We start from the raw sequence: 54,426 nt of genomic DNA, 5'->3' as shown, positions 1-54,426 counted from the left end.
ACGCTTTCCCCGATGCTGAAACGGCTGGAGATGCTCGGGTTCATCACCCGGAAGCGGGTCCCTGGCAACGAGCGTGCGATGGACGTCGCCCTCACCGAGTCGGGCCGGGCCCTCCGCACGCAGGCGACGGCGGTTCCCCCGGCAATGATGGAGCGGCTGGGGATCACCCGGGAAGAGGTTGAGGTGCTGAATTCGGCGATGCACAAGCTCATTGCCGCTACCGGAAACACCCGGTTCCTCGCCTCCGGCGCCCGGTCCGCCTGACGCCCCGGGGCGTGGCCGCTGAGTCGCGCCTAGTCGTCGTCGCGTGACCCGCGGCTGGCCGCGGCGGTTCCGGCCGGCGGGCAGTCGACAGCGCAGTGGTGCAGGGTCGAGACCGCTTCATCTTCGCGCTCGATCATCACGCCGTCGTTCCGAATGGTCGCGGCGGAAAGGATTGCTGCGGCGACCAGGATCACCGCGCACGTCCACGCCGCCATCTGGAAACCGTCGTTGAACTCGGAGGCGTCAAGGTAGGCCTCGCCGGTGATCCCCGCAAACGCCGGAATTACCGCCACAGCGATGAGCGCCGCAGCGCGCGCGACGGCGTTGTTCACCCCCGAGGCCATGCCCGCCTGCCGTTCGGGCACCGCGGAGAGCGCGGTCGACGTCAGCGGCGCCACGAGCAGGGAAAGTCCAAGACCCAAGACGATGACGGCGGGAAGCACGTCAAAGACGTACGAAGCCCCTTCACCGATACGCAGCATCAGCAGCACGGCGGCCGCACAGATCGCCGTGCCAAGCGACATGGGGAGCCGCGGGCCGATGCGGGCGCTGAGCTGGCCGGCCCGTGCGGAAAGCAGGAGCATCAGCACGGTGATCGGGAGCAGCGCCACGCCGGCGGCGAGCGGCGGATACCCGCTGACCACCTGCAGGTGGACGGCGAGCAGGAAGAACACACCCCCGAACGCGGCGTAGGTCAGGAAGGTCACGGCATTGGTTGCGGAGAACTGCCGCTCCTTGAACAGAGCCAGCGGGAGCATCGGGTTGGAGGACCGCGCCTCGTTGACGAAGAAGGCCACCAGCGCGGCCACTCCCAGCAGCCCCGAGATGAGGACCGGCTGGGAGAACCAGCCCTGCGCGGGGGCCTCGATGAGCGCGTAGGTCGTGCCGGCGAGGGCGATGGCTCCGAGCGCCGCGCCGCTGATGTCAAGGGATCCGGACGCGTCTTCGTCCCGGGTTTCGGGCACGTGGCGGAGCGCGAGAACGACGACGACGGCAGCCAACGGCACGTTGATGAGGAAGATCCAGCGCCACGAAACACTCTGGACGAGGTAGCCGCCCAGAAACGGCCCGATGGCGGTTGCCACACCACCGAGGCCCGACCACGCTCCGACGGCGCGCCCGCGGTCGTCACGCACGAACGATGCCTGGATCATGGCGAGGCTGCCGGGCGTGAGCAGCGCCCCGCCGATCCCCTGCAGGGCACGGGCGGCGATCAGCGTTCCGACGTTCGGTGCGAGCCCGCACAGGAGCGAGGCAGTTGCGAACCACACGACGCCTATGAGGAACACGCGCCGCCGGCCAAACCTGTCGCCCAGCGAACCGCCGAGGAGAATGAAGGCCGCGAGGGTGAGCGTGTAGGCGTTGATCGTCCACTGCAGCGCGGCGAAATCGGCCTGAAGATCCGCACCGATGGCCGGCAGGGCAATATTCACGACCGTCGCATCGATGCCCGCGAGGGCGGACCCCAGAATGGTTGCGACAAGAACCCAGCGGCCCACGGCCGAGTCGAACCGGATCTGCCCGCTCATGAGGTGTGCGCCCGGCAGGCCGGGGCAGTCCCAGCGCCCAGGGTTCCCGCCGCGGGCCGGCCCCTGCGGATCGTGGAATGGATACAGCGGGGTCTTTCAGGCATGGCTTGCTCGATTCGGGGGCGCCGCTGGGCCCTTTGCAGTGCAGCAAGCCCGGCGGGTGATGCAGGCAATCTGGTCGTTCACTACACCGACCAGATGGTGATGATGCGTCAGCTTATCGAGGCCCGGTGAGGGCGAGCAACTGCACTGGTGTCATACAGTCCCGTAACACCGTCCGAAGGGTTAGTCTGAGCGCACCCGACCGAAGGGACAGGCGCGCCATGACAAGGACGATCTATCGAACCGCTACCTCTCTGAACGGCTACATCGCCGACGAAGAGGGCTCCCTCGATTGGCTCTTCGCGGTCAACCAGCCCGAACCGCAGCATCAGGGCCACTTCCTGGACAGCATCGGCGTACTTGTGCAGGGAGCTGCGACCTACGAGTGGATGCTTGCGGTTGAGGACATCCTCGAAAAGCCCCGCAGGTGGCGGGAGTTCCACGGGGACCGGCCGACCTTCGTCTTCACGCACCGAACCCTTCCGGCGCCGGAGGGCGCTGATATCCGCTTCGTGAGCGGCAGGCCCGCCGATGTGTTCCCCGAGATCGTCAAGGCCGCGGGCGAGCGGGATATCTGGGTTATGGGAGGCGGAGAGCTGGCGGGACAGTTCTACGACGATGATCTGCTCACTGAGGTGCAGTTAGCGGTCGCACCGGTTGCCCTGACAGGCGGCGCCCCGCTGTTGCCGCGGAGGATCGAGTCGGACCGGTTGTCGCTGCGCGAGGTCGAGCACCTGGCGCAGTTCGCGTACCTCACCTACGACATCACGCACTGGGATCCCTGAACGGCACCCGCCGGAGGGACACGAAGCTCCTGCGTAAATCCTGCGCAATTCCTGCGGATGCCCCGAAGGTTCCTCCGGATAATGGGTAGGGCACCCACCGGTCGGCGCGCTCGCTGTACGGCCCGGGGTGTTTCCCTTCTCGACAAAGGCAAACCCGGTGCAAGCCGGTGACGCAAAGCCACGGAACCCAAGCGGTCAGCCGGGCCACCGACAGCAAAGGTCTCAGCCATGCTCCCTCTCCCTTATCGCGACCTGCCCATTTCGCCTGTTCCCCGGTCTGCAATGCGCCGGATTCTCACCGCCTTGATCATTGGAATCACGGCAGTCCTGGTGGGGACGTTCGCCGTCGCCCCTCCCGCCCACGCGGCAGCAACAATCACGCTGAGCGCGTCATCCGGCCCGGCGGGGACGCCCTTGAAGGTCACCGGAGTGGGTTTCCCCAAGCGCGCCAAGGGGATGCTCACGGCGGGCTCCGCCGTAATGGCGTTCGCCACCACCACCTCCGGGGCTTTTTCCGCGACCGTTGCCATCCCGAACGAAGGGCCAATTGTGCCCATCCGGGCAACCGTGGGCACGACGTCGGCGACGGCCACCTTCACGGTCACCCCGGGCAAGCCGCAGATCAGTCCCGCACCGCTGCGCTTTGGCGTCGGGACGCCGGGCGGGCCCGCCGCCTCGGCCGAGCTGGACGAAGCCGCAATGCTTGCCGGGGAGGCACCGTCGATCGTGCTTTCCTACAAGGACTTCCATCAGGCCCCGCCGCTCGCTGAGCTCGACGCCGTCCGCAGCCGCGGCGCACAGACCCTGCTCACCTGGGAACCGTGGGCCTGGGGTGGAGGCATCGACCAGCCGCTGTACTCACTCGACCGCATCACCGCCGGCGACCACGACGAATACCTGCGCCAATGGGGCACAGCGCTGGCGCAGTGGGGACACCCGGTGATGCTGCGGTTCGGCCATGAGATGAACGGCAACTGGTACCCCTGGGCCGAGGGAGTCAACGGCAACGGTGCCGGCGACTACGCCGCCGCGTGGCGCCACGTTCACGACGTCGTTGCGGCCACGGGCGCCTCGAACGTGACGTGGGTCTGGAATCCGAACGTCCCCTACACGGGATCGACGCCGCTTGAGGGGCTGTATCCGGGGGCGGGGTATGTTGACGCCGTTGCTCTCGATGGCTACAACTGGGGCACCTCGGCGGCCTGGAGCAGCTGGGTTGAGCCGTCGGCGCTGTTCGGCGACGGACTGGGGCAGCTGCGCGTCCTTGCACCGGGAAAGCAGATCCTGATTTCCGAGACCGCCTCGGCAGAAGCCGGCGGTTCGAAGGCCGCGTGGAACCGCAGCCTTATCAGCTACCTCTCCGCCCAGCCCGATGTGACGGCGATGGTCTGGTTCAACTACAACAAGGAAACCGACTGGCGCATCAACAGCAGCGGTTCCTCGGCGACCGCTCTGGCAGAGGCCCTCGCCGCCCGTCCGAAGTAGGCGCGACGCTCAAGCTCGTCCCTAACGGTGAAAACGCAGTTTTTGCGCACCTTCAGACCCACGAAACGCCGTCAAATCGAAGTGTTCCCGCAGGATTTGAAATTTTTGTGGTATCGGCGGGTTTCGCTTGTTACATTCCTAGTGACACAACTGCAACACCAGAAACAAGCGTCACACCAGCCGTCCTCACCTCAGGAGTACTCATGACCCACCTTCTTGCTTCACTTCAGACCCTCGGTTTCACCGTCAAGAACCGCCTCAGCCGCGAAGAGACCGGCGCCACGGCCGTTGAGTACGGCATCATGGTCGCCTTGATCGCCGTGGTCATCATCTTCGGCGTAACCGCGCTCGGCGATAACCTGCTCGCCATGTTCAACGGCGTGGCTGGCGAGGTTGGCGCACCGTAAGTACACCCGAATCAATATCGGTGGTGGGGTTTCGAACCCCACCACCGATATTTCAATTGCAGCCCGACTAGGAGATTCGACGAATCAATGCGAAGAGACGGAGAGCGCGGCGCTGCTGCGGTCGAGTTTGCTCTTCTGCTGCCCGTGCTTCTTCTGATCCTCATGGGCATCATGGAGTTTGGCCGCGTTTATAACGCCCAAATTGTCCTGACGCAGGCGGCCCGGGAGGGCGTACGTGTTATGGCCATTGGAAATGACAGGGCCGGCGCGGTCACCGCGACAATCAATGCTGATTCGGCTCTCAACCCGCGGCTTAACGCGTCGAATATCAGAGTCGAACCGTTGGCTGGCTGCGCCACCGGTAGAGATGCAAGAGTGGAGATCACCTACACGTTGGACACCCTCACCGGAATCGCCGGACCATTCACGTTGACCGGAGAAGGAGCCATGTTGTGCGGCGGGTAGATGCACTTGGGAAATCGGAGCGGGGTGCAGTCAGCGTCATGTTGGCACTCCTGATGGTTGTCCTCCTGGGTTTCGCCGCCATTGTTGTCGATGTTGGACTCCTCTATTCCGAGCGAGCGCAGCTTCAAAACAGTGCTGACGCTGGCGCCCTGGCCGTCGCACAGGAATGTGCCGATGACGCTAGTGACGCCAACTGTTCTATCGGATCGCCGATTGCGAACCGGCTGGCGGATGCCAATGCACGTGATTCCCGCACCAACGTGCGGCAAATCACGATCAACCGCACCGACGGCAGAGTCAGGGTAACAACCAGCGCCGAGGATCCCGGAGCACCCGACAATAGCGTTTCACTCCTCTTCGCGAACGTCTTCGGGATTCCCTCGGCCGAAGTTGGAGCGCGCGCCAGCGCCCGCTGGGGTGGGCCGACAAGGGGCCCCGCCCCGTTTCCGGCCACCGTTTCTCGCTGTCAGGTCGAAGACCGCGTCGAGGGCGCCCGCCAACTCCTCCGGCTCCATGGAAGCGACCGTGGAGCGGATCCGGAAAAGTGCCCGTCTCGCACACCCTCGGGCGCCGACGTTCCAGGCGGCTTTGGGTGGCTCGATCAAGAGCCCGGCGAATGCGGTGCGGAGATCGACGGCACCCTCGCACAGGGGAATCCCGGCCTGGCCCTCCCGAGCAATTGTTCGGGTCTCCTCAGGGAATGGCAGGCCCAGATTACGGCTGGAGCCCCTCCAACCATCCTAATTCCTGTTTATGTTGAGGCAGATCTCACAGGCAGTCGCGCGCAATACACTCTTCAAAGCTTCGCGGCCTTCAGAGTGGAAGGGTGGAATTTTTCCGGGAATACTTTTAGAAACACGGGAACACCCAGGTGCACCGGCGATTGCCGAGGAATCATCGGGACCTTTGTCAGGTACGTTTCCCTGACCGAGGGATATACGATCGGTCCGCCGAGTGAATATGGCACGAACATCGTTCAAATGACAATCGACTAGGAGTATCGGTGAAGTCACGCTTAGTGGGTGGGACGGTTGCCGTGGTTCTAGCGCTCATCGGTGTTGTCCTCGTTTTTTCGTACGCCCAAAATGCAAACACCCGCGCAATGAAAGACCTTGAACCGATCCAGGTCCTGGTCGTGCAGGAAGCGGCACCCGCTGGCACTCCCGTTGAGGATCTGACCGAGTTAGTCGCCGTTGAATCACAACCCTCCAATGCGGTGCCGGACTCGGCAATCTCAAGCCTGAATGATCTCAACGCGCAGGAGGGCAAAGTTACTGTGGTCGATCTGGTTCCGGGTGAGCAACTGCTCGCGGAACGGCTGGTTGATCCTGTGGAACTGCAGACCCCAGGTTCGGTGCCGGTGCCAGCGGGCCTCCAAGAGGTGACCTTCGGACTCGACGTCCAGCGGGTAGTTGGTGGCAGGATCACAGCAGGTGACACAGTCGGCATCTATCTGTCCTTTGAACCCGAAGAAACGCCCCAGGTCACCCAGCGTGGCTTCCACAAGGTGCTCGTGACCGGGGTCCAGCGCGCAAAGAAGGTTTCCGAAGAATCCGAGGACGAGGAAGGGCAGGAGTTTACCGAAGGCGCCCAACTCATCACCGTTGCCGTGGATGACGCGCAGGCGGCAAAAATCATCTTTACCGCCGAATTCGGTTCTATCTGGCTCACGAAGGAGCCGGCGGAAGCCAAGGAAAGCCCCCGTGAGCCTGTCCGCTTCCCGGAGGTGCTTCAGTGAGCCGGTTCATTCTCATCTCCCCCGACATCGAATTTGACCGGTTGCTGCGCGCTGCCGTGCAGGGCGGGCTTCAAGGCGACGTGATGACGTTCGCCACCTCCGCCCTGCCCGAAGATCCTCAGCAGCTCTTTGCGGAGCTGACACGGCACCCCGAAGTACTGATCCTCGGTCCCGGGGTCGCGCCGGACGACGCCCTGCGGCTGTCCACGATCTTCGACATTCAGCACCCTGAAATTAGCGTCATCCTCGTCGGTGATTTCGATCCCGAACTGGTGATCCACGCAATGCGCGCCGGTATCCGCGACGTACTCAGCCCGGCGGCGGACCCAGCGCAGATCCGCGTTGTCCTCGAACGTGCCTGCCAGGCATATGCGACCCGGCAGCGGACCTACCACTCGGCACCGCAGGAGCCTCAGGACAAAGGTATGGTCATCGGGGTTTTTTCCCCAAAGGGTGGTGTGGGCAAAACCACTGTCGCGACAAATATCGCGGTCGGGCTCGGAAAATTGGCTCCGATGAGCGTCGTAATCGTCGACCTCGACCTGCAGTTCGGCGACGTCGCATCAGGACTGTATCTTGAGCCAGAGCACACCGTCACCGACGCCGTTTCCCCTTCCGCGAGTGCCGATACCCTCGTCCTCAAGGCTTTCCTCACAGTGCACCCGGCCGGCATCTACGCGCTGTGCGCTCCAAAAAACCCTGCGGAAGCCGATGGGGTTTCCGCCGCCCAGGTTACACGCCTGCTTGACCAGCTCGCTGGGACCTTCCAGTTCGTGGTGGTTGACACTGCCCCAGGATTGCTTGACCTGGGACTGGCCGCAATGGAACGCTGCACCGATGTTGTGTGGGTGACCGGCATGGACATCCCCAGCGTGAGGGGGCTGCGCTCCGGGCTCGACGTCCTCAAGCAGCTGGATATCCTCCCCGAAACCCGTCATGTTGTCCTCAACATGGCTGATTCGAAAGCAGGTTTGTCGGTTCAGGACGTCGAAGCGACGATTGGTGCTCCGGTCGATGTGAGCATCCCCCGATCGAGGGCTGTCGCCTACTCGACCAACCGCGGCATCCCCGTCCTTCAGGAATCGCGGAAGGACGGCGCCGTAAAAGGTATGAACCAACTGGTACAGCGCTTCGACCCGGTGTGGCGGGCAAAGACCCAGCGGAAGGTCCACCGAAGGGTTGTTGTCCGATGAACCTCGCAGAACGCCTCAATGCCGTGCAACAAAAGAACCAGCCGGTAACGGAGCCTGCGCGGCGGACCGTCGAACACGGAGCGGTTTCCCTGGCACCCTCCGCTGCAGCGGGCGCCCCGCCCAGCAATCCAATTGACGAAGAATCCGCGCCTGTATTTGCGGCCCCTAAACTGGGGTTGGACCGTGCAACGAAACCGCGAGTCCAACAGCCGGTTGATGCACTTGCAGGGTTGAAGCAGCGCGCTGCGACTGCGTTGTTTGAGCGGATGGGGGGCCGGTTCAGCGACTCCAGCATTTCGGAGCAGGAGCTCCGTGCGGCTGCCCGGGATGAACTGACCAAGGTCATCGACGCCGAGCAGGTGCCACTCTCCCCGGACGAACGGACTCGCCTCATCCGCGACGTCGCCGACGACGTCCTCGGGTACGGCCCCCTTCAGCGGCTCCTCGACGACCCCGATGTCACCGAGATCATGGTCAACCGGATGGACCAAATCTATGTTGAGCGGAAGGGAAAGCTGACCCTCACCCACTCACGGTTCAGCTCCGAGGACCATTTGCGGAAAGTCATCGAACGCATCGTGTCAAAGGTGGGCCGACGCATCGATGAGTCATCACCGCTCGTTGACGCCCGCCTCGAAGACGGATCCCGCGTGAATGCCGTCATCCCGCCCCTGGCCGTGGGCGGGTCCTCGCTCACCATCCGGAAGTTCAGCAAGGTTCCCCTTACGGTCCAAAACCTGATCGACTTTGGAACCCTCACGCCCGAAATGGCCGAACTACTCAATGCGTGCGTTAAGGCAAAGCTAAACATCATTGTTTCGGGCGGCACGGGAACCGGCAAAACCACCCTGCTCAACGTTCTCTCATCCTTCCTGCCCGACGATGACCGGATCGTCACCATCGAAGACGCGGTCGAACTGCAAATCCAACAGGAACACGTGGTCCGGCTCGAAAGCCGGCCGCCTAATACTGAAGGGAAGGGCGAAGTCACGATTCGCGAACTGCTGCGCAATTCCCTGCGAATGCGCCCCGATCGGATCGTTGTCGGCGAAGTACGAGGAGGTGAATCCCTCGATATGCTCCAGGCAATGAACACCGGGCACGACGGTTCCCTCTCAACCGTGCACTCCAATTCACCGCGTGACGCAATCGCCCGTCTTGAGACCCTGGTCCTCATGGCAGGCATGGACCTGCCACTGCGAGCAATCCGGGAGCAAATTGCCTCAGCCGTTCATCTGATCATTCAAATCTCGCGACTGCGCGACGGTACCCGACGCATTACGCACGTTACCGAAGTGCAGGGAATGGAAGGGGACGTCGTCACGCTCCAGGATGCCTTCGTCTTTGACTTCGCAGCAGGTGTCGACGAACGTGGACGTTTCCGGGGCGCCCCAATTCCTACGGGAATCCGTCCCCGGTTCATCGACCGTTTCGAAGACATGGGGATCCATGTTTCTCCGCGGGTCTTCGCCGGAAGGGATGCCCCCGGTGTGCGCTAAGAGGCTGTGCAGCAAGAGGAGGAACACATGGAGTTGCTGATTGGCGCATTCCTCGTCATCACCGCGCTCCTGCTCGTTCTCGGGGTTGTGCTCAAGCCCCAGCCCGACGTTCCGCTTGACCGTAGGCGTCCTTACAAGACCGAATCGTCATCCTCTTTCTCGCGTTTCGCGGGGACAACCACCGACTTGATTGATCGCTATCTGGCACAGCACACCGTAAGGCTCTATAACAGAGAGGCGCTTGAGAACGCCGGCATCCGCATCAGCCAGGCTGATTTTCTCGTCCTTGTCGCGTCCGCTGCCTGTGCGGCCGCCGTACTGGGAGTCGTAATTGGCGGCCCCCTGAGCGCAATCCTTTTGTTCCTAATGGTCCCGGTCGCGGCCCAGCTCTTTATAGGACGCTCAACGGCAAAACGACGTCAGAAGTTCGACCAACAGCTCGGCGACACGCTGCAGCTTCTGACCGGCGGGCTGCGAGCCGGCCACAGCATCATGCGTGCAATCGACGCCGCGGCCACCGAATCCGCCGTTCCGACGTCCGAGGAGATGCGCCGAGTGGTCACCGAAACCAGTCTGGGCCGTGACCTGCTTGCCTCACTCAATGACACTGCGGCACGAATGCGCAATGAGGACTTCGTGTGGGTAGCACAAGCAATCCAGATCAACCGGGAGGTGGGCGGGAATCTTGCCGAGGTGCTTGATCAGGTTAACGAGACTATCCGTGAGCGCAGTGAGATAAAGGGGCATATCAAGTCACTTGCCGCGGAAGGAAAGTTCTCGGCGTACATCCTTATGGCTATGCCGTTCGGCATAGTCGGATTGCTGCTGGTGGCGAGTCCTGGATATATGGAGCCGCTCTTCAACCATCCGATTGGCTGGGTCTTGATCGGCCTTTCCGCAGTCTTCATGGTCATTGGTGGGCTTTGGATGCGTAAGATCATCGACCTGAAGTTTTGAGGATGCAATGGACACGTTGATGCTCATGGGGATGCTCCTTGTTGCACTGCCGTTGGGCTACCTCGGCTGGATCTGGGTTACCAGCGATGGGAAAGCCAAATCGGCAATCCAAGTGAATCTGAACCGAGGCGCGGACGACGATGGGCGGCCCAACGGTTCCGATGATGGGGTGCTTACAGCCATTGGACGGAGGCTCACGCCCGACAGCTATGTTGCCCGGCTCGATAAGTTACTCGCCCTTGCCGGGCGTCCGGCATCCATGCCGCTTTCGCGCTTGCTGGCCGCAAAACCGGGCCTGGCGCTGGGAGGTGCGGTCGTCGGATTTTACTTCGTGAGTGCGAACTCAAGTCCACTCATTAAGATTGTTGGTATCGCAGTCTTCGGGGTCTCGTATTTTCTTCCAGATCTCCTTCTCCTGAGCAACGGCCAGAAGCGCCAACAGCAGATCCAACTCGAACTCGCCAACACGCTTGACCAGATGCTCATTTCCGTTGAAGCCGGGTTGGGATTCGAGGGGGCGATGGCACGGGCCGGTGAGAACGGAAAGGGCCCACTTGCCGAGGAAATTGTCCGCACACTGCAGGACATGCAGGTGGGCCGCTCGCGCCGGGAGTCCTATCTCGCCCTCACCGAGCGCACCAACGTTCCAGAGCTCCGCAGCTTCGTCCAGGCCGTGGTGCAGGCTGACGCGTACGGTATTGCGATCAGCCAGGTGCTGCGCATCCAGGCAAAGGTGATGCGCGTGAAGCGGCGGCAGCGGGCGGAAGAGAAGGCAATGAAGCTCCCCGTCATGGTGCTCTTCCCGCTCCTCTTCTTCATCTTTCCGGTGCTGTTCATCGCGATCTTGGGTCCCGCTGGTATCAACGCCTTCATGACCTTTAGCGGCAAATAAGCCTAGGTTTCGCGCAGGAAAAGCCCAGAGTTCTCAAAACCTGAGGAATTCCGCAGGGTTTACGCAGGATGCCCTAGGGCTAGCGATTTTTTCCCAGCGAGACCGTAGCCTTTCAGAATGTCCTTGTTGCACGCAGACCCGGCCCGGGCGGCTCAACCTGCCCGGATTCCGCTGTCGAGCGTGAAGGGGGAACTTCGGTGAAAATCCTTCCCCCCGCGCTCAGGACCCCCCTGGTGGACCTGGAGACGCTCCGCCGGCTCGAGGACGAGTTCGACGACGCAGCCCCCGTCCACGCCTTCGCACGGGACTTCGTCGACATCTGGGACAGGCGTTACGCCAAGCTCGCTCACGCCGTGACAGCGCGGGACTGTGACGCGGCAAAAGACGCAATCCTCAGCGTCCGGAACGTCTCAACGATGATCGGCGCGGCACGGCTGCGACTCCTCGCCCTGCGCCTCGAGGAGCTCATCGACCGGGAGGAACTCGGAGCCGCCCACGCCCTGCTGCCGCAGATTGAACGGGTCGGCTCCAAAACCGTCCGCGCCCTGCGCTCGGGCTACCTTCAGAACATCCCCTAGGCGGGGCGACCGCAGTGCCGATCAGGTGATTCAGGAACGTTCCGGCGCCAACCGATAGCCGACCCCGCGCACTGTCACGAGCCAGCGGGGGTTCCGCGGATCCTCGCGCAGCTTCCTGCGCAGGTTCCCGATGTGCACCTCGACCGCCCGCTCGTCGACGTCGCTCACGTACGCGCCCTCGCGGAACTGGTCACCCCGGACCACCCGCACGAGGTCGGCCTTGGTGCGCACTGCACCCGCTCCCCGCATCAGTTCGTGAAGCAGGTCGAATTCGCTGCGGGTGAGGCTCATCTCCACGTCGTGAAGCTTCGCCGTACGCGTCTCCTGGTGCAGCACCAGGCCGTTGTGCTTGAGCGTTGCCGGTTTCGTTGCGACCGGCGAGCTGTCGGGCCCGTAGCGGTCGCCATCGTACTGGGCCGTGGCCGACGGGCGCGGGCGGCGCAGCATCGCGGCGACCCGTGCCCGAAGTTCGCGCGGACGGAACGGCTTGATCAGGAAGTCGTCGGCGCCTGACTGCAGCGCCAGGAGGGTGTCGAGTTCATCGGTGCGCGCGGTCAGCATGATGATGTAGCAGTCGCTGAACGCGCGGATCCTGCGCAGAACCTCGAATCCGTCGATATCCGGCAGCCCGACGTCGAGCGTCACCACCGTCGGGTCGTTGAGGCGGACGGCCTCGACTCCGTCGCGGCCGGTAGCGCCGGTTCGCACATCGAAACCCGACTGCTGCAGCACCGCTCCTAGGAGATTCCGCACATCCTCATCGTCCTCGATAACGACAGCTGTCCCCTGATCACCCATATTTGTCCCCTGTGATGGATAACTGAACCTGTGAAATTGATTCACACCGCGTGTTTGAGACCCGCTGTTATCTAGTACAGGCTACAAGCACTGGGTGTGTTACGTAAGTGACCCTTGTTTTTTCGAGTTTCCTTTCTTCCTTAGCACCCACTGCCGCCGGGCGGCCGCATAATGGAACAATGTCGTCAATTCAAAAGGAGCATGGGGCCGCGGATCTCCTTGATGAGCCGTATCTGCCGCCCGATGACCTCGCAGTCGGCGACACGAACCGGTTCCTCCGCCGGCTTGGGCCTCGGGCCCGGATAGGCCTGTGCCAGCTCCCCCTGACCGCCATCATCCTGGGCGTCGCGCTTGCCGCGCCGGGCGTGTGGCCGGGACTGCTGGGCGTGCCCCTGTTCGAGGCGTCGCTGGTCCTTCATGCGGTGCTGTTCATCTGCTGCTGGGTTGTGCCCTGGGAGCGGCTTCCGCAGAGCGCTCCCCTCTTGATTCCCCTCGGCGATATCGTCGCGATCGCCCTTTCCCGGAACAGCGGGAGCGAGGTCCTCCCCGGCCTCGGAATACTCCTGATCTTCCCGGTGATCTGGCTGTCGGCCTCGGGCATCTTCCCCTGGGCCGCGGTGCTGATCAGCTTCCTTGCCCCGTTGGCAACCATTGGAATTCCCTTGATCGGTCAGCCGCCGGAGGTGGCCGCCGCACAGTTCAGCGGTCTCGTCTTCCTTCCGGCAATGCTTCTTGCCGTGGCCCTGGTGCTGCGCTTCGTGACGGCAAATGCGGCACAGCAGCAGCGCGAACTCCTGCGCAAAGACGCAACCCTGCGCCGGCTGCTTCGCTCCAGCAACGAGCGCGAGCGCCTGCTCAACACGATCCTCGACACCATCGACGTCGGAGTGGTTGCCGTCGACGCCGGCGGCGACACGATGCTCTCCAACCACCAGCAGCGCGTCTTCCACAAGCTCAGCTCCCCTCCCGGAACGCCCAAAGCGAAGGAACCGGACCTGCTGCTGTTCGGTGCCGACCGCCGAACCCCGGTTCCGGCCAGCAGGCGGCCCGTGCGCCGGGCCATCGACGGCGAAACCTTCGCCGACCACCTCGTCTGGGCCGGAGTCGGCCCCGGCCAGCGGGCCCTTTCCACCGCCGCGCGCGCCATGACCACCGACGCCGGCGAATTCGGCGGGGCAGTGGTCGCCACAAGCGACGTCACGGGGCTCGTCGAGGCGATCAGCGCCAAGGACGAGCTGATCGCCAACGTCTCCCACGAACTCCGGACGCCCCTGACTTCGATCCTCGGCAACCTTGAACTGGTGCTCGACGAGGAGGACCGCATTCCGCCGGACACGGCCTCCTACCTGAACATCGCACACGCCAACGCCGAACGGCTGCTGGAGCTGGTTTCCGACCTGCTGCTCTCCGCCTCCGCCGCCATGAGCGTCCATCCCCGCCGAACAGACCTCGCCGGTCTCGTCGGCTCGAGCGTCGGAACGGCGCTGCCCCACGCCGAAGCCGCAGGGCTCACCATCCGGACGGACGTGCCGGCACCCCTGTGGACGCACGCGGACCCGCTGCGCATCAGTCAGGTGCTCGACAACCTCCTCTCCAACGCGATCAAGTACTCAACCACCGGCGGAACGATCATTGTGACGGCCCGCCCGCAGGGCAGCGAAGTGAAGCTCTGCGTCGAGGACACGGGGATCGGGATGTCGGCCGCCGACGCCGCGAAGGCCTTCGACAAGTTCTTCCGCACGCAGTCGGTGCGGGAATCGGCAATCCCGGGCACGGGGCTCGGGCTTTCCATCACCAAGGCCATCGTTGAAGGGCACGGCGGCACGATCACCTGCACCAGCGCTCCGGGCGGTGGAACCAGCTTCACCGTCACCCTTCCCGCCGAGCCGGCCCGCTGAGCGCACGCCGAAAAGAACCGGTTCCGGGCACTTGGGAATTGACACTCGAATTCACTTTTCAAGTACAAATGAAGCATGCCTTCCACTCCCGTCCTTCACCTTGCGCGCTCCGGAACCAGCGTCGTCATCGACACCTCAACCGGCGGCCTTCCGACGATCCTGTACTGGGGGGCGGCACTTGGCGACGTCTCCGCCGATAACCTGGCGGACCTCGCCGCGGCTGTCCGCCCGCAGCGGGTCTCGGGCGGCCTCGACGTCCCCGCGCGGCTGACCCTCGTGCCGCAGGAGGCCTTCGGCTGGCAGGGAACGCCCGGGTTCACCGGGCACCGCGGCGGGTCCTTTCTCTCGCCCGCCTTCGCCACCACCGCGCTTGAGGCCACGGAGCACAGGCTGACGGTCACCGCCGAGGACGCAACGAGCGGCCTGACGCTGACCAGCACCCTGACCCTCACCGCCGCCGGTCTCCTGCGCCAGCAGCTCACCGTCACGAACACCGGCGGCACGGACTACGAAGTCCGCTCGCTGCTGGCGACCTTCCCGCTTCCCTCGACGGCGCAGGAAGTCCTCGACACCACCGGGCGGCACCTGCGCGAGCGGAGTCCGCAGCGCCACAACCTCACCGCCGGCAGCTACCGCAGGGAAAGCCGCAAGGGCCGCCCCGGCGCCGACGCCTCACTGCTCCTCGCCGCCGGCGAAACCTCGTTCGGGTTCGAGCGCGGCCTGGTCCACGCCGTCCACACCGCCTGGAGCGGAAACCACCAGCTCCTCGTCGAAAAGACTCCCACGGGTGAGGCGCTCCTCGGCGCCGGCGAACTGCTGCTCCCCCAGGAAATCGTCCTGGCACCGGGTGAAAGCTACTCCGCCCCCGACGCCCTCGCCTCCTGGGGCAACGGGCTCAACGAGCTCGCCGCCCGGTTCCACGAGGAGTTCCGCACCCGGCCATCACACCCGCGCCGGCCGCGCCCCGTCACGCTCAACACCTGGGAAGCGGTGTATTTCGACCACAACCTCGAACGCCTCAGCCGGCTGGCCGACCGCGCGGCCGAAGCCGGGATCGAGCGTTTCGTGCTCGACGACGGCTGGTTCCGCGGCCGCCGTGACGACACCGCCGGCCTTGGCGACTGGTTCGTCGACCCCGCCGTCTGGCCCGAAGGCCTCACTCCCCTGATTGACCACGTGAAGTCGCGGGGCATGGAGTTCGGCCTGTGGTTCGAGCCGGAGATGATCAACCTCGACTCCGACCTTGCCCGCTCCCACCCCGAGTGGATCCTTCAGGCCGAGGGGCGCCTGCCGGTGCCCGGCCGCCAGCAGCAGGTGCTGAACCTGGCCAACAATGAGGCCTACGAGTACATCCTCAAGTGCATTGACGACATCCTGGCGAACAACGACATCTCCTACATCAAGTGGGACCACAACCGGGACCTCCTCGACGCCGCCGACGCACGGACCGGACGGGCCGCCGTCCACGAGAACGTCCGCGCGCTCTACCGGCTGCTCGATGAGCTCAAGAGCCGTCATCCGGGCCTCGAGATCGAAAGCTGCGCCTCCGGCGGCGCCCGCGTCGACATGGGGATCCTCGAGCGGACCGACCGCATCTGGACCAGCGACTGCATCGACCCGATCGAGAGGCTGCCCATCCAGAAGTACACGGGCCTGCTCGCTCCGCCGGAACTGCTCGGCATGCACATCGGCGGCCCGGTCTCCCACTCGACCGGCCGCACCCACGAGCTTCCCTTCCGGGCGGCCACCGCCGTGTTCGGCCACTACGGCGTCGAGTGGGACATCTCCGGGCTCTCCACGGCACAGACAGCAGAGCTTCGGGAGTGGCTCGAGCTGCACAAGCAGTGGCGCGAGGTGCTGCACGGCGGCCGCATGGTCCACGCCGACCTCGCCGATCCCGCAATGGACGTCCGCGGCGTCGTGGCAGCGGACCGCGGCTCGGCCCTGTTCGGCTACACGCTCACCGCCTCGAGTGCCAGCTACCCTCCGGGCAGGATCACCTTCCCCGGGCTCGACCCCGACGCCCGATACAGCATCGGTCTCGCCGCCCCGTACCGGGAGCTTCCCGGCAACGGCCAGTCGCCGCTTGAGTGGGCGCAGGCCTCCCTCGAGGGCCGCCCGCTCAGCCTCACCGGGCGCCTGCTCGGCTCCGTCGGCATCGAGGCACCGGTCCTACTGCCCGAACAGTCGCTGCTGATCGAACTGCGGGCCTCCGGCTCCTAGGGCAGGCTCAGGCCGAGTCCCGCCACATCACCGTTGTCTCAAGGGTGCGGGCGGGGCTCGGCATGCCCCGGATCTGGGCGAGCACCAGCTCGGCGGCGGTGCTTCCGAGCAGGTCGGCCGGCTGCCGTACGGTCGAAAGCTGCGGCCTGGTCCGCAGGGCCCAGCTGCTGTCGTCGAAACCGACGATGCCGACGTCCTCCGGGACCCGGCGTCCGCTTTCCTGCAGCGCGGTCATCGCGCCGGCGGCGACGGCGTCGGAGGCCGCGAACACGCCGTCGATGTCCGGGCGGCGCCTCAGCAGCTCCAGCATCCCCTCAAAGCCGTAGCCGTAGGTGTAGAGCGGGTATTCGACGACAAGGGTCGGGTCGAACTGGTCGCCGAGCGCGGCCTTGAAGCCGAGGAAGCGGTCCTGGCCGGAATCGCGGTCGAGGGCGCTGGCGATCATCCCCACACGCTTCCGTCCGGTCGCGACCAGCCGGCTGGTGATGGTGTGGGCCGCGCTCAGGTTGTCGATCGCGACGTACGGCAGGTCGGGGGTCCCTGAGGGGTGGCCCACGAAGGCTGCGGGAATGCCGATGTCCGAGACGGCCTTGGCGATCGGATCGGCGGCGCGCGCCGAGACGATCACCGCGCCGTCCACCAGGCCTCCGCTGAGGTATTCGGCCACCCTGCGGCTGTCGCGGTCCGAATCGATGATCAGCGACACGAGCTGGTAGTCGGCCCTGGAGAGCGACTCGTTGGCGCCCAGCAGGATCGAGCCGATATTGGGATCCTCGAAGAGCAGCGAATGCGGCTCGTGGATGATCAGCGCGACGGCACGCGACTCCTGGGTCACGAGGTTCCGCGCGGCCGTGTTCCGCACGTAGCCGACGCGGGCGATCGCCGACTCGACGGCCAGCCGGGCCTCTTCCGAAACGTATTTTTCGCCGTTGACCACCCGGGAGACAGTGCCGCGGGAGAGACCTGCGGCGTCCGCGACGTCGTTGATTGTGGCCCGGCGGACACGGGGGCGGATGAGCGGCATATCAGTACTCTATCCGAGCGCGAACGCCCTGTTTGCGCGGAACTCCGTTGACCGCTCCGGAGAACGTTGTTACGCTGGGAGCGTTCACAGAGGCACAGGCCGGATTTGGTCGCTCCTTTCTGGGAGCGTTCACAGAATGCATCCAGGCCGGCGCAGCCCAACCCAGAGACCTCAAATTTTTTTCGCAGTGTTGAAGGAGCAGGGTTGAGCCCGAGCAAAACATCAGTCGCCGGATTGTCGGGGCAGGGGCAGTTGATCTTCGGCTGCGACTACAACCCGGAACAGTGGGACCGCGAGGTGTGGCGGGAGGACGTCCGCCTCATGCAGGAGGCCGGGGTCAACCTCGTCGCCGTCAACATCTTCGGCTGGGCCGAGATCGAAACGACCCCCGGAAACTTCTCGTTCGACCACCTCGACGAGATCCTCGACCTGCTCCACAAAAACGGCATCGGCGTCAACCTCGGCACGGGAACCTCATCCACCCCGGCCTGGCTGACCACCCTCCACCCGGAGGTCCTTCCCGCCGCCGTAGACGGCACCACCCGCTGGCCGGGCGGTCGGCAGGCCTTCTGCCCGAGCTCGCCCATCTACCGCGAGTACGCGCTGCGGCTCGTCGAGGAGGTCTCCCGACGCTACGGCTCGCACCCCGCCGTCCGGCTGTGGCACGTCTCGAACGAGCTCGGCTGCCACAACGCCTTGTGCTACTGCGACGAGTCCGCCGCCGCCTTCCGCCGATGGCTTCAGGGCCGCTACGAGAACCTTGATGCGCTGAACTCGGCCTGGGGCACGGCCTTCTGGAGCCAGCGCTACTCCGCCTGGGAGCAGATCCTCCCTCCGCGGACCACCCTCTCCACCCCCAACCCCACGCAGAATCTGGACTTCCAGCGCTTCAGTTCCGATCAGTTGCTGGCCCACTACCAGGCAGAGGCCGAGATCCTCAACCGCAACAGCGCGGTGCCGGTCACCACCAACTTCATGGTCACCGCCCACATCCGCACGCAGGACTACTGGACCTGGGCGGAGCACATGGACGTCATCGCCAACGACCACTACCTGGACCACCGGCTCGATGCGCCCCTTCCCGAACTCTCGTTCGCTGCCGACGCCACCCGTGGCCTCGCCCAGGGTTCGCCGTGGCTGCTCATGGAGCATTCGACCGGAGCCGTGAACTGGCAGCCCCGCAATCTCGCCAAGGGCCCGGGCGAGATGTTGCGCAATTCACTCACGCACCTTGCCCGCGGGGCCGACGGCCTGTGCTTCTTCCAGTGGCGCGCCTCGGTGCAGGGCAGCGAGAAGTTCCACTCCGCAATGCTCCCCCACGCCGGCACCGACTCGCGGATCTGGAAGGACGTCGTCGAACTCGGCGGCATCCTCCAGCGCCTGAAGGAGGTCGCGGGAACCACCGTCCGGTCCGAGGCCGCCCTCGTGTTCAGCTGGGAAGCGTGGTGGGCCCACGACCAGGACTCCCACCCGTCCTCCGACGTCAGCTACATCGAGCAGATCCACGCCGCCTACCGGGCGTTGTGGGAGGCCGGCATCACCGTCGACATCGTTCCTCCGGGCGCCGACCTCTCCGGATACAAGCTCGCCGTCGTGCCCTCCTTGTACCTCGTGCGGGACGCGGACGCCGAAGCCCTCCAGGCCTATGTCCGCGGCGGCGGCCACGCCGTCGTCACCTACTTCAGCGGCATCGTCGACGAGAACGAGCGGGTCCGCACCGGCGGATACCCCGGCGCCTTCCGCGAGCTCCTGGGCATTCGCACCGAGGAATTCTTCCCGCTCGCTCCCGGCCAGAGCCTCGCGCTGGACAACGGCGCCGAGGCCTCGCTGTGGAGCGAGGCGCTGCGCCTCGAGGGTGCCGACGCCGTCGCCTCCTACGCGGGCGGCACCCTCGCCGGGACCCCGGCGGTCACCCGCAACGGTTTCGGCGCCGGCCAGGCCTGGTATGTCGCGACGTCGCTTGACCTCAAGACGATGCGCGGCCTCCTCACTGAAGCGGCAGGCGCGGCGGGAATCGCCGTGCCTGCAACGGCGGAGGGGCTCGAGACGGTCATCCGCTCCAACGACTCCGCCAGCTACGTCTTCCTGATCAACCACTCAACCGAGGACCACAAATACCCAGTGCGGGGGGTTGAGCTCATCGCCGGCGAAGAAGTTGCCGACGTCGTCGTCATTCCTGCCGGCGCCGTCCGCGTGGTTCGCACGACCAATCCCGTAATGCCCACCGATGGCCCCTTCCCCGGGCCAAAAGGAAAAGAACAGTGACCACCACCAGCACATCTCCGGCCCCGGTGAAGGGGGCAGCAAAACCCCGGAAGAGCAGGACTTTCGCTGCGCAACGCCGCGCCGTCCTCCTGTTCATCGCACCGTTCGCGGTCCTCTTCCTGGCGTTCTACGCGATCCCGATCGTCTTCGCCGTCGTCCAGTCCCTGCTCACCGTGGAGCGCGAGGGAACCTTCGGTCCCCCCAAGCAGGTGTTCGGCGGGTTCACCCAGTACGAGCAGGTCTTCCAGAACACCGCGTTCTGGGCTTCGGTGGGCCGGGTGCTTCTCTTCGGAGCCGTACAGGTGCCGATCATGCTCGGCCTGGCCCTGCTGTTCGCGCTGCTGCTCGATTCGCCGCTGCTGAAGGGCAAGAAGTTCTTCCGCCTCGCATTCTTCGCCCCGTACGCCGTTCCCGGCGTCATCGCGGCGATCATGTGGGGCTTCCTCTACTCGCCCACGCTCTCCCCCTTCGGGCTTGTCACCTCGGAGGTCAACGTGCTCTCCGCGGAGCTCGTGCTGTGGGCCATCGCCAATGTCGTGACGTGGGTCTACGTCGGCTACAACATGCTGATCATCTACTCGTCGCTGCTGGCCATCCCCACCGAAATCTATGAAGCGGCCCGCCTCGACGGCGCAAGCAACCTCCAGATCGCGTGGCGGATCAAGATCCCCCTGGTGGTCCCGGCCATCATCCTCACCGGTGTCTTCTCGATCATCGGCACCCTCCAGCTCCTTGCCGAGCCGCAGACCCTTCGCAGCTTCAGCTCGGCGATCAGCAGCAGCTTCACGCCTAACCTCGCCGTCTACACAACGGCCTCGGTGCCCAACTACAACCTCGCGGCCGCCTTCTCCGTTGTCTTGGCCGTTGCCACCTTCATTCTTTCCTTCGTCTTCCTGAAGGCAACCCAGCGGAAGGTCTCCCAGTGACTTCAGCAGCCGCCACCGCACCGGGCCGGAGGTCCTCGCAGCGAGGATCAGCGCCCCGCGGCCCCAAGCACAGCCTCATCTCGCGCAGCGCCGCGATGCTCATCATGGGCGTCTTCACGCTGTACTTCCTCACCCCCATCTGGTGGCTTCTTGTCTCCTCGACAAAGACCGGCGGGCAGATCACCGGAACCGCCCCGCTGTGGTTCACCGCGGAGTCGTTCTCGACGTTCTTCTCCAACATCGGGCGGCTGTTCTCCTATGGAGACGGCGTGTTTGGCCGCTGGCTGGTCAACAGCGCGATCTACGCCGGCGTCGGCGCCCTGCTGGGCACCATCATTGCCGCAATGTGCGGGTACGCCCTTGCCAAGTACGAGTTCCGGGGGCGTGAGGCAATCTTCAACATCGTGCTGAGCGGTGTGCTGGTTCCGGCCACGGCGCTCGCCCTTCCGCTGTTCCTCATCTTCAGCGAGGTCAAGCTGACCAACACCCTGTGGGCGGTCTTCCTCCCCAGCCTCGTGAGCCCGTTCGGCGTGTACCTCGCCCGCATCTATGCGGCGGCAAGCGTGCCCGGTGAGCTCCTTGAGGCGGCCCGCCTCGACGGCTCCGGTGAAATCCGCACCTTCTTCACCGTGTCCACCCGCCTGATGGCCCCGGCCCTGGTGACGATCTTCCTGTTCCAGTTCGTGGCCATCTGGAACAACTTCTTCCTTCCCCTGATCATGCTGCGGGACCAGACCCTGTTCCCGGTGACCCTGGGCCTCTACGCCTGGAACAGCCAGATCAGCCAGATCCCCGAACTGCGCAGCCTCGTCATCATCGGCGCGCTTGTTTCGATCCTTCCGCTCATCGCCGCATTCCTCGCGCTCCAGCGCTTCTGGAGCAGCGGTCTGGGCGCCGGAAGCGTCAAGTAACGCCCCTGACCAACACCACCAATCCGTTGAGCGGCGACCGCCGCTCAATTCATCCCACCGATAGGAATAGAGAATGCGCGCGCATTACGGAAAAGCCACCGCAGCCTTTGCCATGGTTTCTGCGCTCACACTGGCCGGCTGTGCAGCCGGCGGGGAAGACACCGCAGGTGCCGAAGCCGCCTCCTGCGAGCCGGCCTCGGGCCCCGTGGAGCTGACCTACACCAGCTGGGTTCCCGGCATGGACAAGGTTGTCGAACTCTGGAACGAGGAAAACCCCGACATCCAGGTCAAGGTCCAGACCGGACCGAACGGCAACTCGGGCACGTACCAGAACTTCTTCAACCAACTCCAGGCCGGCAACGCCCCCGACCTGGGTCAGGTTGAGTACGACGCCCTTCCCAACTTCCGGGTGCAGGACGGCCTCGAAAACATCGCTTCCTGCGAGGGAGTCTCCGACGCCAAGGACCAGTTTGTTGACTGGACCTGGGGCCAGGTGACCTTCGGTGAGGAAGACGCCGTCTACGCAGTGCCGCAGGACAGCGGCCCGATGGCCATGTTCTACCGCGCCGACCTCTTCGAGGAGGCCGGCATCAAGGTGCCGACCACGTGGGATGAGTACGCCGACGCCGCCGAGCAGATCAAGGAACGTGGCTCGTACATCACCAACTTCCCCCGCGGCGACGTCAACTGGTTCGCAGGCCTCGTGTGGCAGGCCGGCGGACAGTGGTTCGGCAATGACCAGGAGGGCTGGGACGTAAACCTCACCGGCGAGGAGTCGGAGAAGGTTGCCGGCTACTGGCAGGACTTGCTGAGCAAGGACCAGGTCTCCACCCTTCCGTCCTTCTCGGATGAGTGGAACGCGTCCTTCAACGAGGGCGATCAGTGGACCTGGGTCTCCGCCGTCTGGGGTGCCTCGACCCTGGCCACCGGTGCGCCCGACACCGCCGGCAAGTGGGCCGTTGCCCCGATGCCGCAGTGGGAAGAAGGCGGAAAGGCCGCAGGCAACTGGGGCGGCTCGTCAACGGCTGTCCTGAAGGGCTCGGAGCACCCGCACGAAGCGGCCCAGTTCGCCCTGTGGCTGAACACCGATCCCGAAGCGCTCGCGCTCGCCAACGAGCTCGGCGGCCTGTACCCGGCTGCGAAGTCGGCGTCGACCCTCGACGCGTTCAGCGGCGGTGTTGAGTTCTACGACGACGCCAAGATTTACGACGTCTTCGCCGAGGCGTCGTCGAACGTCAACCCCGACTTCACCTGGGGCCCGACGATGACGCAGACCTACACCGACGTCTCTGACGGATTCGGCAGCGCCATCGGCGGCAGCGGAACCCTGATGGACGCCCTTGAAAACGGCGAGAAGAAGACAATCGAGTCGCTGAAGTCCCAGTCGATTCCCGTCAAGGAGTAACCCAGCACTCTCCTTCCGCGAAACAGCAGATCACCACCTCCGCCGCACCGGCAGGGGTGGTGATCTGCTGTTTGGGCAGGGGCGGCGTAAGACTTCCGGTGATTCTGCCGCGGCGCCCAGACCTCCCCTAAACTAAGGCAAGTGGTGACGCGCCGCGCATTTCTTCGGGGAGCGGTCCAGTGTGCACTGCTGATATCGGCTGTGAGCTGCGGAATCGATGGAGGACGCGTGCAGAATAAGGAGCACCCGGCAAGGCTCAGCGCGCGTCCCGACCAGGTGGACCCCGGAAACCGCACAATGAAAGGCACCCATCCGCTGGGTCTTGCACCGCGCCGGGATCCGGTTGTCTACGTACCGGAAAGCCTCAAGCCGGAGCAGCCAGCTCCCCTACTCGTGGCCCTCCATGGTGCTGGGGGCGACGCCGCCGGCGGCCTGGCGCTGCTGAGCACCGTTGCCGAGAAATACAGCATCGTCGTCCTCTCCCCAGCCTCCCGCGGCTCGACCTGGGACGCCATCCACCAAGGGTTTGGCCCCGACGTCGATCTGATCAACCGCTCGCTGGAGCAGGTGTTCGAACTCGTCTCCATCGATCCGGAAATGATCGGCATCGGCGGCTTTTCCGACGGCGCCTCCTACGCCCTCGGCCTCGGCCTGGCCAACGGCGACCTCTTCAAGCGCATCCTCGCCTTCTCCCCCGGCTTCATTCCCATCGCCCCGCGCACCGGGAATCCCGCCGTCTTCATTTCGCACGGAGTCAACGACGCCGTCCTGCCCATTGAGTCAACGAGCCGCAGGATCGTCCCGGTGCTCCAACGCGAGGGTTACGAGGTTATCTACCGCGAGTTCGACGGCCCGCACACCGTGCCCGTCGGAACCGCCCAGGAGGCGGCCGGCTGGCTGAACTGGCAGCAGCACCACCGGATGGAGGGTTGATTATCAGCGACATCATGCGGCTCGAAGCCCTTGTCACCGGCGAGGTCCAGGCTGTGGGCTTCCGGTACTGGACGTTGAAACAGGCTCAACAACTCGGCCTTTCGGGTTCGGCCGCCAATCAGAACGACGGGTCGGTGCGGATCGTCGCCGAAGGGGAGCAGCCTGACGTTGAGGAACTGCTCCGGCGCCTGCGCTCCGGCCGCACGCCGGGTCAGGTGGAGAACGTGGAGGCCACGTTGGGTGAAGGAACCGGCGCGCTCACCGGATTCGACACCCGCTAGGAGGCTGCGTCTTCCTCGGCGAGGATCGCGTTCAGCGAGACGGCGGTCCGGTACGCGTCGCCCGCCGCGGAAATGAGCTGCGCCGCGGGATCCGCAACATTTCCGACGGCCCACACTTTCTCCACGCTGGTGCGTCCAAGTTCGTCGGTAGAGAGACAGCCGTCCTCGCGCAGCTCACAGCCCAGATCCCCGATCAGCGGCCCGTCGACCTCAGCCTGCGGCTCGCAGAACAACGCATCACACGGAACCGACCGCCCGCCGGCGAGCTCGGCCGCCGCGAGGCCCCCGGGCCCCGAGACCAGACGCTGCACCTGGCCCTCGGCGACAGTGACCCCACGCGCCTTGAGCCGGCTGCTGTCTTCGGGGCTGAGGGTGCCGATCTCGTGAACGAAGAAGGTAACGTCAGGCGACCACTGGCGAAGCAGCACGGCCTGTTGGACCGAGGAATCACTTGTGCCGAGGACACCGAGCCTGCGGTCGCGCACCTCCCACCCGTGGCAGTAGGGGCACTGCAGCAAGCCTGTCCCCCAGACATCCCGCGCACCCTCGATGCTCGGCAGCACATCCCGCAGGCCCGTGGCGACGACGACGTGGCGCGCACCCAGCACCGCTCCGGCGTCCAGGGTGACGAGCCAACCGGGCCCCGCGGCTTCGGCCGCAACAGCCGTGCCGTAAAGCATCTCCACTCCGTAGGCGGCGGCATCTTCCCTGGCCAGTCGGACCATCTCCTCGGGGGCGGTGCCGTCGCGGGTCAGGAACCCGTGGGCGAGTTCGGCGGCGGCATTGCGCGGCCCCCGGGCGTCGACAACGGCAACGGCACGCCGCGAGCGCCCGAGGACCAGGGCCGCGCTCAGCCCGGCCATTCCTCCGCCGATAATGACCACGTCGTACTCTTCGTATTCCCCGGTTGGCATGGATATATTTTTACACAGAATCGGGGGTTTAGTCAGCTGGCTTACTATTAACGTCCGGTTGAAGATTTTTCTTGACCACGCGCCCGGGCCGCACCCCGCAGCACCTTGATGAGCGATGTGAACCGCTCGTTGCCTGCAAGGTCATCGAGCAAAACGGCCCTGCCTTCGGCATCGGCCAGCGGGATGCGCCAGTTGGGGTATTCATCGTTAGTTCCTGGCTGGTTCTGGGTGCGCCGCTCCCCCACGGCGTCCGCGAGCGCAACACCAAGCAGCACGGACGGGGTTTGGGCGATGAAGGCGTGGAGGGCCTCGACGGTTTCCTGCACCGACACCTCCTCGACGTTACGCAGCAGGCCGCGCTCCCTCAGGACGGCAAGGAACTTCGCCTGCGTGGCCCTGTCTTCGGCGCCCTCCTCCTCGACCGGGCGGCTGAGCAGCCCCAGGGATTCGCGCAGCACCACATGCTCGCCGGCCAGGTATCCGGCCGACGGCGGGAGGTCGTGGGTGGTGACCGTCGTCAGGCAGGCCCTGCGGTAACGCTCAGGCAGAAGTGGACCGTTCGCGTCCTGTTCAAACCACAGGATGGAGGTTCCAAAGATTCCGCGTTCGGCGAGGTACTCCTGCACCCCTGGCTCGAATACGCCAAGGTCCTCGCCCACCACCACGGCTCCGGCCCGCTCGGCCTCAAGCGCGAGGATGCCGATCAGCGCCTCGTGGTCGTAGTAGACGTAGGCGCCGTCCCCGGGCTCACTGCCCTGCGGGATCCACCAGAGGCGAAACAGTCCGAGGATATGGTCCACGCGGATCCCTCCGGCGTTGCGCAGGATATTCCGGAGCATGTCGCGGAACGCCGCGTAGCCGGATTCGGCGAGGCGCTCCGGGTGCCACGGCGGCTGGCTCCAGTCCTGCCCGTGCTGGTTGAACATGTCCGGCGGGGCACCAACGCTGATGCCCGAGGCGAGGACGTCCTGAAGCGCCCATGCGTCTGCCCCGCTGGGGTGGACACCCACGGCGAGGTCGTGCACGATGCCGATGCCCATTCCCGCATCCGTCGCCTCAAGCTGCGCCTCCTGCAGCTGTTCGTCGCACAGCCACTGCAGCCACTGATGGAACTCAACCCTCGGGGCAAGCCGTCTGCGCTGCTCCAGCGCTGCGGTGGTGCCGGGGCGGCCGGCCGACTCCCACTCCGGTGATCCCGGCGGAAGGGTCTCCGCGAGAGCGGACCACAGGGCGAAGTTTTCGAGGCCCTCGCCCTGCTCGGCGCAGAAATGGTCGAAATCCGACTGCCGCTGGGCCGGGCGCTCCACTTTGAAGATGAGCTCAAGGGCCGAGATTTTGGCCGCGTAGGACGCGTTGCGGTCAAGCAGGTCAGTGGTCGAGTTCGCTTCGCGGAAGCCCGCTGCGAGCCGCTCGACTTCGGCATGGGAGGCCGGGTCGAGCCGGGCATACTCCGGGATATTCTCGATCCGCAGGTAGAGGGGGTGGAAGAAGCGCCGGGTGGTCGGCAGGTACGGGGAGGGCTCGACGGGCGGTTTCGGCTCCGCAGCGTGCAGCGGGTTCACCAGGACGAACCCCGCGCCCTTCTCCGCAGCCACTGCCGCAAGTTCGCCGAGGTCTCCGAGGTCTCCGATCCCCCAGGAGCGCGTGGAGCGCACCGAGTAGAGCTGGGCCATGAGGCCCCAGGTGGTCGAGTTCAGGAGCTTGCCCGTGGTGCTCAGCCGGTCCGGCGTGACCACGAGCGTGCACTGCTCTTCGCGTCCGCCTGCCGTGACGTGAAGGGTATGCCATCCGAGCGGGAGGGCGTGGGGCAGGGTGGCGCTCACGCGCTCGACTTCCTGACCGTCAACTACCCGGGTCTGTGTCGGATCACCTTGGGTGCCGCAGGTGTACCGCAGCCCATCTTCCCCCGCCACCCAGACCTCGGCCTCGGCACCGGCCGGAAGGTGGAGCGTAACGGGTTCCGGCTCGTCGTGCCGGACGACGACGACCCGCGGCAGCATCCGGAGCCAGGGCTCGGTTTCCTGAAGGTCAAGGGAGGCTTGGACCGCCTCCTCACTGGAGGCGGGAACACCCAGCGCGGCGAGCACCGCCACGAGGGTTTCCGGCTGGACCTGCTTCAGGGCGCCGTCCCACCCGAGGAATGTGGTGCTTACCCGATGGGCTTCAGCAAGACGCTGCAGCGGGGTGGGCAGGGGGGACGGTGCATGTGTTTCGGCCATCCCTCAAATGTAGGGGTGGCGGGTGCTCTCCTCCACCTTCGCCCCGCCCCAGTGCCCCATCCTTGACACGGAAGCGTCAGATGGGGCCTGTGTCTTCAAGGCTGCGGCGGGATCAGCCGCCCTGCCTCGACACCAGGTAGGTTGACCCATCGGCGTTGCGGACAACCTCCCACTGCTGAAGTTCCTCCTGGCGCCGCTTCTGTGCGGCATCGTTGCGGTACGCCACGGGTCCGGCGGTTGATCCCTGCTGCGCGGGACCGAATACCGCTCGCATCCTTCCGGTTGCCGCCATGAACCTCAGTGCGAGTCTCTGCTTCTCAGCCATTTCCGGTGTCCTCCCGCGGCCTGGGGCCGCCTCCTGCAGTCGATTCTGTTGATATTCCTTTCAACCATTAGCACACTAACAAAATTCCAGAGGGCCAGCCGACGCGCCCAGGTCCTACTCCCCAGTAACTTATCCTCCCAACCCCTTGCTAAGTTACCCATCAGTAGCTTACAAATGTAACTTCAGTCACATTTTCGCTTCACTTTGAGTGCCCCTGGGCCGGCAGAGGGTCCGGCGCTCACCGTGCACTGCTCAACGACGAGTGCTTGCCGGCATTTCCGCTCGTCGACCATGCCCTCAGGGGCGTTTCGCTTCGAGAACGGAATTTCTGCATGCTCAGGTCCACTGCGCCCTCCAACCGCCTCCATGCGGTCCTCACCATCTTCCTTGCTCTGCTCCTCATTGCCCTCCTCGCCTTCTTTGCGCTGTTCACCGGGAAAGTCGCCAACGGCGCCGGGCAGCTCCAGGACGGCGCCGTCCAGGCCAATGACGGCTCAGCGGCGCTCAGCGAGGGCGCCGAAAAGGTGCGGGACGGCTCGAAGGAACTGGCATCCGGAACGGCGAAGCTCGATGCCGGAACCGGAAAACTGACAACCGGCCTGAAGTCCGCCGGAACCGGAGCGGCGGCCCTCGCCCGGGGCGCAGCGGAACTCAAGGAAGGCACCGGGACGCTGAGCGCCGGGGCAGATACCGCGGCAATGGGTGCCGCCGACCTGCAGGCGGGCACGGGCAGGCTTGCCGCCGGAACCGAAAAGCTTGCAGCGGGAACCGCGCAGGCGCAGAGCGGCGCCCAGCGGGTGGCCGACGGCGCCGCGAAGCTTCATGCAGGTGCCGGCCAGCTCGCCGACGGAACCCGGCAGGCGCTCGACGGTTCGGCCGCCCTGAGCGCCGGCACCAACGACCTGCTCGCCGAGGTTGAAGCATCACTTCCCGACTCCGCCCGCCTCGCCGAAGGTGCCCAGAAAGTCGCAGCCGGCGCGGCAACGCTTCGTGACGGAGCGGTGCAGCTCGATGCGGGCGCGGGACAGCTCAGCCAGGGGATCTCCGACGCAAAGGACGGGTCGGGGCAGCTCTCCAAAGGAACGGCCGACCTCCTGGCTCTGGCCAATCACCCGGTCTACGGCAACATGACGCTCAAGTCGCTGCTCCCCCAGCTGGATGCCCTCAACTCAGGCGCAGGCCAGCTCGACGCCGGGCTCGGTCAGCTCAAGGCGGGAAGCGCCACGTTGGCCGAGACGACCGCAACCCAGGTTGTTCCCGGAACCGCGGCTCTGGCCGACGGTGCCGCCCAGGTGCAGGTGGGCACGGCCAAGTCGCAGACCAAGCTGAACCGCCTCTACACCGAAGGGCTCACTCCCCTCTCGGCGGGTGCCGGAAAGCTGACAAGCGGAATGCAGCGCCTCGACGCGGGGTTCAACGGTTCGGGGACCAGCCCAGGCCTGCTCCCCGGCGCCGCGCAGCTCGCAGAAGGCGCAGCTACCCTCAACGGCGGCCTGATGCGCCTCAATGCCGGCTACCAGGGCACCGCCACCGAACCGGGCCTCCTGGCCGGCGTGGCCAAACTCTCCGACGGCGCCACCCGGCTCAGTGACGGCAATGCGCGGCTGGCCGACGGCGCCTCGCGGCTCGCCGCCGGTTCAAACCGCCTCGCCACCGGAACCACTACCCTGAAGAGCGGGATGGGCAAGCTCAACGAGGGGGCCGGCGCACTCGACACCGGCGCATCCAAGCTCAACGAGGGCGCGGCGCAGCTGGCCGAGGGCAACACCAAACTCGCCGACGGCGCGGCCAAGCTGGCAGTCGGCAACGGCAAGCTCGCCGCGGGAACGGAGCGCATGTCCGCCTCAACCTCGGCCATGACTCCTGCCGCTGTGGTTTCCTCGCCGGGCATTCTGGCACTGATGATTCCGCTGGCCATCCTCGGCGGACTGCTGGCCATGATGCTGCTCACCCGCCGTCGCCTCCACTAGGACCGGCAAAGGAAAGGGGTGCACCAGGAACTGGTGCACCCCTTTCCCCATGTGGCCGTCAGTGCTGGTCCACCCAGGCGTGGGGGGCGGCGCGGCGGGCGCTGGGCAGCGAGTTGTTCAGCCGCCACTCGTGGATCCAGTCCGGAAGCACAAGGTTCGCCGGGGGTGAACCGAACGCGGCGAGGATGTCTTCGATTGGCACCGGCCCGCGGGGAGAGACGAGGCGGGTTGCGATGAATGCACGGGCGTAGATCTCGCCTCCGCTCACCATCCGCTGTTCGAAGTAGAAGGCGCGGTCATCCATGCCAAGGATCCGCGTCTCAACCGAGTAGCGCTGGCCCAGCTGCAGCGACTTGCGGAAGCTGATGGTCTCTCCGGCTGCAACCGGGCTCCAGCGGAGTTTGCGCATTTTCCGCCATACCCCGCTGCGGATCATCAGGTCGAACCGGCCCAGGTCCATGAGCGAAAAGTACATTCCGTTGTTGACGTGCAGGGCGATGTCGATGTCGGTGGGAAGGACACGCAGCGGAAGCGAGGATTGGCCCCACACGCTCAGCGCCGGTCGGCGGCGGGAAGTCCAGAGCAGGAGGAGAGTACGGAAGATCAGGTGCATCCCCCTAGGTTACCCGCCGGTAACCCCTAGGGAAGGGCGCTCACGGCCACAACAGGTCGGTTCGCCAGCCCTGCCCGGAGCGCGAATAGAGAAGGCGCGTGTGGCGCCGCTCGAGGTCCGCCTGCCAGAATTCGACGGCGTCGGGAGCCACTGTGAAGATCGACCAGTCGGGTGCCTGCAGCGTGGGCTCGGATTCCAGTCGGCCCAGTTGGCCTTGGACCGCGGCGTCGAGGGCTGCCCTGCTCTCGAGCACGCTGCTTTGGGCGCCGGCCAGGACCAGCGCCCGGGCCACCGGGTGGCGGCGCTGGAAATCCGCATCGTTCTCGGCGGAACCTCCAGTGCTGACTGCGCCGCGGACGCGTACCTGGCGCCCGAGCTCCGGCCAGAAGAAGGTGAGCGCGGCGCTGGGGTTCGCGGCGAGCTGCCGGCCCTTCGGACTGTTGCTGCTCGAGGCGACGGACCAGCCGGACGCGTCGACATCCTTGAGGATGACCACCCGCGCGTCGGGCACCCCGCCGTCCTGTGCGGTTGCCAGGTGAACCGAATGCGGCGCGTGGAATCTCGAGTCGACCGCCAGGGCAAGCCATTCGACGAAGAGGTCGATCGGCGAGGCCGGGGCCTCCCGGGGATCGAAGGAAGGCATGCTCTCGGGAAATACCGGAGCACCGCGGAGGAGTTCCTGCACTGTTCTTGAGTCGCTCACTGCGCCATCCTAACCTCCGGTCCGCCGGCCCGCCCGGGCATTTCCTCAACCTGCCAATGCCGCCGCCGTCGTCATAGGGTCGAATCATGACAGCCGAGGAAGACCGTTTTGCCGGATCCCGGGACCTCACCCGGTGGGCGACCCCCGTGGGCCGCTGGCTGGTGCGGGCGGTCCGGCCGCTGGCCCGCTGGGTGGGTCCGCACTGGGCGATCCTCCTGCTCCTGGCGATCGGCGGCGGCTTGGCCGCGGCGCTGACCACGGCGTCGGCCGAGGTCTACGAATCGGTGGTGGAGTCCGATGGCGTTTCGGCGCTGGACCGGCCGGCCCTGGACGCCGCCCTGTCACTGCGCGAGCCGTGGCTCAACTCCCTTGTCACCGCTTACACGAATATCGGCGGGCCGATCGGCATGCCACTGTTGACCACCGCCGTGATGGTCCTGCTCGCCTCGCTGCGGAAGTCGTGGACACCGGTGATCCTCATTGCTGCGGCCGCCCTCGGATCCCTCCTGATGACCGTTGCGGGCAAGGAGATCGTCGGACGGCTCCGCCCTCCCCTTGAAGCTGCGGTTCCGCCCTACGAAAGTTCGCCGTCGTTCCCCAGCGGGCATTCCCTCAACGCGATCGTGATTGCCGGAATCGTTGCCTATCTCCTTGTGCTTCGTCCGGAGCGGCGCAAACGCACGGCGGCGGTGGTGATCGCCGGTGCCACCCTCTTTGCAGTGACGATGGGGCTGAGCCGGGTCTTCCTCGGGCACCACTGGTTCACCGACGTCCTTGTCGCGTGGACCCTCGGGCTGGCCTGGCTCGCCGTCGTAATCACCGCCCACCGGCTGCTGCTGACCCTGCGGGCACGGCGGGCAACCGCCGCGGACGAGGACTAGGACGGCTCCTGCCCCGAGTGTCAGTAATAGGTCAGGGCAAAATGGCGACCGCGCGCACCGGCGACCCGTCGAGCCCTGCCAGCCGCAGCGGCAGCGCCGAAAACAGCGGGTCTGGCCAGGTCACAGCGTCGAGGTTCGTGAGGTTCTCGACGATCGCGCCTCCGGCTCCGAGGATCACCGCATGGACCGGCAGCTCGAGCGGCGCGCCGGGCTCGGCCGGAAGTGTTCGGTCGGGGTTCAGGGTGTCGACGCCGATGACGCTCACCCCAAGGCCCAGGAGGCGGGAGGCGATGTCGGCGGAAAGCACGGGATGCTCGAGGTACATGGCGGTACCGAAGTGACGGGACCAGCCGGTCGAGAACAGGACGATGGTTCCCGGGCGCACCCCGCGGAGCTGGTCCTCGACGTCGGACCACTCCACGGTGGCGTTCCGCCCCGCCGACTCGGCCCGGACCACGAGGGCCGGGCCGTGGAGCTGCGCGAGCTCCAGCTCGTCAACCGCGGCGCCGCCGGTCACGGTGTGCAGGGGCGCGTCGACATGGGTGCCGCTATGCGTACCGAGATGGAGCTCGGCCACCTGGAACCCGTCCGCGGAAAGCGTTGCCGCGAGCATCGTGTTCACGAAAGGGTCACCCGGGAAAACCTGCATGCCGGCGGTGATGGGCTGGCTCAGGTCCACAACCTTCACGCGGCGCCCTGTCCCGCCTCGGCGAGGTGCTGCTGGCCGTGGCCGGTGCGGGCGATCTTCCGCCTCAACGCTGCCCATCCGACGTAGAGCGCCGCGGAGATGACGAAGGTAGGGATCGTTGCACCGAGCGGACTTGGTGCAACGTAGGTGAGCAGCAGGGACGATGCGGCACCGATCACCCAGACCACCACGGCTGCGGCGTTAACTCCGCCCTGGTACCAGTAGGCGCCTCCCTTGCCCTTGAGGATGTCCCGGGAGTAGAAGCCGCGCTTCACGATGTAGTAGTCAACGAGCATGATGGCGAAGACGGGAATGAACAACGAGCTGATCACAACGAGGAAGCTGGTGAACTGATCGAGCAGGTCAAGCCATGTTGCGCCGAGGATGGAGATGGCGCCCAGGATCAGTGCGGTGGGAAGGAACTTCAGCCGGGTCGACGGGACCATGTTCACCACCGAGGACACCATGCCGTAGACCACCATGGTGTTTGTCGCCATGACGGACAGGAAAATCACGACGGCGAGCGGTGCGCCGAACGCCGCAACGATGACCGTCGGGTCGAACGCCGTTGCTTCCCCGCCGCTCAGGACCACGTACGCGATGGCGGTTGCCCCAAGGCTCATGGCGAGCACCGTCGAGAGGATGTAACCGATTCCCGATCCGATCATGCCGCCGGCCTGCGAGCGTGCAAGCCGGTTGAATTCCGCCGAGAGCACCGTCCAGGAGATGGCTGTGGCAATCACGATGTCGAGCACCACGATTCCCGTCATCCCCAGCGCGGGGTCCGCGGGCAGGGCGGCGAAGTCGGCGGGCGGGTATGAGGTGAATGCGGTGATGAAGACGTAGCCCATGATGCCGAGGATCACGAGCGCGAGCCACGGCTCGACCTTGGCGATGCCCGCATGCCCGAAGATGGCAAGTGCGACGACGAGCAGTTGGCACAGCACGGAGAAGAGCACCGGGCTCGAGAAGCCGGTGGCCTGCTCAACGAGGAAGTTGACAGTGACGCCGGCGAGCATCGCCTGGACCCAGCTCCAGCCCATGAGAATGACGACGTTTGCGGCAACGGGAAGGAACGATCCGCGCAGCCCGAAGGACCCCTTCGTCAAGGACATCGTGGGCAGGCCGGTGCGGGTTCCCATGTTGCCGACGAGCACGAGAACCGCGCCGCCGATGATGGTGCCCAGGACGATAAGGCCCAGCGCTAGCGGCCAGGACACCCCGGGGACGAAAAGGGTTCCGGTCAGCAGCGTCGTCACGACGAGGTTGGCTGCGAGCCAGATCATGCCGATTCTGCCCAGAGGCAGCGTTCCCTTGATCGGGCCGTAGCCTTCGGAATTGTTGTCGAGCTGGGTGGACAGCCGCGACCATGCGCTGCCCCGGGGTTCTGTGTGCTGCGGGAGGGACATGTTTCTGCCTCAGTTCGAAGGGGAAGGCACTGGGGAAAGGTGTTCGTGGATTGCGAGAATGCGCCCGTCGGCGGTCCTGCGGAAAATGATCGTTTCGCGTTCATTCACCGTTTCCTCGGCTCCGCCGGACCGCGTGGTGGTGCGCACATCGTGTGCGAAGACTGCGGTGTCTCCGCTGAGCTGGATGAGCGCATTGCTGCTTTCGCAGGCAACCACCCGCCATCCCGACGCCAGCCAGGACTGCCAGAGCTCCTCGTAGGCCGCCCGGGTGTCGAGGCGGGCGGCCTCGTTGTGGAAGATGAAGCTGGCTTCGGGCGAGAAGGCCCCGAAGTACGCCTTGGTATCGGTGGCGGCGAAGGCGCCGACGAGCGCTGCTGCTGCGCGGTGCACGTCGGCCGGGGTCAGTGGATCCTGCTGCATAAGCGTGGCTCCGGGATTGAGGAGTTGATCTGGGTGCAACTTCTGTTTACAAAAGTGTGAAGTGACGTGTGCAACATTGTCAACGGACTTTTGTATCCCGGACTCTCTGGCGGGTAGGCGAGAATTGGAGGATGAGCTCTTCGCTTGATTCGCTCCTGCCGCGCGAGCGCGCCGATATCGTCCCCGGCGCGGTTCACATCCCGGACTGGCTGACGCTTGACCAGCAGAAGGAACTTGTTGCGGCATGCCGCCGCTGGGCCGCTGGGCCGGTACCCATGCGTGCGGCGCGGATGCCCAACGGGGGCGTGATGTCGGTGCGCACTGTATGCCTGGGCTGGCACTGGCAGCCCTACCGGTACAGCAGGACAGCGGACGACGTCGGCGGCGGACCGGTGGCACCCTTCCCCGACCCTCTGGTGACGCTGGGCAAGAGCGCCGTTGCCGCAGCGTTCGGGCCCGACGCAGCAGCCGGATATGCCCCGGACGCCGCCCTCATCAATTTTTACGACGCCGCGGCCAAGATGGGAATGCATCAGGACAAGGAGGAGTTGTCGCCGGAGGCGGTGGTCTCGATCAGCCTCGGGGATTCCTGCGTTTTCCGTTTCGGCAACGCCGACACCCGGGGCAAACCGTGGCGCGACGTGGTGCTGGAGTCGGGCGACCTTTTCGTTTTCGGCGGCCCTGCCCGCTTTGCCTACCATGGCGTGCTCAAGACCGCGCCCGGGACAGCGGACCCCGCTCTCGGGCTGACGGGCCGGCTGAATATTACGCTGCGGGTCACCGGACTTACCGGCTGACCCAGCACCCTACCCCGAAGCCCTCGCCCCCTGCTGTGCCATGCGCGCGGCGGTCATCAGCTTGAAGCGGCGCCGCTGGCGCGGTGGGAGCAGTGCAAGGTACTGCGGGTTGGCCCGCAGAAAGTCCTGGGACTCGGGGCAGTACGGGGTCACGGCCAGGCGTCGGCGATGCGCATTGAGCAGCACGGACTGCATGAGGAAGGGCTCCAGCCCCATCTTGCGGAACCGCGGATCGACGACCGCATGAAGCAGCAGCACGTCTCCGCCCCGCATCTCGTACTGGACGTATCCCGCCATAATCCCGTTTCGGTAGAGCTCAAACCGGGAAAAAAGGGCGTTGTCGCGGAAGACTTCGCGCACTCCCTCGGGTTCGGTCCTTGGCTCGACGATCGATTCGCGCCGTTCAAGTTCGACGACGAGGGCCTCGTACTGTTCGCGGGTTTCCATGGTTGGGAAGTCACAGTCGAGAAGCTGGTAGGTTCGGTTGCACAAAGTGCGCAGCTGCCTCGTGGGAACGGTTGAAAGATCGGCGGGAAACTCTGCCTCATCGCCCTGCCGGGTCGAAGGCAGTGCGAGCCGGGAAGTCCTCGTCCAGGATCCACTGCTCGAATTTTCACCCGCGAAGGGCTGCTGTGGGTGATCGAGTACTTGCGGGAAATGTTCCATGGGTTTTGCTCCACAATGGTGCGTCCAGGGCCTCCTGCTTGACCGTTCGTGAAGTCTAGTTCACATTCTTCAAAAGGGAAAGGTCAGGGTGCTGAGGATCCCTTCCGTTCTTGTTTGAATGAAACCAGAGTGCTGGAAACAGCCCCAAGGCAATAGAAATGACGCTTTATGGACAGCTCTCTCCCTCCCGCCCTCCGACGCCGTGTGCCCAAGGTTTCCGACCTGACGCCGCTGATCCGGTTCCGCAGACCGGAGTTCGGAGCGCAGGCCCGGCTACGGCGGGCCAACACCATCTGGGACCTGCGCAGCATGGCCCGCCGCCGCACACCCACCGCCCCCTTCGACTACACCGACGGGGCGGCCGAGGGCGAAGTGTCGCTTGCCCGTGCGCGGCAGGCCTTCCGGGACGTTGAGTTCCAGCCGAGCGTTCTCCGCGGAGGAGGAGCGGTGGATGCGCGCACGATGATCCTGGGGGCGGAATCGGCCCAGCCCTTCGGCATAGCGCCGACGGGGTTCACCCGGATGATGCACTCGGAGGGCGAATACGCGGGCGCCCGCGCGGCCGAGGCCGCGGGCATCCCCTACACCCTCTCAACGATGGGCACGGCGTCGATCGAGGACGTCTCAGCGACGGCACCCGGTGGCCGCAACTGGTTTCAGCTGTACCTTCTGACCGACCGCGACCGCTCGATGGAGCTGATTACCAGGGCGGCCGCGGCCGGGAACGACACACTGATGGTCACTGTCGACACTCCCGTCGCCGGTGCCCGCCTGAGAGATGTCCGCAATGGTTTGACCGTCCCTCCAGCACTGACCCTCAAGACGCTGGTTGACGCCTCATACCGCCCGTCCTGGTGGTTCAACTTCCTGACCCATGAGCCGTTGACCTTCGCTTCCCTCTCCCGCTACCCCGGCACGGTGGCCGAGTTGATTAACTCGATTTTCGATCCCACGCTCAGCTACGACGATCTCGACTGGCTGCGCAGTGTCTGGAAGGGGAACCTTGTGGTGAAGGGCATCCAGACCGTCGACGACGCCAAACGCGCGGTGGACCACGGGGCGGACGGCGTCGTCGTCTCCAACCACGGCGGCCGGCAGCTGGACCGCGCCCCGGTGCCCCTCCACCTGCTCCCCGCGGTGGCGGCCGAGCTGAAGGGCAAAACATCGATCCTCTTCGACACAGGAATCATGAGCGGAGGTGACGTCGTGGCCGCCGTGGCGCTCGGAGCCGACTTCACGCTGATCGGCAGGGCATACCTGTACGGGCTGATGGCGGGGGGTCTCGCTGGGGTTCAGCGAAGCCTGGAAATCCTCAGCACGGAGGTGGCCCGGACCATGCAGCTCCTCGGCGTGAACGGAACTGCCGAGCTGAATCCGGATCACGTCCGACTACCGCGTACGCCATTGGATTAGCCGCGATTTTCCAGATCCGCGGTGGTTTGTAAGACCCTGCGGCCGGGGCCGCAGGATCACTCAATCACCGTCCCAGATATCAATCTGATATCGAACCCTTCTTGCGTCGAACTTTGGCGCTAGCATTCAGAAAGCGGCGCGCCGGTATGCGTGTTTTGATTGAGGGTCTGGGGACATCACAATGCAAAAGAAACGGGTGCAGTACCCGCTTAATTACCGGCGCGCCCGGACACTTCTTTTTGCCGTTGGGGCTTTTTGGTTATGGGTCTGGTTTGGAAGCGCAGGGCTCGTCTCGGCCGCCTCCGACACTCCGGCCCACGCGTTCCTCGCGATCTACGCCCTGAGCGCGGCCGTCCTGGTGTCGCTTCCCGCCGCAGCGCTCGCCGCCGCCTGGATGCTGGTCAGCCGGCCGGCCGCTCGGACCGGGAGCGTCCACCAACTCCAGGCGCGCCCGCCCGCCTCCGATGGTGCCGCGCACTGGTGGTACGAGAACAGGGCGTCCTAAAACACCCGCCTGCTGTCCCGGGAGCGCAAACCAAAACGGCGCCCCTAAGTGGAGCGCCGCTGAAAGTGGACTGGTGAACGCGCTGAATCAGCCCTCACACTCGTTGCAGTATTTCTGCCCGTTCTTTTCAAGGGCAATCTGACTGCGGTGGCGCACCAGGAAGCACGAGGCACAGGTGAACTCGTCCTCCTGGGGCGGAATGACCTGAATCAGAAGCTCTTCCCCGGAGAGGTCCGCCCCGGGAAGGTCAATGCCCTCCGCGGTGTCGCCGTCCTCAATGTCCACTGAAGAAGACTGCGCGTTGCTGCCCCGGTTCGCCTGGAGCGCTTCGAGGGACTCGGCTTCCTTGTCCTCGTCATTATTCCGCGGTGCGTCGTAATCCGTTGCCATGCCGGTGCCGTTCTCCTGGGGGTGTTGCGCTAATGAAGCCTGTTGCAGCAACCGAGTCTAACCGTAAATGGTAGGCCCGTTGACACGATGGCGAGGATATGCCGTGACTCTTGTCATATCAGTCAAACCTCCCTCACCCACTCCGGGTGCGCCCTCCAAAAGCCCCTCCGCCAGACCCGGCAGCACGTGCTCACCGGCTCTTCCCGGAAAGGTAACGCTAAGCCCCCCGAAATACCAGATGGGCTAGCATTACGCTATGGCGACGAAGCTTCCGGAACCAGCCCCAAGCTACTGGTTCACAGCGGACGAGCAGCGCGACCGCGGGCTTGATGTTCTACGCGCGCTTCGCGATTACCGATCATCGGAAACGGCGATGCGTCGACGCACGCGGGACGCCATGGGAATGAACGAAACCGACCTGCTCGCCGTCCGCTTCCTCCTTCAGGCCGATCAGGCCGGCCGAGCGATCGGGCCCAAGGAACTAGGGGCAAGGCTCGGAATATCGTCGGCCTCGACGACAACTCTCATCGACCGGCTCGTCAAGAGCGGTCACGCCCGGCGCGAGGACCACCCCAGCGACCGCCGCGCCCTCGTGATCAGGCCGACCGCAACCTCGGATCACGAGGTAAGGGCCACCCTCGGGGGGATGCACGCCCGGATGATGGCGGTCGCGGCCTCCCTCAGTGATGAGGAAGCCGAAGTAGTGGTTCGGTTCCTGACGAGGATGCGTTCGGTCCTCGACGAACCGGATACCGTCCGCTCATAGGCGCCCTGCGGAGGGTCGACGTCCACGTGCTCAATCCCAGCTGGCACGGTGCCGCTGGGACTGCCGGAACCCTCTGCCATGATTAAGTTCTGCGTGATTGCAAAGAGATCCCGCCGTCTCAGCGGCGGGCCCGCCGGCGCGTTGCCGGTACAAGACAGGGGGAGCCATGGAAGACGAGTCGCCACCCGTCACGGACGTCGCGGGAACCTTCACCCCCTGGCCGCGTCCGGTTCCGGCGCCCGTGCTGGGTACGGCGAAGAAGGCGCTTTTGATCCTCATGGCCGTAACCGTTGTGCACCAGTTCATGCCCGCCGGAGACGCCGGCTCTATTGCCAGTGAGCTCTTTACCATCGCCCTTCTCATGTCCTGGCTCTCACCTGCCAAGAGGGTGCTCGCCCGCGTCTCCGCACGGCGCGGACCACGCGGCTAGGAGCACCGCCCGGCACAGGCTTGGAGAGGATCGGGCGCACGGCGCTGGTTGACCGGCCAGAGTTCAGCCAATACTGGTAAAGCGGGATAAAAGCAAGCACTGGCGGGCAGTCGAATAAAGCAACGCCACTGGTTACGGTGACAGTGCAGGGGCAACCGTCCTGCAGACTCGGAGAATGTGGTGGGCGGCACGGAAAACTGGATGAAGCGCGGTGCAATGGTTCTGGCTCTTTGCGCTGCCCTCCTCACAACGGGTCCTGCGGCAACCGCCACCAGCCTGGTCACTCCGTCGCAGACAACGGACCCGGCGCCGCCGCCGCAGCCAGGCTTCGAAACGCCCGTCCCTCCGTTTGAGCCCCTCCCCACGGTTCCGCCGGGCGAGCCCACCCCTTTCCCGGAACTGCCGGAGGTTCCCACACCTGCACCCGAGCTCCCCGTCCCGACCCCGGAGGCCCCCACTCCAGCCCCGGAGGCGCCAACCTCACCGCCGATGGCCCCAGCCCCGGCCCCGGCACCGGTGGCCCCTGCGCCTGCCCCTGCCCCTGTAGTGCCGGCGCCTGCACCGTTAGCTCCGCAGGAGGCCGCCCCGCCTGCAATCATCCCGAATCAGCCGGCGCCAGCGCCTACGCGCGCGCAGGAGAAGCCGCGGCCCCGCTACACCCTCGCGCCGTCGCCTGAACCGGAGCCGACCCCCACGGCAAGGGCTCCCCGCGCGGAACCGTCGGATGAAGCATCAGCGGAGCCGGTGGTGGTCAGTGGCCCGGAAGCACCACGCCCCAACTTCGACCGGATGGCAGGTGTCGGCGCGACGCTGATCCTTGCAATCGGCGCCCTTGCCGGCTTCATCGCCTACTGGAGGCAGCCCGAACCGGAAACCGACTAGCCACCCCGCCCACTGAACTCACGGGGCCGGCAGCGCTTGGGATGCCGCGATCCGCCCTATCCTTGGGGACGACCACTTCCGACGACGGCTGAGGGTCGCTCAACCCAGGGAGGTAGCCGTGAGGGTGGGACCGGACCCGCCTGCCGGATCACCGGCCGCGCCGGTGGCCCCACGTGACGGCATGGCCCCGTCGACGCGGGTACCTTGACCGCCTCGGCACTCAGCACTAGGTTATCGAATATCGTTAACTAACTAGGAGCGGACATGGCCTCTGCCGGGCGGAAATCCACCGTAATCCCACGCCGCAAGCCAGCGCAGATCGTTTCGCGGCGCGACGCCGTCTTCTACATGGTGCTTGCCGTTCTTGCGGGAGCGCTCAATACGGTGTTCATCAGCTCAACCATCCGCACCCTTCTCACCGGCCCGGTCACCTTGGATCTCCCGCTGGAAAACGTTTCACCACCCCGGGTCGACGGCAGTGCCGAAGCGGTTCTTGGCGCGCGCTACAGCACCGCCGAGGTCGCCTTCGCAGGTCTTCCGTCCTACGAGGCGGGCCTGCTGGCCTCATCCGCGGCGCTGAGCGGAGTCATCGTGCTGGCCATCTCGGTCCTGGTTTTCGTGTTGTGCCGCCGGCTGCGGGCGGAGCGGCCGTACACCGAGGGATCGGCGCGGGCCGTCGGCATCACCGGGATCATTGTGGCCACCGCCGGCACCTTCGAGCAGGTCCTGGATGCCGCGGGACGGAGCCGCCTCGTTGAGTATTCCGGGCTTTTCCCAGCCAACACTGGATCCGGCTACTTTGTCCTGGATCTCAATCCGGCACCTTTGGTCATCGGGGTGGTTATGTCGCTCTTCGCCGCCATCACCCAGCGTGGGCGCCGCCTTCAGGACGACGTGGACGGCCTCGTCTGATGCCTGCCGACGAGGCCAGGATTCACTGTCGTCTCGACGAACTGCTCGATGAGCGAAACATGACCCTGACCGAACTCAGCGGGCGCGTGGGGATCAGCCTGGTGAACCTTTCGGTGCTCAAGAACGACAGGGCGAAGGCCATTCGGTTTTCAACGCTGTCCGCGGTCTGCGAGGCCTTGCAATGTCAGGTGGGTGACCTCCTGGTCCTCGCCCCTTCATCTTCCTGAGCGGGAATCAGCCCGGGAGCACCTCATCCGCGGCACGGTTGGTCCGCTTGTAATAGGCACGTGCAGCGCGGACGCGCGTCCCGCAGGCGGGCGTACACCACTCCCGGCGGGGGTGGTCCTTGAGGAAGAACAAGTAGCATCCCGGCGCCTGGCAGTCCCGGAGCAGGGCACTCCGCTCGCCGGAAAACAGGTCGACGGCGTCGCGCGCGAGCGCCGAAAGGGCGGCCTTCGGCGCCTCGCCTTCCGCACGGGCCGACTTCTTCAGTGTTCCGTCCGGCGCCATGGCGAGGACCGGGGAGGCCGGCGCCAGTGCGGCGGCGCGGTTCAAGACGTGGACCGGCTCCTCGGCCGGGCTTTGGCCCTTGGTGAGGTCCTCGGCGATATCTCGGATAGCGGAGCGCAGCTCGAGGTACTGGTTGAGGTCGCCCTCCCCCGCCGCGGCGAGCTCCTCGTACGCGAGCTCGACTCCATTGAGCCGCGGCGCTACGACGGCGGTCCAGGCGCCAACGTCCTGCGGTGAGGCAAGTCCTTCCCGGAGCTTCCCCCGCACCGCGTAGTAGGTATTTGCGAGGTCAAGTGCGGGGGAGTCCCCAATGACCGGGGCTCCACCCTCATACTTCAGGGCCATGTTCTCATGATAACAGCAAGTTGCATGCGTGAGAATACTGTGCTCTACTTGATCTCACGGTTGCAATACCGAATAAACGTTAGATACGAGGAGAAAATCATGACCCGCATGCCAATGATCCAGCTTGAAGAGGCCACCGGAGTTCAGGAAACCCTGCTGTCGCAGGTCAAGAAGGGCATGGGCGTTGTGCCGAACATGACCAAGGCAATGGCGAACAGCCCGGCCGCCCTTAAGGGCTACCTTCAGCTCTCCGGCGCCCTCGCCGGCGGAGCCCTCGGCGCCAACACGCGGGAGCGTCTCGCCCTGGCCCTGGCCCAGGCCAACGAGTGCGACTACTGCCTCTCGGCCCACACCATGATGGGACCCAGCGCCGGCCTGAGTGCCGAGGATATCCGCGACGCCCGCAAGGCCTCCGCTTCGGACGCCAAGACCGACGCCATCTTGAAGTTTGCCCTCGCCGCCGTCGATAACCGCGGTGGGGCCACAACCGAGCAGGTCAATGACCTCCGCGCCGCCGGCGTGACCGATGAGGAGATTGGCGAGATTGTCGCGGTCATCGCACTGAACACGATGACCAACTTCTTCAACAGGATCGCGGACACCGACATCGAGTTCCCCGTCGTTCGCGCCTCGGAGCTCTAGGAACACCAGCGGCGATCCATCAACGTCGCCGACGCGCAAAGTACTGCGTAAAGGAGGTGGCCGGCAACCCGGCCTCCTCCTTCGCTGTTCAACTCCCCGGTGCCGCCGTCGTGCTGAAGCCGAAACCGAACCAGCCGCGGGCGAAGCGTAACAATCCCACCTTGTCTTCGGGGCGCTGAATTCCGGTGCGATAGTCGGCTACGGTTTGAGGGGGTCGCCATCAAACTTCCGCCGCGCCTTGGGCGGAGCCACGCTGGAATGAGCAGACCCTTGAGGGGCGGGCCATGGACCTCGATCTGAGGAAGCTGCGGTACTTCGTCGCCGTTGCCGAGCACGCAGGATTCCGGCGTGCGGCCGACGCCCTCCACGTTGCGCAGCCGGCCCTCACACGCCAGATCCGGTCGCTGGAGCGTGAGTTCGACGTTCAACTCTTCACCCGCACGGCGCACGGAAGCGCACTCACCCCCGCCGGCATCCAGCTCCTCGATGAGGCCAAGCCCCTGCTTGCCGCCGCCGCGGCCATCAAAGGCAGGGTCAGCCGAGCCGGCGCTGGCCCCAGGCTGACCATTGGATTCGCCCCCGGCATCCGCATCGCCCCGGTGATCAAGGCGTACGGCCGCCTGCACCCCGACGTCGCCATCGAATTCCTCAGCACCCCCGCCGACGACCAGACGCGCCTGATCCTGGAGGAACGCGTTGACGCCTGCTTTCTGCGGCTGCCGATAGCCCGGGATGGGCTGACGCTGCTTCCCCTCTTCGAGGAGCGCCACGTCGTCGCGCTTCCCGCCGGCCACCCGCTGACCCGCCGACATCGTGTGACAGTGCGGGATCTCATCGGACTTACGCTGCTGCAGGACCCCGACGGCGTGCCCGAGCTCCGTGCCATCAGTCCCGTCCCCCTCAGCCGCCGCGAACCCTCCCCGGACACCAGGGCCATTCCGGGCGTGGGAGTTGAAGACCAGCTCGAACACGTAGCGGCCGATCGCGGCGTCGTCGTCCTTCCGCAGTCGATAGCTGCGCTCTACTCCCGGCCGGGGGTCGTGTACCGCGCTGTCGACGGGCTTGCTTCGAGCTCGGTGGTGCTCGCGTGGGGCGCGGCCGGGGATACCGCGGAGGTGCGTCAGCTGACCGAGCTTGCGGTGGCGATGATGCGCCCGCACGAGGTCCATCGGGCGGTTTCCGGTTCGTCTTCATCGGCCCGGAACGCCCACGCGCGCTCTGCGTAACCGCCGTCCGGAGGCGGAGTGCATCGCCCTGGAACCCCGCCTCGGTGATGCCCCAGCGGCATAGCCTGCTCCCGAAACGGGTATTAGACGCGGCGCCGCCGCGGACCGAGGATGGGAGGGCAACGGGCCCGGCCTCGATACCGGGGCTGCCTGTCTCCACCTCATTGCATCGTTTAAGGAGCCGCAATGCAGTTCAGTGCCTCTGATACGGCAGTCCTTGTAACCGACCCTCAGAATGACGTCTTGCGTGAAGGCGGCGTCGCATGGGAGCTGATCAAGGACAGCCTCAAAGCCAACAACACAGTCGAGAACCTCGAAAACCTCCTGGGGACGGCGAAGGAGCGGGGCTACCTCCGGGTGATCTCCCCCCACTACTACTATCCGACCGACAAGAAGTGGGAGTTCGGCGGCCCGATCGAAACGATGATGCACGAGAGCAACATGTTCGCCAGGGTCGGCCCGCTCACCACTGAGGCGTTCGCCGGCTCGGGTGCGGACTGGCTGGAGTCACTGGCGCCGATCATCAACGACGGCGAGACGATCATCTGCAACCCCCACAAGGTCTTCGGTCCCGGAACCAATGATGTAGTCGTCCAACTTCGCAAACGCGGCATCAAGAAGGTGATTCTTGGCGGGATGCTCGGGAACCTCTGCATGGAATCACACCTCAGGGAACTGCTCGAAAGCGGCTTTGAGGTTGCTGCAGCCACCGACGCGACGGCATCCCCGGTCCATCCCGAACTGGGTGATGGCAACCTGTCGGCCCAAATCAGCTTCCGGTTCCTCGCAAATGCAGCACTATCGACGAAGGAGGCAGTTGCCGCAATGCAGGGCTGAGCGGCCAGCCGGATGTGCGGAGCAGGGGCAGCCCCTACGTATCTGCCCCTGCCCCGCTCGCGTCACTTAAGGGGCGTATTCGATTCATGGTTTCGCCGTTTTGGGTACCGCTGTCATGGGGCGTGCAGTTCTCACATGTAATCTGGTGGGCGACCGATACAAAGGAGATCCCCCACATCATGGCAACTGACTACGACGAGCCACGCGTCAAACCCGAGGACCAGCCGGCGAACGAATCGCTTGAGGCAATCCAGGCCCAGCGCAGCGCCACCACCCAGACGGCAGTCATCGACCTCGAAGAAGCTGAAAGCGCCGACGGTTTCGAGCTCCCCGGCGCGGTGCTCGTCAATGATGAACTGCTGATTGAGGTGGTGCCGGTCCAGGAGGACGAATTCACCTGCATGTCCTGCTTCCTGGTCCACCACCGCAGCCAGCTCGCCCGCGAGAAGAACGGCGATAGGTACTGCCGCGAGTGTGAAGGCTAGCCCTCGCGTTCCGGAGTGAGCATGCCGCAGCAACTACTGGCTGTAGCCCAAATGGGCTACAGCGGGGAGCGGCCGCGCATCTCGTTGTTCAGCCGCTGGGCGAGAGGGTCATACGGGACGCTGTTGGCGTCGTAACCGTCGAGCCAGATCAGCCCGCGGCCGTCCTCATTGTTTTGGACAAGGGTGATCGCGTACCATCGCCCGGCCGCGTTCTCCTCTGCCCATTGCTTCGCTTCGGACAGGATCGCACCGGAGATGTCGAATAGTTCGCTGTTGCTGCCGAACCCAGGGCCGACCCTGTCGAAAAAGTAAACGCAGTAGGAGTTGCGGTGCTCTTCCCACCTGCCGTCACCCTCGTATGCCGGAACAACTTCCATCCCCGCACCATACTCCTTCCGGGCGTGCCGCGCCGGTCCGTTCTGCTTGCGGCAGCGCCTTCTCTCGGTGGATGGACGACGCCGGGGCATCTGGCGCGGAGCCTACCGCCCTGATGGTTCAGGGGATGGCGCCGGGATCGGTTCTTGATCGAATCGTCACCGTTCAAGCGCCTAGGTCCTCCCCGCCGACTCCACGCGCCGGTTGAGCGGCACGATGTCCGACTCCGGCGGTGATATGGGCCGCCTCGATATGAGCCGCCTAAACGTCGCAGGGCGCGGGTACAGTAGCCGCATCCGCCCATCGATCGCTTGGAACGGGGAATCTCATGGCAACTTTCGCGCTCATCCACGGCGGCGGTTCCACTGCGTGGGACTGGCACCTCGTTGCCCAGCTCCTCGAGGGCGCGGGGCACGACGTCGTTGCCGTCGACCTTCCGATCGAGGACGACAACGCGGGCCTCGAGCAGTATGTCGCCACCATCGGGGCCGCTGTGGGCGCGGCACCGCACGTCATCGTCGTCGGACATTCCCTCGGCGGGTTCATCGCTCCCCTGGCCTGTGAGCAGCTCGACGCCGAAGGCCTCGTTTACCTCGCGGGGATGATTCCGTTGCCCGGTGAGAGCTTCGCCGACTGGTGGACGAACACCGGCCACGACCGCGAGACCATCGACGACGATCCTGACGTCGTCTACTTCAACGGTGTCCCTGACGCTCTTGCCCGCGAAGCGCAGGCGCGGGAACGGGATCAGCGCGGCGATTGGATGTCCCGGCCATGGCCGGCGGATCGGCACCCCGCAGTACCTACTCGGGCGATCCTGTGCTTGGAGGACCACCTCTTCCCGCCGCCTTTCATGAGGCGCCAGGTGCGCGAACGGCTGGGGATCGAGCCGGTTGAGATCGGCGGCGGGCACTATGCCACCCTCAGCCAACCGAATGCTGTTGCCGCTGCGTTGGTCGACTTCGCTGGGCAGTTGGCGGCAGCATCGTAGGAGAATATCCCCTGGCGCCGTTCTGTCCGGGCCCAGGTGAGCGACCACGGGCGGGATGCCCGACATGCCCTGCGGCCGGCTACCGCTTGACGTCGCTCCAAAAGCCCTGGCTGCGGTGCGCGGCTTCGAGGACCGCTCCGGCGTCCAGGGTGAGCGTCGACTCCGGAATCCCCAGTACTGGCCCTTCGACGGCGAGGATGAGTTCTCCGGCCGGCGGCAGCGGGTACAGCCACAGATCTATTGACCCGGTGATGGTGCTCTCGGTGGCCCCTGACTCCGCCTGCATCATCAGCACGGGCCCCCTGACGGGTTCCTGTCCGGCCCAGGGGACCGCATCCGTGGCGGACTTCCGTCCGCTGGCGTCCCGGATCCCGAAGCGCAGCGTCTGTCCGCTCCGTCGGTCCTGCCCCATCCAGCGGTCCAGCAGGGCGTTCCATTCGGCGTCGGATCGGGCGCCTCGGCGAAGCATCCAGCGAACCCGGATCGAGCACCCTGACGAGTAGGCCTCGAGGTGGGACACGCCCACGGATACGTCATCACCGCGCCATAGGAACCTGCCCTCGGGAAGGACGGCAGGCAGTTCATCGGAGGGTGGCCGCACCCAGTCCAGGTTCCGTTCGGCATGCCATGGCGGAGGCGGCGGGGGCTGCACGTCATCGAAGAAGCTCATCGCCCCAGTCTCACAGCGTTGTCAATGGGGTTCCCGCTTGCGCCTCCGAGGCCTTCAAGTCCGATTCGGCCACGTGGACTTGCTGTCCCCCGAGGAGCGCCGTGCGTTCTTCCTCGCCTCCCATTCTGCCTGGCGAGCATCCTGCCACTGATCGAACGTCATGGCAGGGGTGCCGGCGGGCAGATCTTCAAGGTACTTGTCGTACAGGTAGTTACTGCCGGAGACCGGCCCGAGCAAATCCTCGGTCAGGTCCTTGAGGGTGCTTGGGGTGATCGGCTCCGGGCCGGCGGCGTGGCGCAGACCTTGAGGAACTACCTCGAAAGCCATCGCGCAGCGGACGGGGAAAGCGCGCATCTCGCGTCAAGGTCCGCGGTAACAGTGGAGCTTAGGGGAATCGAACCCCTGACCTTTTCATTGCGAACGAAACGCTCTACCAACTGAGCTAAAGCCCCTGATACCGAACACTGTAGCGAACGGGGGCCAGCACCTGCCACTCCAGCTCCCCGGCCTGCTGGAGATCTGCCCCACAACGATCCGTCGGCGGGCAGGAGTAATCTTCTTCTCATGCCCGGCACACCACCTGCACCACCTGCGCCCGCTCTCCCCTCCGAAGATATCCGCCCCTGGCCGGCCCTGTGGTCCCTTGTGATCGGCTTCTTCATGATCCTCGTCGACTCGACGATCGTCTCCGTGGCCACCCCTGCCATCATGGACGGGCTGAACGCCGACATCGACAGCGTCATCTGGGTTACCAGCGCCTACCTGCTCGCGTTCGCGGTGCCCCTCCTTATCACCGGCCGGCTCGGCGACCGGTTCGGCCCCCGCAGAATCTACCTCCTTGGCCTTGTGGTGTTCACGCTCTCAAGTGCCTGGTGCGGATTCGCCGATTCGGTCGGCTCCCTCATCCTTGCGCGGGTTCTCCAAGGTCTCGGCGCGGCCCTCATGACCCCCCAGACAATGGCCGTCATCACCAGGATTTTCCCGCCCGAGCGGCGCGGCTCAGCTATGGGCCTGTGGGGCTCGGTCGCAGGCTTCGCAACCCTCGTCGGACCGATCATGGGCGGCCTGCTCGTCGATTCGCTGGGCTGGGAGTGGATCTTCTTCGTTAACGTTCCGGTGGGAGTGCTCGGGTTCGTGCTTGCCTACCGGCTGGTACCCCGCCTTGGCACAACCGCCCGCCGCTTCGACCTACCAGGGGTGTTCCTCAGCGCAACCGGCATGTTCTGTCTGGTCTTCGGCATCCAGGAGGGCGAAACCTACCGCTGGGGAACCATCGCCGGACCGGTGTCCGTGTGGTCGCTCATCATCACCGGGCTGCTGCTTCTGACTGCATTTGTCCTGTGGCAGCGCTTCAACCGGGGCGAGCCACTGATTCCGCTCAAGCTGTTCCGGGACCGCAACTTCTCCCTCGCCAACACGTCGATTTCGGCGATGGGCTTCTCGATCACCACCATGGCGCTGCCGCTGATGCTCTACGCCCAGAATGTGCGCGGACTCAGCCCCACACAGGCGGCCCTGCTCCTGACGCCCATGGCGGTAATTTCCGGCGTCCTCGCCCCATTCGTTGGAAAGCTCGTCCAGCGGGGCAACCCCAAGTACATGGCCGTCTTCGGATTCGCCGGCATGTCGGTGTCACTGTTCTGGCTGGGGTCCCTCCTGTCCCCGGATGTTCCGCTCTGGCAGATTCTGCTGCCCGTCGCGCTGCTCGGGCTCTCCAGCTCGGGCATCTGGGCTCCGGTGTCGCTCACGGCAACCCGAAACCTCGCACCGTCCCTCGCCGGGGCGGGATCCGGGGTGTACAACACCACCCGCCAGGTGGGTGCGGTGCTCGGCAGCTCAGCGATCGCGGCGATGATGCAGTCACGCCTCACCGCGAATCTCGGCGCCGCCGGCGGCTCTTCCGGTGCCGGCGGTGCACTCCCCGAATCGGCACAGGCAGGGTACTCACTGGCGATGGGGCAGGCGCTGTACCTGCCTGCGGCCGTGATCATCATCGGCGTGGGCGCGGCGCTGTTCTTCGCCAAGCCCCAGCCCAACAACACGTGGGCGGGGGACGCCGCCGCACGAGGGGTCGCCTCCCCCAAAACCCTCCACCCCTAGGGTGGTTGCCTCCATCAACCACCGGTAGGCTTTCGCCATGGCTGATGAAACCGTTGACCCGAACAGCACCGACGCCCCTGCAGAGGTGAAGGAGGTGACCGACGACTTCGTAACGCGCACCCACACCACCCCGGCCGGCCTCGAATACACCACCACCACCGGACGCCTCGTGCTGCGCCGGGAGGAGATCAAGGACGGCAAAGCCACCGGCTTCAAGCCCAAGGCCGAAATTTTCATCGTCGCCTACACCCGCACCGGCCAGCACTCCGGGCGGCCCGTCACCTTCGCCTTCAACGGCGGGCCAGGATCCTCTTCGGTCTGGCTGCACCTCGGGCTGCTCGGCCCGCGGCGGGTCGACTCCGGCGACGTCGGCAGCATGACCCCGCCGCCCTTTGGGCTTGTGGACAATCCCGAAACGCTGCTGGAGCACAGCGACCTCGTCATGATCGACCCGGTCAACACCGGATTCTCCCGCGTCGTCGAAGGCGAGAAGTCGGACGAATTCCACGCCTTCATCGAGGACCGGGACCTCGTTGCCGAAGTGATCCGGCTGTGGACCACCCGCAACAACCGCTGGCTCTCGCCCAAGTACCTGGTCGGGGAGTCCTACGGCACGCTGCGGGCGGTCGCCGTCGCCGGCCGCCTGTTCGACGCCTATGGCATGGCCGTCAACGGGCTCGGGCTCATCTCAACAGTCCTGAACCTGTCAACCCTCCGCTTCCTCCCCGGCAGCGACCTCCCCTACGCGCTCCACCTCCCGACCTATGCAGCGATCGCCCACTACCATGGCCGCCACCCCGGACGGGAGCTCTCGGACGTAGTGCGCGAGACCGAGGAATTCGCGGGGGGCGCGTACGGGCATGCGCTCACCCAGGGCAACCGCCTCACCGCCGATGAGTACGACGCCGTCGTCGCGCGGCTGGGCGCGCTGACCACACTGGATGAGGGGTTCATCCGCCGCACCAACCTGCGCTGGGGCTACCACGAGTTCGCCGCCGAGCTGCTCCGCGCGGAGGGGCTCGCAGTTGGAAGGATCGACGGGCGGTTCACGGCACGCCCGGAGAACCTGCAGGCGTCGGATTCCTGGGACGACCCAAGCATGCGGGCAATCACCGGACCGTACGCCGCCGCAATGAACCACTATGTCCGGGCCGAACTCGGCTATGAGAACGACCTCCCCTACGAAATCCTCACCGCCCGGGTGCAGCCATGGAGCTACCGGACGTTCGAAGGCGCTCCCGTCGACGTCGCGGGTGTGCTTGAGCGGCTCCTGGTCCACAACCCGGGCCTGCGCGTCCACGTGGACTACGGGTACTACGACGGCGCGACCCCGCACTTCGCGGCGGAGTATGTGTGGGCGCATATGTCCCTTGACGAGCAGATGAAGGCGCGCTTTTCGCACCACTTCCACGAGGCCGGACACATGATGTACCTGAACCCGGAGGCGCGGCACGCACAACTTGAGTCCCTGCGCCGATTCGTGGCCGCACCGCTTAACAACGGAGATAGTAAGTAGTATTAGTAATACCGCCGCGGAGCCGCGGCCGTCGTCGAAAGGAACGTCGTGCTTAAAAGAATCCTCTGGGCACTGGTGCCCGTCATCGCCTCCAAACTGCTGCAGAAGCGGCGCCACGGAGGCACCATCAACCGCGCCGACAAGACCCGCTACCGGAGGAACTTCGGCCGGTAGGCCGAGAGCCGCGGCGGGCACTGCGGGGGGTTAATTTGGGGAGAAGTGAACCCAGGCTCCGATGATGAAGGTGCTGCCCGCCGCGAAGGCGAGGCCCAACTCGGCCAGGATCCCGAGCCCCGTGGCTTTGAGCGCCTGGGCGCTTGAGGCGAGCGCCGGCCTGACACTGCGCTGGCGCAGGTATTCGCTCGCGAACAGGCCCGCCGCGAAACCGATGAACAAGCCGACCACCGGGATGACGAACATCCCCACCACGCCGGCCAGCAGCCCGATCGTCACCGAGCGTCCCGGGATACGCTGGCGTTTGAGTGTCCGCCCGGTCAGGACCAGGCCGGCGAGCAGGCCCGCGACGGCGAACAGCGAGCCGACCGCGAAGACCACCCATCCCACTGGATTGTTCAGGGTGACAGCCCACAACAGCAGCGATCCGATGATGAGGATGCTGCCCGGCAGGACCGGGAATACGACCCCGGCAATTCCCACCGCAATCAGCAGCCCGGTCAGCACTGTCACGATCGCCTGATACTCCATGAAGCAAGTCTCGCACCTGCCGGCGGCCGCGTTGACATGGAGTTCCCCCCTCCGGCCTGCAATACTAAGGGAACTTAGTTAAAAGCGAGCCCTGCAACCAGGAGGACCAATGAGTACGCCAGTAACAGGGAACGGTGACGAGGGCGCCCAGCGTCCCCGCGGCGGGCAGAACCCCCACCGTGACGCGGGCGACGCGAACGCGGCCGGCGCAAGCAGCATCGGGGAAGCCCCGGCTCCCAGCGATGAGGACACCGCTACGCGCGAGCACACCCGCGCAGTGCCCGTGACCCACACCAGCGATTCACGGAACCACCGGCTCGACCCGGACGACGACGGCCACCGCGACCGCAACGACCGCCCCGCCGTCGACGGCGACGCCGTTCCAGCGGCAGCGGACCGCCGGGCCCTGCACCAGCGGGAGAAGGAAGAGTTCGGCGGAATGAAGTTCGGATCGGCGTTCTTCGGCTGGCTTACCGCAACGGGGATGGCCGTTCTGCTGACCGCACTCCTCGCCGCGGCCGGGGCCGCCTTCGGTCTTTCGACGAACACCAACCTGAACGAGGCGGCCGACCAGGCATCCAACAACGCCCAGACGGTCGGGCTCACCTCGGCCATCGTGCTGCTTGTCCTGCTGCTGATCTCCTACTTCGCCGGCGGCTATGTGGCAGGCCGCATGGCCCGGTTCGACGGCGCGAAGCAGGGCCTTGCCGTTTGGCTCTGGGCCGTGATCATTGCCGTGGTGGTGGCGATCCTCGGTTTGATTGCCGGAAGCCAGTTCGACATCCTTGCAAACCTGAACAGCTTCCCCCGGCTGCCGATCAATGAGGGCGACCTGACCACAAGCGGAATCATCGCCGTCGTTGTCGCTGCCCTTGCCGCCCTCATCGGGGCGGTGCTCGGAGGCCTGACCGGCATGCGCTACCACCGCCGCATCGACCGCGCGGACTTCGACGAGCATTCACGCCGCTGAGTCCACACCCGCGCAGCAACCGGCCCCGGTTCCCACGATCGTCTCGTGGAAACCGGGGCCGGTTCATTTTGGCGGTGCCGCGCGGCGACCGGCTAGGGCGAGGGCATTCCGCCGTTCACGTTGAGTGTCTCCCCGAGCACGTAGCTCGACTCGGATGAGGCAAGGAACACGTAGGCTGGCGCAAGCTCGGTTGGCTGTCCCGCCCTGCCCAACGGGGTGCTTTTCCCGAACTCGGGCAGGGCTTCCTTCGGCTGACCATCGGAGACCTGCAGCGGCGTCCAGATGGGCCCGGGCGCCACAGCGTTCACGCGGATGCCTTTCGGCGCCAACTGCTGTGCCAGGCCCTTGGTGAAGTTATTGATCGCGGCTTTCGTGCTGGCGTAATCAAGCAGGGTCGGCGACGGCTCGTAGGCCTGGATCGACGTCGAATTGATGATCGAGGAGCCCGCCGGCAGGACTTTCAGCGCCTCGCGCGTCACCCTGAAGAACGAGAGGATGTTCGTTTGATAGGTGTGCTCGAGCTGCACATCGGTGAGTTCCTCGAGTGATTCCACCGCAATCTGCTTGGCCGCATTGTTGACGAGGATGTCCAGGCCGCCCAGGCCGGCAGCGGCTTCCTGCACCACGGACTTGCAGTATTCGGGGTCCTTAAGGTCGCCCGGGAGCAGCACGCCCTTGCGCCCGCTGTCCACGATCAACTTCAGGACTGTCTCAGCGTCGGCCTGCTCCTCGGGGAGATAGCTGAGGGCGACGTCGGCGCCTTCCCTGGCGAAGGCGATGGCAACGGCGGCTCCGATGCCCGAGTCGGCTCCGGTAACCAGGGCCTTGCGGCCCTCAAGGCGCCCCGTGCCGCGGTAGGAGGTCTCGCCGCGGTCGGCGTGCGGGGCCAGGTCGCGGTCAAGGCCGGGCTCGGGCTGGTCCTGCTTCGGTGGTGAAATGCTCTCGAAGCGGGTGACTGGATTCTGGAACGTGTATTGGTCGGTTGCCGATGGCGAATTTTCGGGGCTCATGCAGTCCTCCCTTGCCGGATGTCCCCGGGGCCGGAAGGCCCCGGGCCAGGCCGTCCACGTGGAAACTAAGCCTACTTATCATCCTATGCGGCCCTTTTGATCCGAAGCAAGGGCGCCTAGAAGACGGCAGAGAAGAAACCCGCTCCGACGCTCAGAATGAGCGATATTACGAGGACCCAGACGATGGGAGTGCGGTATTTGGCAATGAATCGCATGATGAACCCATTCTAGGGGCGTCCGGCCGAACGCCGGTGCGTGGGCCGGCGCTAATCGGGGACACACCCAGTCTTTACACAGGAATCTCCCGTAGAGTTGAGAGCATCCGTGGGGTTTTCCCCCAGTTCGAGGCTGGGAAGCCGACCCCAACACCAGGGATACTGATGAGCGTTACCACCCCAGCTCGAAAAGTCCGGATTTCAAAACCGAACGACGTTGTCGCCTCCTACTCGGTCCTGCTCAAGCAGGTTCGAAAAGAGGGGCTCCTGAACCGCCGCCGCCGTTTCTATGTTGCGGTATTCGTTCTGCTGAGCCTTGCAATGGGTGCCGCGTGGACAGGTTTCGCGCTGCTGGGCGATACGTGGTT

Annotated in this window: 58 protein-coding genes, 1 tRNA gene, 1 pseudogene and 1 riboswitch (1 of these 61 only partly in view); of the genes and pseudogenes, 40 read left to right on the top strand and 20 right to left on the bottom strand. The window is 65.4% G+C overall.

Features of this window, described 5'->3' with window-relative positions:
- Positions 1–264 carry the 3' portion of a MarR family winged helix-turn-helix transcriptional regulator gene (locus tag AC4D2R_RS17020; RefSeq protein WP_490941282.1) on the top strand. It extends 207 nt beyond the left edge of the window, so only the last 264 of its 471 coding nucleotides appear in the window; the start codon falls outside the window, past its left edge; it ends in the stop codon at positions 262–264.
- A 29-nt stretch (positions 265–293) separates the two neighbouring features.
- On the opposite strand, the gene AC4D2R_RS17015 is transcribed toward AC4D2R_RS17020, so the two are convergent.
- The gene (locus AC4D2R_RS17015; RefSeq protein ID WP_490941281.1) at positions 294–1,793 is read right to left on the bottom strand and encodes an MFS transporter; all 1,500 of its coding nucleotides are present in this window, start codon (positions 1,791–1,793) and stop codon (positions 294–296) included.
- A 323-nt stretch (positions 1,794–2,116) separates the two neighbouring features.
- Here AC4D2R_RS17015 and AC4D2R_RS17010 point away from each other — a divergent pair, with 323 nt between their 5' ends.
- From AC4D2R_RS17010 to AC4D2R_RS16960, 11 genes are all read left to right on the top strand, one after another.
- Complete coding sequence (locus AC4D2R_RS17010; RefSeq protein WP_490941280.1) at positions 2,117–2,680, top strand: dihydrofolate reductase family protein; 564 nt, start codon at positions 2,117–2,119, stop codon at positions 2,678–2,680.
- A gap of 137 nt (positions 2,681–2,817) precedes the next feature.
- Positions 2,818–2,892, top strand: a riboswitch (cyclic di-GMP riboswitch).
- A 70-nt stretch (positions 2,893–2,962) separates the two neighbouring features.
- Positions 2,963–4,165, top strand: a complete 1,203-nt coding sequence (locus AC4D2R_RS17005) for a glycoside hydrolase family 26 protein (protein WP_490941285.1) — start codon at positions 2,963–2,965, stop codon at positions 4,163–4,165.
- Between the two features lie 203 nt (positions 4,166–4,368).
- On the top strand, positions 4,369–4,572 hold the full coding sequence (locus AC4D2R_RS17000; protein WP_490941279.1) for a Flp family type IVb pilin: 204 nt from the start codon (positions 4,369–4,371) through the stop codon (positions 4,570–4,572).
- An 87-nt stretch (positions 4,573–4,659) separates the two neighbouring features.
- A complete protein-coding gene (locus AC4D2R_RS16995; protein ID WP_490941278.1) occupies positions 4,660–5,037 on the top strand; it encodes a TadE/TadG family type IV pilus assembly protein in 378 nt (125 codons plus the stop codon).
- The gene (locus tag AC4D2R_RS16990; RefSeq protein ID WP_490941277.1) at positions 5,025–6,032 is read left to right on the top strand and encodes a pilus assembly protein TadG-related protein; all 1,008 of its coding nucleotides are present in this window, start codon (positions 5,025–5,027) and stop codon (positions 6,030–6,032) included. The genes AC4D2R_RS16995 and AC4D2R_RS16990 overlap by 13 nt, the downstream gene beginning before the upstream one ends.
- Before the next feature lie 140 nt (positions 6,033–6,172).
- On the top strand, positions 6,173–6,775 hold the full coding sequence (locus AC4D2R_RS16985; protein WP_490941276.1) for an RcpC/CpaB family pilus assembly protein: 603 nt from the start codon (positions 6,173–6,175) through the stop codon (positions 6,773–6,775).
- Positions 6,772–7,968 (top strand): CpaE/TadZ family protein, encoded by a 1,197-nt coding sequence (locus AC4D2R_RS16980; RefSeq protein WP_490941275.1) that lies wholly within the window; start codon positions 6,772–6,774, stop codon positions 7,966–7,968. Before AC4D2R_RS16985 ends, AC4D2R_RS16980 begins: the two co-directional genes overlap by 4 nt.
- Entirely contained in the window at positions 7,965–9,467 is a 1,503-nt protein-coding gene (locus tag AC4D2R_RS16975; RefSeq protein WP_490941274.1) for a TadA family conjugal transfer-associated ATPase, read from the top strand. Before AC4D2R_RS16980 ends, AC4D2R_RS16975 begins: the two co-directional genes overlap by 4 nt.
- 27 nt (positions 9,468–9,494) lie before the next feature.
- A complete protein-coding gene (locus AC4D2R_RS16970) occupies positions 9,495–10,424 on the top strand; it encodes a type II secretion system F family protein (RefSeq protein WP_490941273.1) in 930 nt (309 codons plus the stop codon).
- Between the two features lie 7 nt (positions 10,425–10,431).
- Positions 10,432–11,316: a type II secretion system F family protein gene (locus AC4D2R_RS16965; RefSeq protein WP_490941272.1), complete on the top strand. Its 885-nt coding sequence runs from the start codon at positions 10,432–10,434 to the stop codon at positions 11,314–11,316.
- Positions 11,317–11,513: 197 nt separating this feature from the next.
- A complete protein-coding gene (locus AC4D2R_RS16960; RefSeq protein ID WP_490941271.1) occupies positions 11,514–11,894 on the top strand; it encodes an Hpt domain-containing protein in 381 nt (126 codons plus the stop codon).
- A gap of 30 nt (positions 11,895–11,924) precedes the next feature.
- Here the strand turns inward: AC4D2R_RS16960 and AC4D2R_RS16955 are convergent, their stop codons facing one another.
- On the bottom strand, positions 11,925–12,692 hold the full coding sequence (locus AC4D2R_RS16955; protein WP_490900562.1) for a response regulator transcription factor: 768 nt from the start codon (positions 12,690–12,692) through the stop codon (positions 11,925–11,927).
- 179 nt (positions 12,693–12,871) lie between these two features.
- Between AC4D2R_RS16955 and AC4D2R_RS16950 the strand changes: the two genes are divergently transcribed.
- Together AC4D2R_RS16950 and AC4D2R_RS16945 are read left to right on the top strand one after the other, a co-directional pair.
- A complete protein-coding gene (locus AC4D2R_RS16950) occupies positions 12,872–14,590 on the top strand; it encodes a sensor histidine kinase (RefSeq protein ID WP_490941270.1) in 1,719 nt (572 codons plus the stop codon).
- 75 nt (positions 14,591–14,665) lie between these two features.
- Complete coding sequence (locus AC4D2R_RS16945) at positions 14,666–16,813, top strand: alpha-galactosidase (RefSeq protein WP_490941269.1); 2,148 nt, start codon at positions 14,666–14,668, stop codon at positions 16,811–16,813.
- 7 nt (positions 16,814–16,820) lie between these two features.
- On the opposite strand, the gene AC4D2R_RS16940 is transcribed toward AC4D2R_RS16945, so the two are convergent.
- Positions 16,821–17,837: a LacI family DNA-binding transcriptional regulator gene (locus AC4D2R_RS16940; RefSeq protein WP_490900559.1), complete on the bottom strand. Its 1,017-nt coding sequence runs from the start codon at positions 17,835–17,837 to the stop codon at positions 16,821–16,823.
- A 204-nt stretch (positions 17,838–18,041) separates the two neighbouring features.
- Between AC4D2R_RS16940 and AC4D2R_RS16935 the strand changes: the two genes are divergently transcribed.
- The 6 genes from AC4D2R_RS16935 (at position 18,042) to AC4D2R_RS16910 (ending at position 24,558) form a co-directional block, all read left to right on the top strand.
- Entirely contained in the window at positions 18,042–20,102 is a 2,061-nt protein-coding gene (locus AC4D2R_RS16935) for a beta-galactosidase (protein ID WP_490941268.1), read from the top strand.
- The gene (locus AC4D2R_RS16930; RefSeq protein ID WP_490900557.1) at positions 20,099–21,028 is read left to right on the top strand and encodes a carbohydrate ABC transporter permease; all 930 of its coding nucleotides are present in this window, start codon (positions 20,099–20,101) and stop codon (positions 21,026–21,028) included. The genes AC4D2R_RS16935 and AC4D2R_RS16930 overlap by 4 nt, the downstream gene beginning before the upstream one ends.
- A gap of 77 nt (positions 21,029–21,105) precedes the next feature.
- Complete coding sequence (locus AC4D2R_RS16925) at positions 21,106–21,939, top strand: carbohydrate ABC transporter permease (protein WP_490901508.1); 834 nt, start codon at positions 21,106–21,108, stop codon at positions 21,937–21,939.
- Between the two features lie 73 nt (positions 21,940–22,012).
- A complete protein-coding gene (locus AC4D2R_RS16920; RefSeq protein WP_490941267.1) occupies positions 22,013–23,344 on the top strand; it encodes an ABC transporter substrate-binding protein in 1,332 nt (443 codons plus the stop codon).
- A 228-nt stretch (positions 23,345–23,572) separates the two neighbouring features.
- Positions 23,573–24,277 (top strand): alpha/beta hydrolase, encoded by a 705-nt coding sequence (locus AC4D2R_RS16915; protein WP_490941266.1) that lies wholly within the window; start codon positions 23,573–23,575, stop codon positions 24,275–24,277.
- Positions 24,274–24,558, top strand: a complete 285-nt coding sequence (locus AC4D2R_RS16910) for an acylphosphatase (protein WP_490941265.1) — start codon at positions 24,274–24,276, stop codon at positions 24,556–24,558. Before AC4D2R_RS16915 ends, AC4D2R_RS16910 begins: the two co-directional genes overlap by 4 nt.
- On the opposite strand, the gene AC4D2R_RS16905 is transcribed toward AC4D2R_RS16910, so the two are convergent.
- The 3 genes from AC4D2R_RS16905 to AC4D2R_RS16895 form a co-directional block, all read right to left on the bottom strand.
- A complete protein-coding gene (locus AC4D2R_RS16905; protein WP_490941264.1) occupies positions 24,555–25,472 on the bottom strand; it encodes an NAD(P)/FAD-dependent oxidoreductase in 918 nt (305 codons plus the stop codon). The genes AC4D2R_RS16910 and AC4D2R_RS16905 overlap by 4 nt on opposite strands.
- 47 nt (positions 25,473–25,519) lie before the next feature.
- A complete protein-coding gene (gene malQ / locus AC4D2R_RS16900) occupies positions 25,520–27,691 on the bottom strand; it encodes a 4-alpha-glucanotransferase (RefSeq protein ID WP_490941263.1) in 2,172 nt (723 codons plus the stop codon).
- Positions 27,692–27,803: 112 nt separating this feature from the next.
- Complete coding sequence (locus tag AC4D2R_RS16895; RefSeq protein WP_490900551.1) at positions 27,804–28,016, bottom strand: hypothetical protein; 213 nt, start codon at positions 28,014–28,016, stop codon at positions 27,804–27,806.
- A 332-nt stretch (positions 28,017–28,348) separates the two neighbouring features.
- On the opposite strand from AC4D2R_RS16895, the gene AC4D2R_RS16890 reads away from it, so the two are divergent.
- A complete protein-coding gene (locus AC4D2R_RS16890) occupies positions 28,349–29,986 on the top strand; it encodes a hypothetical protein (protein ID WP_490941262.1) in 1,638 nt (545 codons plus the stop codon).
- Between the two features lie 58 nt (positions 29,987–30,044).
- On the opposite strand, the gene AC4D2R_RS16885 is transcribed toward AC4D2R_RS16890, so the two are convergent.
- Positions 30,045–30,599, bottom strand: a complete 555-nt coding sequence (locus tag AC4D2R_RS16885; protein WP_490941261.1) for an acyl-CoA thioesterase — start codon at positions 30,597–30,599, stop codon at positions 30,045–30,047.
- A 40-nt stretch (positions 30,600–30,639) separates the two neighbouring features.
- Complete coding sequence (locus AC4D2R_RS16880; protein ID WP_490941260.1) at positions 30,640–31,302, bottom strand: pyridoxine/pyridoxamine 5'-phosphate oxidase; 663 nt, start codon at positions 31,300–31,302, stop codon at positions 30,640–30,642.
- A gap of 86 nt (positions 31,303–31,388) precedes the next feature.
- Between AC4D2R_RS16880 and AC4D2R_RS16875 the strand changes: the two genes are divergently transcribed.
- Positions 31,389–32,183 carry a phosphatase PAP2 family protein gene (locus AC4D2R_RS16875; protein ID WP_490941259.1) on the top strand — a complete coding sequence of 265 codons (795 nt, stop codon included), beginning with the start codon at positions 31,389–31,391 and terminating at the stop codon, positions 32,181–32,183.
- A gap of 31 nt (positions 32,184–32,214) precedes the next feature.
- Here AC4D2R_RS16875 and AC4D2R_RS16870 read toward each other — a convergent pair whose 3' ends face one another.
- The 3 genes from AC4D2R_RS16870 to AC4D2R_RS16860 are packed head-to-tail and all read right to left on the bottom strand — an operon-like array spanning position 32,215 to position 34,700.
- The gene (locus tag AC4D2R_RS16870; RefSeq protein ID WP_490941258.1) at positions 32,215–32,871 is read right to left on the bottom strand and encodes a cyclase family protein; all 657 of its coding nucleotides are present in this window, start codon (positions 32,869–32,871) and stop codon (positions 32,215–32,217) included.
- Positions 32,868–34,280 carry a purine-cytosine permease family protein gene (locus AC4D2R_RS16865; protein WP_490941257.1) on the bottom strand — a complete coding sequence of 471 codons (1,413 nt, stop codon included), beginning with the start codon at positions 34,278–34,280 and terminating at the stop codon, positions 32,868–32,870. The genes AC4D2R_RS16870 and AC4D2R_RS16865 overlap by 4 nt, the downstream gene beginning before the upstream one ends.
- 9 nt (positions 34,281–34,289) lie before the next feature.
- Positions 34,290–34,700, bottom strand: coding sequence for a YybH family protein (locus AC4D2R_RS16860; RefSeq protein WP_490941256.1), 411 nt, complete (start codon positions 34,698–34,700; stop codon positions 34,290–34,292).
- Between the two features lie 131 nt (positions 34,701–34,831).
- On the opposite strand from AC4D2R_RS16860, the gene AC4D2R_RS16855 reads away from it, so the two are divergent.
- Positions 34,832–35,497, top strand: a complete 666-nt coding sequence (locus AC4D2R_RS16855) for an alpha-ketoglutarate-dependent dioxygenase AlkB family protein (protein ID WP_490941255.1) — start codon at positions 34,832–34,834, stop codon at positions 35,495–35,497.
- A gap of 9 nt (positions 35,498–35,506) precedes the next feature.
- Here AC4D2R_RS16855 and AC4D2R_RS16850 read toward each other — a convergent pair whose 3' ends face one another.
- Positions 35,507–35,944: a GNAT family N-acetyltransferase gene (locus AC4D2R_RS16850; RefSeq protein ID WP_490941254.1), complete on the bottom strand. Its 438-nt coding sequence runs from the start codon at positions 35,942–35,944 to the stop codon at positions 35,507–35,509.
- 387 nt (positions 35,945–36,331) lie between these two features.
- On the opposite strand from AC4D2R_RS16850, the gene AC4D2R_RS16845 reads away from it, so the two are divergent.
- Complete coding sequence (locus AC4D2R_RS16845) at positions 36,332–37,576, top strand: alpha-hydroxy acid oxidase (RefSeq protein WP_490941253.1); 1,245 nt, start codon at positions 36,332–36,334, stop codon at positions 37,574–37,576.
- Between the two features lie 181 nt (positions 37,577–37,757).
- Positions 37,758–38,081 carry a hypothetical protein gene (locus AC4D2R_RS16840; protein WP_490941252.1) on the top strand — a complete coding sequence of 108 codons (324 nt, stop codon included), beginning with the start codon at positions 37,758–37,760 and terminating at the stop codon, positions 38,079–38,081.
- Between the two features lie 87 nt (positions 38,082–38,168).
- Here the strand turns inward: AC4D2R_RS16840 and AC4D2R_RS16835 are convergent, their stop codons facing one another.
- On the bottom strand, positions 38,169–38,471 hold the full coding sequence (locus AC4D2R_RS16835) for a DUF4193 domain-containing protein (protein WP_490900539.1): 303 nt from the start codon (positions 38,469–38,471) through the stop codon (positions 38,169–38,171).
- 256 nt (positions 38,472–38,727) lie between these two features.
- Between AC4D2R_RS16835 and AC4D2R_RS16830 the strand changes: the two genes are divergently transcribed.
- From AC4D2R_RS16830 to AC4D2R_RS16810, 5 genes are all read left to right on the top strand, one after another.
- On the top strand, positions 38,728–39,237 hold the full coding sequence (locus AC4D2R_RS16830) for a MarR family winged helix-turn-helix transcriptional regulator (protein WP_490900538.1): 510 nt from the start codon (positions 38,728–38,730) through the stop codon (positions 39,235–39,237).
- A gap of 166 nt (positions 39,238–39,403) precedes the next feature.
- A complete protein-coding gene (locus AC4D2R_RS16825; RefSeq protein WP_490941251.1) occupies positions 39,404–39,667 on the top strand; it encodes a hypothetical protein in 264 nt (87 codons plus the stop codon).
- Positions 39,668–40,414: 747 nt separating this feature from the next.
- Complete coding sequence (locus AC4D2R_RS16820) at positions 40,415–40,549, top strand: hypothetical protein (RefSeq protein ID WP_490941250.1); 135 nt, start codon at positions 40,415–40,417, stop codon at positions 40,547–40,549.
- 264 nt (positions 40,550–40,813) lie between these two features.
- The gene (locus AC4D2R_RS16815) at positions 40,814–41,461 is read left to right on the top strand and encodes a hypothetical protein (RefSeq protein ID WP_490941249.1); all 648 of its coding nucleotides are present in this window, start codon (positions 40,814–40,816) and stop codon (positions 41,459–41,461) included.
- Entirely contained in the window at positions 41,461–41,688 is a 228-nt protein-coding gene (locus AC4D2R_RS16810) for a helix-turn-helix domain-containing protein (RefSeq protein WP_490941248.1), read from the top strand. Before AC4D2R_RS16815 ends, AC4D2R_RS16810 begins: the two co-directional genes overlap by 1 nt.
- A 7-nt stretch (positions 41,689–41,695) precedes the next feature.
- On the opposite strand, the gene AC4D2R_RS16805 is transcribed toward AC4D2R_RS16810, so the two are convergent.
- Entirely contained in the window at positions 41,696–42,316 is a 621-nt protein-coding gene (locus AC4D2R_RS16805; protein ID WP_490941247.1) for an ABATE domain-containing protein, read from the bottom strand.
- A gap of 99 nt (positions 42,317–42,415) precedes the next feature.
- On the opposite strand from AC4D2R_RS16805, the gene AC4D2R_RS16800 reads away from it, so the two are divergent.
- The 4 genes from AC4D2R_RS16800 (at position 42,416) to AC4D2R_RS16785 (ending at position 45,506) form a co-directional block, all read left to right on the top strand.
- A complete protein-coding gene (locus AC4D2R_RS16800) occupies positions 42,416–42,958 on the top strand; it encodes a carboxymuconolactone decarboxylase family protein (RefSeq protein WP_490900533.1) in 543 nt (180 codons plus the stop codon).
- A gap of 284 nt (positions 42,959–43,242) precedes the next feature.
- Complete coding sequence (locus AC4D2R_RS16795) at positions 43,243–44,184, top strand: LysR family transcriptional regulator (RefSeq protein WP_490941246.1); 942 nt, start codon at positions 43,243–43,245, stop codon at positions 44,182–44,184.
- A 186-nt stretch (positions 44,185–44,370) separates the two neighbouring features.
- Entirely contained in the window at positions 44,371–45,021 is a 651-nt protein-coding gene (locus tag AC4D2R_RS16790; RefSeq protein WP_490941245.1) for an isochorismatase family protein, read from the top strand.
- A 179-nt stretch (positions 45,022–45,200) separates the two neighbouring features.
- Positions 45,201–45,506, top strand: a complete 306-nt coding sequence (locus AC4D2R_RS16785) for a DUF4193 domain-containing protein (protein ID WP_490900530.1) — start codon at positions 45,201–45,203, stop codon at positions 45,504–45,506.
- Between the two features lie 56 nt (positions 45,507–45,562).
- On the opposite strand, the gene AC4D2R_RS16780 is transcribed toward AC4D2R_RS16785, so the two are convergent.
- Positions 45,563–45,883 carry a hypothetical protein gene (locus AC4D2R_RS16780; RefSeq protein ID WP_490941244.1) on the bottom strand — a complete coding sequence of 107 codons (321 nt, stop codon included), beginning with the start codon at positions 45,881–45,883 and terminating at the stop codon, positions 45,563–45,565.
- A 326-nt stretch (positions 45,884–46,209) separates the two neighbouring features.
- Between AC4D2R_RS16780 and AC4D2R_RS16775 the strand changes: the two genes are divergently transcribed.
- Positions 46,210–46,872 carry an alpha/beta fold hydrolase gene (locus AC4D2R_RS16775; RefSeq protein WP_490941243.1) on the top strand — a complete coding sequence of 221 codons (663 nt, stop codon included), beginning with the start codon at positions 46,210–46,212 and terminating at the stop codon, positions 46,870–46,872.
- Between the two features lie 79 nt (positions 46,873–46,951).
- Here AC4D2R_RS16775 and AC4D2R_RS16770 read toward each other — a convergent pair whose 3' ends face one another.
- From AC4D2R_RS16770 to AC4D2R_RS16760, 3 genes are all read right to left on the bottom strand, one after another.
- The gene (locus AC4D2R_RS16770; protein ID WP_490941242.1) at positions 46,952–47,542 is read right to left on the bottom strand and encodes a hypothetical protein; all 591 of its coding nucleotides are present in this window, start codon (positions 47,540–47,542) and stop codon (positions 46,952–46,954) included.
- 54 nt (positions 47,543–47,596) lie between these two features.
- On the bottom strand, positions 47,597–47,869 hold the full coding sequence (locus AC4D2R_RS16765; protein WP_490941241.1) for a hypothetical protein: 273 nt from the start codon (positions 47,867–47,869) through the stop codon (positions 47,597–47,599).
- 52 nt (positions 47,870–47,921) lie between these two features.
- A tRNA-Ala gene (locus tag AC4D2R_RS16760) sits at positions 47,922–47,994 on the bottom strand.
- Positions 47,995–48,106: 112 nt separating this feature from the next.
- Between AC4D2R_RS16760 and AC4D2R_RS16755 the strand changes: the two genes are divergently transcribed.
- From AC4D2R_RS16755 to AC4D2R_RS16745, 3 genes are read left to right on the top strand one after another with little or no spacing between them, the layout of a single operon-like run.
- On the top strand, positions 48,107–49,642 hold the full coding sequence (locus AC4D2R_RS16755) for a DHA2 family efflux MFS transporter permease subunit (protein ID WP_490941240.1): 1,536 nt from the start codon (positions 48,107–48,109) through the stop codon (positions 49,640–49,642).
- A 37-nt stretch (positions 49,643–49,679) separates the two neighbouring features.
- Entirely contained in the window at positions 49,680–51,158 is a 1,479-nt protein-coding gene (locus AC4D2R_RS16750; RefSeq protein ID WP_490941239.1) for a S10 family peptidase, read from the top strand.
- 48 nt (positions 51,159–51,206) lie between these two features.
- Positions 51,207–51,332, top strand: coding sequence for a hypothetical protein (locus AC4D2R_RS16745; RefSeq protein WP_490900518.1), 126 nt, complete (start codon positions 51,207–51,209; stop codon positions 51,330–51,332).
- A gap of 30 nt (positions 51,333–51,362) precedes the next feature.
- On the opposite strand, the gene AC4D2R_RS16740 is transcribed toward AC4D2R_RS16745, so the two are convergent.
- Entirely contained in the window at positions 51,363–51,863 is a 501-nt protein-coding gene (locus AC4D2R_RS16740) for a DUF456 domain-containing protein (protein WP_490941238.1), read from the bottom strand.
- Between the two features lie 109 nt (positions 51,864–51,972).
- Here AC4D2R_RS16740 and AC4D2R_RS16735 point away from each other — a divergent pair, with 109 nt between their 5' ends.
- Complete coding sequence (locus AC4D2R_RS16735) at positions 51,973–52,833, top strand: hypothetical protein (RefSeq protein WP_490941237.1); 861 nt, start codon at positions 51,973–51,975, stop codon at positions 52,831–52,833.
- Between the two features lie 92 nt (positions 52,834–52,925).
- On the opposite strand, the gene AC4D2R_RS16730 is transcribed toward AC4D2R_RS16735, so the two are convergent.
- Positions 52,926–53,843, bottom strand: a complete 918-nt coding sequence (locus AC4D2R_RS16730; RefSeq protein ID WP_490941236.1) for an SDR family oxidoreductase — start codon at positions 53,841–53,843, stop codon at positions 52,926–52,928.
- Positions 53,844–54,223: 380 nt separating this feature from the next.
- On the opposite strand from AC4D2R_RS16730, the pseudogene AC4D2R_RS16725 reads away from it, so the two are divergent.
- A pseudogene (locus AC4D2R_RS16725) lies at positions 54,224–54,426 on the top strand (acyl-CoA desaturase); the annotation flags it as partial.

Source organism: Arthrobacter sp. TJ-217 (assembly GCF_058269255.1).
This window is presented reverse-complemented; position numbering and strand designations above follow the sequence as displayed.

Bases quoted from the DNA above. Each gene is read 5' to 3' on its own strand.
- AC4D2R_RS17015 (WP_490941281.1), bottom strand. From the start codon at position 1,793: ATGAGCGGGCAGATCCGGTTCGACTCGGCCGTGGGCCGCTGGGTTCTT.
- AC4D2R_RS17010 (WP_490941280.1), top strand. From the start codon at position 2,117: ATGACAAGGACGATCTATCGAACCGCTACCTCTCTGAACGGCTACATC.
- AC4D2R_RS17005 (WP_490941285.1), top strand. From the start codon at position 2,963: ATGCGCCGGATTCTCACCGCCTTGATCATTGGAATCACGGCAGTCCTG.
- AC4D2R_RS17000 (WP_490941279.1), top strand. From the start codon at position 4,369: ATGACCCACCTTCTTGCTTCACTTCAGACCCTCGGTTTCACCGTCAAG.
- AC4D2R_RS16995 (WP_490941278.1), top strand. From the start codon at position 4,660: ATGCGAAGAGACGGAGAGCGCGGCGCTGCTGCGGTCGAGTTTGCTCTT.
- AC4D2R_RS16975 (WP_490941274.1), top strand. From the start codon at position 7,965: ATGAACCTCGCAGAACGCCTCAATGCCGTGCAACAAAAGAACCAGCCG.
- AC4D2R_RS16970 (WP_490941273.1), top strand. From the start codon at position 9,495: ATGGAGTTGCTGATTGGCGCATTCCTCGTCATCACCGCGCTCCTGCTC.
- AC4D2R_RS16965 (WP_490941272.1), top strand. From the start codon at position 10,432: ATGGACACGTTGATGCTCATGGGGATGCTCCTTGTTGCACTGCCGTTG.
- AC4D2R_RS16955 (WP_490900562.1), bottom strand. From the start codon at position 12,692: ATGGGTGATCAGGGGACAGCTGTCGTTATCGAGGACGATGAGGATGTG.
- AC4D2R_RS16950 (WP_490941270.1), top strand. From the start codon at position 12,872: ATGTCGTCAATTCAAAAGGAGCATGGGGCCGCGGATCTCCTTGATGAG.
- AC4D2R_RS16945 (WP_490941269.1), top strand. From the start codon at position 14,666: ATGCCTTCCACTCCCGTCCTTCACCTTGCGCGCTCCGGAACCAGCGTC.
- AC4D2R_RS16940 (WP_490900559.1), bottom strand. From the start codon at position 17,837: ATGCCGCTCATCCGCCCCCGTGTCCGCCGGGCCACAATCAACGACGTC.
- AC4D2R_RS16920 (WP_490941267.1), top strand. From the start codon at position 22,013: ATGCGCGCGCATTACGGAAAAGCCACCGCAGCCTTTGCCATGGTTTCT.
- AC4D2R_RS16905 (WP_490941264.1), bottom strand. From the start codon at position 25,472: ATGCCAACCGGGGAATACGAAGAGTACGACGTGGTCATTATCGGCGGA.
- malQ (WP_490941263.1), bottom strand. From the start codon at position 27,691: ATGGCCGAAACACATGCACCGTCCCCCCTGCCCACCCCGCTGCAGCGT.
- AC4D2R_RS16895 (WP_490900551.1), bottom strand. From the start codon at position 28,016: ATGGCTGAGAAGCAGAGACTCGCACTGAGGTTCATGGCGGCAACCGGA.
- AC4D2R_RS16890 (WP_490941262.1), top strand. From the start codon at position 28,349: ATGCTCAGGTCCACTGCGCCCTCCAACCGCCTCCATGCGGTCCTCACC.
- AC4D2R_RS16885 (WP_490941261.1), bottom strand. From the start codon at position 30,599: ATGCACCTGATCTTCCGTACTCTCCTCCTGCTCTGGACTTCCCGCCGC.
- AC4D2R_RS16875 (WP_490941259.1), top strand. From the start codon at position 31,389: ATGACAGCCGAGGAAGACCGTTTTGCCGGATCCCGGGACCTCACCCGG.
- AC4D2R_RS16865 (WP_490941257.1), bottom strand. From the start codon at position 34,280: ATGTCCCTCCCGCAGCACACAGAACCCCGGGGCAGCGCATGGTCGCGG.
- AC4D2R_RS16860 (WP_490941256.1), bottom strand. From the start codon at position 34,700: ATGCAGCAGGATCCACTGACCCCGGCCGACGTGCACCGCGCAGCAGCA.
- AC4D2R_RS16855 (WP_490941255.1), top strand. From the start codon at position 34,832: ATGAGCTCTTCGCTTGATTCGCTCCTGCCGCGCGAGCGCGCCGATATC.
- AC4D2R_RS16850 (WP_490941254.1), bottom strand. From the start codon at position 35,944: ATGGAAACCCGCGAACAGTACGAGGCCCTCGTCGTCGAACTTGAACGG.
- AC4D2R_RS16845 (WP_490941253.1), top strand. From the start codon at position 36,332: ATGGACAGCTCTCTCCCTCCCGCCCTCCGACGCCGTGTGCCCAAGGTT.
- AC4D2R_RS16840 (WP_490941252.1), top strand. From the start codon at position 37,758: ATGCAAAAGAAACGGGTGCAGTACCCGCTTAATTACCGGCGCGCCCGG.
- AC4D2R_RS16835 (WP_490900539.1), bottom strand. From the start codon at position 38,471: ATGGCAACGGATTACGACGCACCGCGGAATAATGACGAGGACAAGGAA.
- AC4D2R_RS16830 (WP_490900538.1), top strand. From the start codon at position 38,728: ATGGCGACGAAGCTTCCGGAACCAGCCCCAAGCTACTGGTTCACAGCG.
- AC4D2R_RS16825 (WP_490941251.1), top strand. From the start codon at position 39,404: ATGGAAGACGAGTCGCCACCCGTCACGGACGTCGCGGGAACCTTCACC.
- AC4D2R_RS16815 (WP_490941249.1), top strand. From the start codon at position 40,814: ATGGCCTCTGCCGGGCGGAAATCCACCGTAATCCCACGCCGCAAGCCA.
- AC4D2R_RS16810 (WP_490941248.1), top strand. From the start codon at position 41,461: ATGCCTGCCGACGAGGCCAGGATTCACTGTCGTCTCGACGAACTGCTC.
- AC4D2R_RS16805 (WP_490941247.1), bottom strand. From the start codon at position 42,316: ATGGCCCTGAAGTATGAGGGTGGAGCCCCGGTCATTGGGGACTCCCCC.
- AC4D2R_RS16800 (WP_490900533.1), top strand. From the start codon at position 42,416: ATGACCCGCATGCCAATGATCCAGCTTGAAGAGGCCACCGGAGTTCAG.
- AC4D2R_RS16795 (WP_490941246.1), top strand. From the start codon at position 43,243: ATGGACCTCGATCTGAGGAAGCTGCGGTACTTCGTCGCCGTTGCCGAG.
- AC4D2R_RS16790 (WP_490941245.1), top strand. From the start codon at position 44,371: ATGCAGTTCAGTGCCTCTGATACGGCAGTCCTTGTAACCGACCCTCAG.
- AC4D2R_RS16785 (WP_490900530.1), top strand. From the start codon at position 45,201: ATGGCAACTGACTACGACGAGCCACGCGTCAAACCCGAGGACCAGCCG.
- AC4D2R_RS16780 (WP_490941244.1), bottom strand. From the start codon at position 45,883: ATGGAAGTTGTTCCGGCATACGAGGGTGACGGCAGGTGGGAAGAGCAC.
- AC4D2R_RS16775 (WP_490941243.1), top strand. From the start codon at position 46,210: ATGGCAACTTTCGCGCTCATCCACGGCGGCGGTTCCACTGCGTGGGAC.
- AC4D2R_RS16770 (WP_490941242.1), bottom strand. From the start codon at position 47,542: ATGAGCTTCTTCGATGACGTGCAGCCCCCGCCGCCTCCGCCATGGCAT.
- AC4D2R_RS16765 (WP_490941241.1), bottom strand. From the start codon at position 47,869: ATGGCTTTCGAGGTAGTTCCTCAAGGTCTGCGCCACGCCGCCGGCCCG.
- AC4D2R_RS16755 (WP_490941240.1), top strand. From the start codon at position 48,107: ATGCCCGGCACACCACCTGCACCACCTGCGCCCGCTCTCCCCTCCGAA.
- AC4D2R_RS16750 (WP_490941239.1), top strand. From the start codon at position 49,680: ATGGCTGATGAAACCGTTGACCCGAACAGCACCGACGCCCCTGCAGAG.
- AC4D2R_RS16740 (WP_490941238.1), bottom strand. From the start codon at position 51,863: ATGGAGTATCAGGCGATCGTGACAGTGCTGACCGGGCTGCTGATTGCG.
- AC4D2R_RS16735 (WP_490941237.1), top strand. From the start codon at position 51,973: ATGAGTACGCCAGTAACAGGGAACGGTGACGAGGGCGCCCAGCGTCCC.
- AC4D2R_RS16730 (WP_490941236.1), bottom strand. From the start codon at position 53,843: ATGAGCCCCGAAAATTCGCCATCGGCAACCGACCAATACACGTTCCAG.